The 57,671-nt window shown below is 60.6% G+C and carries 44 protein-coding genes and 2 pseudogenes (1 of these 46 running past the window's edge); 19 read left to right on the top strand and 27 right to left on the bottom strand.

The window, feature by feature from the left end; translation table 11 throughout:
• Both C0Z16_RS24670 and C0Z16_RS24665 read right to left on the bottom strand, forming a co-directional pair.
• A protein-coding gene (locus C0Z16_RS24670; RefSeq protein WP_102634681.1) for a non-heme iron oxygenase ferredoxin subunit crosses the window boundary here: on the bottom strand, nt 1-117 show its start. The gene continues 213 nt to the left of window position 1, outside the view; the window shows 117 of its 330 coding nt (coding positions 1-117); its start codon is at nt 115-117; its stop codon lies off the left edge, out of view.
• Nucleotides 118-145: 28 nt separating this feature from the next.
• Nucleotides 146-1,210: a fatty acid desaturase gene (locus C0Z16_RS24665; protein WP_244201347.1), complete on the bottom strand. Its 1,065-nt coding sequence runs from the start codon at nt 1,208-1,210 to the stop codon at nt 146-148.
• A 241-nt stretch (nt 1,211-1,451) separates the two neighbouring features.
• Here C0Z16_RS24665 and C0Z16_RS24660 point away from each other — a divergent pair, with 241 nt between their 5' ends.
• A complete protein-coding gene (locus tag C0Z16_RS24660; protein ID WP_102634751.1) occupies nt 1,452-2,522 on the top strand; it encodes a LacI family DNA-binding transcriptional regulator in 1,071 nt (356 codons plus the stop codon).
• Nucleotides 2,523-2,563: 41 nt separating this feature from the next.
• Here C0Z16_RS24660 and C0Z16_RS24655 read toward each other — a convergent pair whose 3' ends face one another.
• From C0Z16_RS24655 to C0Z16_RS39605, 4 genes and pseudogenes are all read right to left on the bottom strand, one after another.
• Nucleotides 2,564-4,225 (bottom strand): Nramp family divalent metal transporter, encoded by a 1,662-nt coding sequence (locus C0Z16_RS24655; protein ID WP_102634679.1) that lies wholly within the window; start codon nt 4,223-4,225, stop codon nt 2,564-2,566.
• Nucleotides 4,226-4,337: 112 nt separating this feature from the next.
• Complete coding sequence (locus tag C0Z16_RS38250; protein WP_167403555.1) at nt 4,338-4,487, bottom strand: hypothetical protein; 150 nt, start codon at nt 4,485-4,487, stop codon at nt 4,338-4,340.
• A gap of 1,324 nt (nt 4,488-5,811) precedes the next feature.
• Nucleotides 5,812-6,120 (bottom strand): annotated as a pseudogene (locus C0Z16_RS39610) (sigma 54-interacting transcriptional regulator); the annotation flags it as partial.
• Between the two features lie 3 nt (nt 6,121-6,123).
• Nucleotides 6,124-6,591: a Gfo/Idh/MocA family oxidoreductase gene (locus C0Z16_RS39605; RefSeq protein ID WP_102634676.1), complete on the bottom strand. Its 468-nt coding sequence runs from the start codon at nt 6,589-6,591 to the stop codon at nt 6,124-6,126.
• Nucleotides 6,592-7,275: 684 nt separating this feature from the next.
• Between C0Z16_RS39605 and C0Z16_RS24630 the strand changes: the two genes are divergently transcribed.
• On the top strand, nt 7,276-7,740 hold the full coding sequence (locus C0Z16_RS24630; RefSeq protein WP_146014342.1) for a hypothetical protein: 465 nt from the start codon (nt 7,276-7,278) through the stop codon (nt 7,738-7,740).
• Between the two features lie 827 nt (nt 7,741-8,567).
• On the opposite strand, the gene C0Z16_RS38930 is transcribed toward C0Z16_RS24630, so the two are convergent.
• The 5 genes from C0Z16_RS38930 to C0Z16_RS24595 all read right to left on the bottom strand — a co-directional run bounded on the left by C0Z16_RS38930 (nt 8,568) and on the right by C0Z16_RS24595 (nt 16,655).
• Entirely contained in the window at nt 8,568-8,843 is a 276-nt protein-coding gene (locus C0Z16_RS38930) for a group II intron maturase-specific domain-containing protein (protein WP_244201346.1), read from the bottom strand.
• Nucleotides 8,844-8,890: 47 nt separating this feature from the next.
• On the bottom strand, nt 8,891-9,850 hold the full coding sequence (locus C0Z16_RS24620) for a reverse transcriptase domain-containing protein (RefSeq protein ID WP_244201345.1): 960 nt from the start codon (nt 9,848-9,850) through the stop codon (nt 8,891-8,893).
• Between the two features lie 48 nt (nt 9,851-9,898).
• Nucleotides 9,899-10,891, bottom strand: coding sequence for an IS110 family RNA-guided transposase (locus C0Z16_RS24615; RefSeq protein ID WP_102634674.1), 993 nt, complete (start codon nt 10,889-10,891; stop codon nt 9,899-9,901).
• 879 nt (nt 10,892-11,770) lie between these two features.
• Nucleotides 11,771-12,358 (bottom strand): hypothetical protein, encoded by a 588-nt coding sequence (locus C0Z16_RS24605; RefSeq protein WP_146014341.1) that lies wholly within the window; start codon nt 12,356-12,358, stop codon nt 11,771-11,773.
• 874 nt (nt 12,359-13,232) lie between these two features.
• Nucleotides 13,233-16,655: an autotransporter outer membrane beta-barrel domain-containing protein gene (locus tag C0Z16_RS24595; protein WP_244201344.1), complete on the bottom strand. Its 3,423-nt coding sequence runs from the start codon at nt 16,653-16,655 to the stop codon at nt 13,233-13,235.
• 1,081 nt (nt 16,656-17,736) lie between these two features.
• Between C0Z16_RS24595 and C0Z16_RS24590 the strand changes: the two genes are divergently transcribed.
• From C0Z16_RS24590 to C0Z16_RS24575, 4 genes are all read left to right on the top strand, one after another.
• Entirely contained in the window at nt 17,737-17,970 is a 234-nt protein-coding gene (locus C0Z16_RS24590) for a hypothetical protein (protein ID WP_175130724.1), read from the top strand.
• A gap of 30 nt (nt 17,971-18,000) precedes the next feature.
• Nucleotides 18,001-18,840, top strand: a complete 840-nt coding sequence (locus tag C0Z16_RS24585) for a LuxR C-terminal-related transcriptional regulator (protein WP_102634670.1) — start codon at nt 18,001-18,003, stop codon at nt 18,838-18,840.
• A complete protein-coding gene (locus C0Z16_RS24580; protein ID WP_244201343.1) occupies nt 18,807-19,481 on the top strand; it encodes a heme-binding beta-barrel domain-containing protein in 675 nt (224 codons plus the stop codon). The genes C0Z16_RS24585 and C0Z16_RS24580 overlap by 34 nt, the downstream gene beginning before the upstream one ends.
• 325 nt (nt 19,482-19,806) lie before the next feature.
• Nucleotides 19,807-21,162, top strand: coding sequence for a ferredoxin reductase family protein (locus tag C0Z16_RS24575; protein ID WP_244201342.1), 1,356 nt, complete (start codon nt 19,807-19,809; stop codon nt 21,160-21,162).
• 37 nt (nt 21,163-21,199) lie between these two features.
• Here C0Z16_RS24575 and tcuC read toward each other — a convergent pair whose 3' ends face one another.
• Nucleotides 21,200-22,528, bottom strand: a complete 1,329-nt coding sequence (tcuC, locus tag C0Z16_RS24570; protein WP_102634669.1) for an MFS transporter — start codon at nt 22,526-22,528, stop codon at nt 21,200-21,202.
• A 474-nt stretch (nt 22,529-23,002) separates the two neighbouring features.
• Between tcuC and C0Z16_RS24565 the strand changes: the two genes are divergently transcribed.
• The 4 genes from C0Z16_RS24565 to C0Z16_RS24550 are packed head-to-tail and all read left to right on the top strand — an operon-like array spanning nt 23,003 to nt 26,334.
• Nucleotides 23,003-23,476 carry a hypothetical protein gene (locus C0Z16_RS24565; protein ID WP_322788910.1) on the top strand — a complete coding sequence of 158 codons (474 nt, stop codon included), beginning with the start codon at nt 23,003-23,005 and terminating at the stop codon, nt 23,474-23,476.
• Nucleotides 23,477-23,521: 45 nt separating this feature from the next.
• Complete coding sequence (locus C0Z16_RS24560) at nt 23,522-24,199, top strand: response regulator transcription factor (protein ID WP_102634668.1); 678 nt, start codon at nt 23,522-23,524, stop codon at nt 24,197-24,199.
• A 4-nt stretch (nt 24,200-24,203) separates the two neighbouring features.
• Nucleotides 24,204-25,610, top strand: coding sequence for a sensor histidine kinase (locus tag C0Z16_RS24555; RefSeq protein WP_102634667.1), 1,407 nt, complete (start codon nt 24,204-24,206; stop codon nt 25,608-25,610).
• A gap of 37 nt (nt 25,611-25,647) precedes the next feature.
• A complete protein-coding gene (locus tag C0Z16_RS24550; RefSeq protein ID WP_102634666.1) occupies nt 25,648-26,334 on the top strand; it encodes a response regulator transcription factor in 687 nt (228 codons plus the stop codon).
• A 338-nt stretch (nt 26,335-26,672) separates the two neighbouring features.
• Here the strand turns inward: C0Z16_RS24550 and C0Z16_RS24545 are convergent, their stop codons facing one another.
• A complete protein-coding gene (locus C0Z16_RS24545) occupies nt 26,673-26,960 on the bottom strand; it encodes a DUF4148 domain-containing protein (protein ID WP_244201341.1) in 288 nt (95 codons plus the stop codon).
• A 321-nt stretch (nt 26,961-27,281) separates the two neighbouring features.
• Here C0Z16_RS24545 and C0Z16_RS24540 point away from each other — a divergent pair, with 321 nt between their 5' ends.
• Nucleotides 27,282-28,463: a porin gene (locus C0Z16_RS24540; protein WP_102634665.1), complete on the top strand. Its 1,182-nt coding sequence runs from the start codon at nt 27,282-27,284 to the stop codon at nt 28,461-28,463.
• A 100-nt stretch (nt 28,464-28,563) separates the two neighbouring features.
• Here C0Z16_RS24540 and C0Z16_RS24535 read toward each other — a convergent pair whose 3' ends face one another.
• The 4 genes from C0Z16_RS24535 to C0Z16_RS24520 form a co-directional block, all read right to left on the bottom strand.
• On the bottom strand, nt 28,564-30,003 hold the full coding sequence (locus C0Z16_RS24535) for an efflux transporter outer membrane subunit (protein WP_102634664.1): 1,440 nt from the start codon (nt 30,001-30,003) through the stop codon (nt 28,564-28,566).
• A complete protein-coding gene (locus tag C0Z16_RS24530; RefSeq protein ID WP_102634663.1) occupies nt 29,996-31,201 on the bottom strand; it encodes an efflux RND transporter periplasmic adaptor subunit in 1,206 nt (401 codons plus the stop codon). The genes C0Z16_RS24535 and C0Z16_RS24530 overlap by 8 nt, the downstream gene beginning before the upstream one ends.
• Complete coding sequence (locus C0Z16_RS24525) at nt 31,191-34,460, bottom strand: efflux RND transporter permease subunit (protein ID WP_102634662.1); 3,270 nt, start codon at nt 34,458-34,460, stop codon at nt 31,191-31,193. The genes C0Z16_RS24530 and C0Z16_RS24525 overlap by 11 nt, the downstream gene beginning before the upstream one ends.
• Before the next feature lie 449 nt (nt 34,461-34,909).
• Nucleotides 34,910-35,833, bottom strand: a complete 924-nt coding sequence (locus tag C0Z16_RS24520) for a LysR family transcriptional regulator (RefSeq protein WP_102634746.1) — start codon at nt 35,831-35,833, stop codon at nt 34,910-34,912.
• Nucleotides 35,834-36,226: 393 nt separating this feature from the next.
• On the opposite strand from C0Z16_RS24520, the gene C0Z16_RS24515 reads away from it, so the two are divergent.
• Entirely contained in the window at nt 36,227-37,387 is a 1,161-nt protein-coding gene (locus C0Z16_RS24515) for a porin (RefSeq protein WP_102634661.1), read from the top strand.
• Nucleotides 37,388-37,570: 183 nt separating this feature from the next.
• On the opposite strand, the gene C0Z16_RS24510 is transcribed toward C0Z16_RS24515, so the two are convergent.
• From C0Z16_RS24510 to C0Z16_RS24470, 9 genes are all read right to left on the bottom strand, one after another.
• A complete protein-coding gene (locus tag C0Z16_RS24510) occupies nt 37,571-38,923 on the bottom strand; it encodes an amidase (protein ID WP_102634745.1) in 1,353 nt (450 codons plus the stop codon).
• Nucleotides 38,924-38,943: 20 nt separating this feature from the next.
• Complete coding sequence (locus C0Z16_RS24505; protein WP_102634660.1) at nt 38,944-39,924, bottom strand: ABC transporter substrate-binding protein; 981 nt, start codon at nt 39,922-39,924, stop codon at nt 38,944-38,946.
• A 41-nt stretch (nt 39,925-39,965) separates the two neighbouring features.
• Complete coding sequence (locus C0Z16_RS24500) at nt 39,966-40,820, bottom strand: ABC transporter permease (protein WP_102634659.1); 855 nt, start codon at nt 40,818-40,820, stop codon at nt 39,966-39,968.
• The gene (locus C0Z16_RS24495; RefSeq protein ID WP_102634658.1) at nt 40,817-41,593 is read right to left on the bottom strand and encodes an ABC transporter ATP-binding protein; all 777 of its coding nucleotides are present in this window, start codon (nt 41,591-41,593) and stop codon (nt 40,817-40,819) included. Before C0Z16_RS24495 ends, C0Z16_RS24500 begins: the two co-directional genes overlap by 4 nt.
• A gap of 50 nt (nt 41,594-41,643) precedes the next feature.
• On the bottom strand, nt 41,644-42,966 hold the full coding sequence (oxlT, locus tag C0Z16_RS24490) for an oxalate/formate MFS antiporter (protein ID WP_102634657.1): 1,323 nt from the start codon (nt 42,964-42,966) through the stop codon (nt 41,644-41,646).
• Nucleotides 42,967-43,077: 111 nt separating this feature from the next.
• Nucleotides 43,078-44,688 (bottom strand): gamma-glutamyltransferase family protein, encoded by a 1,611-nt coding sequence (locus C0Z16_RS24485; protein ID WP_102634744.1) that lies wholly within the window; start codon nt 44,686-44,688, stop codon nt 43,078-43,080.
• Between the two features lie 128 nt (nt 44,689-44,816).
• Nucleotides 44,817-45,488, bottom strand: coding sequence for a GntR family transcriptional regulator (locus C0Z16_RS24480; protein WP_244201340.1), 672 nt, complete (start codon nt 45,486-45,488; stop codon nt 44,817-44,819).
• A gap of 339 nt (nt 45,489-45,827) precedes the next feature.
• Entirely contained in the window at nt 45,828-47,204 is a 1,377-nt protein-coding gene (locus C0Z16_RS24475) for a sensor histidine kinase (protein WP_102634655.1), read from the bottom strand.
• Nucleotides 47,191-47,874, bottom strand: coding sequence for a response regulator transcription factor (locus C0Z16_RS24470; RefSeq protein WP_102634743.1), 684 nt, complete (start codon nt 47,872-47,874; stop codon nt 47,191-47,193). The genes C0Z16_RS24475 and C0Z16_RS24470 overlap by 14 nt, the downstream gene beginning before the upstream one ends.
• 152 nt (nt 47,875-48,026) lie before the next feature.
• Here C0Z16_RS24470 and C0Z16_RS24465 point away from each other — a divergent pair, with 152 nt between their 5' ends.
• The 5 genes and pseudogenes from C0Z16_RS24465 to groEL form a co-directional block, all read left to right on the top strand.
• Nucleotides 48,027-48,704: a response regulator transcription factor gene (locus C0Z16_RS24465; RefSeq protein WP_102634654.1), complete on the top strand. Its 678-nt coding sequence runs from the start codon at nt 48,027-48,029 to the stop codon at nt 48,702-48,704.
• 142 nt (nt 48,705-48,846) lie between these two features.
• Nucleotides 48,847-50,325 carry an efflux transporter outer membrane subunit gene (locus C0Z16_RS24460; RefSeq protein ID WP_158244515.1) on the top strand — a complete coding sequence of 493 codons (1,479 nt, stop codon included), beginning with the start codon at nt 48,847-48,849 and terminating at the stop codon, nt 50,323-50,325.
• Nucleotides 50,322-51,533 (top strand): efflux RND transporter periplasmic adaptor subunit, encoded by a 1,212-nt coding sequence (locus tag C0Z16_RS24455; protein ID WP_102634652.1) that lies wholly within the window; start codon nt 50,322-50,324, stop codon nt 51,531-51,533. The genes C0Z16_RS24460 and C0Z16_RS24455 overlap by 4 nt, the downstream gene beginning before the upstream one ends.
• Entirely contained in the window at nt 51,530-54,643 is a 3,114-nt protein-coding gene (locus C0Z16_RS24450; protein WP_102634651.1) for an efflux RND transporter permease subunit, read from the top strand. The genes C0Z16_RS24455 and C0Z16_RS24450 overlap by 4 nt, the downstream gene beginning before the upstream one ends.
• Before the next feature lie 263 nt (nt 54,644-54,906).
• A pseudogene (gene groEL, locus C0Z16_RS24445) lies at nt 54,907-55,140 on the top strand (chaperonin GroEL); the annotation flags it as partial.
• A gap of 131 nt (nt 55,141-55,271) precedes the next feature.
• On the opposite strand, the gene C0Z16_RS24440 reads toward groEL, so the two are convergent.
• The gene (locus C0Z16_RS24440; protein ID WP_341867643.1) at nt 55,272-56,339 is read right to left on the bottom strand and encodes a LysR substrate-binding domain-containing protein; all 1,068 of its coding nucleotides are present in this window, start codon (nt 56,337-56,339) and stop codon (nt 55,272-55,274) included.
• A 17-nt stretch (nt 56,340-56,356) separates the two neighbouring features.
• On the opposite strand from C0Z16_RS24440, the gene C0Z16_RS24435 reads away from it, so the two are divergent.
• Both C0Z16_RS24435 and C0Z16_RS24430 read left to right on the top strand, forming a co-directional pair.
• Entirely contained in the window at nt 56,357-57,286 is a 930-nt protein-coding gene (locus C0Z16_RS24435; protein WP_102634650.1) for an amino acid ABC transporter substrate-binding protein, read from the top strand.
• Between the two features lie 36 nt (nt 57,287-57,322).
• On the top strand, nt 57,323-57,671 hold a 349-nt coding region (locus C0Z16_RS24430), incomplete at its 3' end, for an ABC transporter permease subunit (protein WP_146014340.1).

The raw sequence follows: 57,671 nt of genomic DNA, 5'->3' as shown, positions 1-57,671 counted from the left end.
CTTGCCGTCAACGCGATAGACGGCGAAGGTTGCATTGCCATGATCGAAACGCCTGACGTCTTCTTCATCGATGTCGCTGGTCTGACAGGCGACAACCCATTCACGTTGATCCACCATTTCAGATACTCCCTGTTCCGGACGTTTTTCAGGTTGACGAGCGTATCGGCTCGCGATGCGGGGCGTGGCGGCGAATAAAGTGAGAGCGATCACGCCGCTGGCGGATCAAGGTCGGAATCATTTCCCTGTAGACCGACCAGAGGCCTGGATATGCGGGTGGCGTCTCCGGCTTGATCGCTTCATGCAGCTTCGGCAGTGCGTGATAGGGCACCATCGGCAGCAGGTGATGTTCAATGTGGTACTGCATGTTCATGTAGAGGAACGCGAACACCGGATTGATGTAGACCGTGCGCGTATTGAGCCGATGGTCGGCAACGTTCATGGCCATGCCGGCGTGTTGCGTGAGGCCGAGCGTCTGGTGGAACCAGCCGCAGTAAAAACGCGGCGTCCACACGAACATCAGCGGCAGAACGCTTTGAATCGCGATGCACCAACCCATCACCGCCAGCATGACGACGACATAGAACCGGCTGATCCAGATCATCTTGCGGCGCTCCATCGCCGGCACAAAATCGGCGACTTCCGGGCTGATCGACCCGCATGCATGACGCACCGTCTTGACGATCTCGGTAGTGCCGCCAATCAGATAGAAGAAATCCAGCAGGATGGTGACGAGTTGCGGCGGGCGGCACACCTGAATCTCGGGATCGCGTCCCACCATGATCGTATGCGTGTGATGGCGAGCGTGACTCCAACGCCAGAGCGTCGCCTCACGGATTGTCATGAACGAACACAGCTGGTAGAAGGCCTGATTCATCCACGGCGTCTTGAACGGCGTGCCGTGCGCAAGCTCATGCCAACGCGCGTCGCTCGAACAGTAGATCGTGCCGTAGACGAAAAAGGCCGGAATCGCCCACCACGTCCCCCACGAATAGAATGCCGCGGCGCCCGATGCGAGCAGCAACGCGATCCACAGGCCGAAGTTCTTCAGTCCCTCAGCGTCGCTGCGCTTCATCAGTTGCTTGAGCGTCTGGCGTGGGATGTCGGGGCGATACCAGTTCTCTTCGGTATGTGCAGTGGATGCCTCACGCGCGGCGAAACCGGTATGTGCAAGGCTACCCGCGCATGGCATATTCAGAGGTGAGTTCGACACCTGCGTCTCCTTTCTTTCTCATTCAGATCGGCTTCTTCCGGCTGTCCCGAAGCTCACGAGCGCAGCGAAGCCATGACTGCAAGATAAGGGACCGCCATACGCCTCTCAACGAAAAGATTGACGTTTTTTCGTCAATCCCGTAGCGTTAAAAAAGCACGAACTAATGCTGGGCCGCGCCAACGGCGCGACCGCGGCACAAACAACTCAGAACAAAACAGATAAGCAAACCGGAGACAACGACATGACCGACGCCCCACCACCGTCACGGCGCAAGCGCACGGCGCGTTTTATTGAAATCGCCGACGCAGCGGGTGTCAGTCCTGCAACCGTCGACCGGGTGCTCAATGAACGCGGCAGTGTGTCAGCTGCAACCCGCGCGCGCGTCGTGGCAGCGGCCCGGCAGCTCGCCGTGCCGCGCGTTCTGCCGGATACACGGCACGGACTGATGCACGTGGACGTGCTCCTGCCGCAAAACAGCACGCCTTTCTTTGGCCGCCTGAATCTCGCCTTGCAACGCTCGATGCAGATGCTGGACAAGCGGGTCGTCATGCACCGGTCGCTTCTTCCTGAAGCCGATGACAACGTGATTACCGACGCCATTCTTCATCCGCGCTACAAGCGATCGGGGTTGATCGTGACGACTCACGACACGCCGCGAGTGCGCGATGCTTTGCGCACCGTGATCGAACGCGGCGAACCGGTGGTCACGATGGTCACAGATGTGCGCGACGTGGGACGCCTGCACTACGCGGGCATCGACAACCTGTGTGCCGGACGCACCGCTGGCTACTTCGTTGGCCGGCTTGCAAGACGGTCCGGACGGGTGCTGCTGCTGTGCAGCCGCAAGGACTATCGCGCACATGTCGACCGGATCGGCGGTTGCCGGTCACAGCTTGCTGAATGCTTTCCGGAACTCGTCTGCGATAGCGCGGAGGTGGAAACCGAAGATGACCCGGACAGGTGTTATCGCGCCGTCGTCAGTGCACTGAAGCGGGGCGATCTGGCTGGCATCTACAGCAGCGGGTATGGCTCGCCCGGTATCGAAGCCGCGTTGCGCAAGTTCGGTGCGGCCGGACAGGTCGTCTGGGTGAGCCATGAAATGCTGGACTTGCACCGCACATACATTGAGGAACATACGATGGATGTCGCAATCGACCAGGATCCGGATGGACAGGTGATATCCGCGCTGCAGCACATGCTGCATGCGTGCAAAGTGGTCGAAGATGCCCCCCCACCGGGACCGGTAGAGTTCCGGATATTCTGCCCGGCGAACGTGAGGCGCACGGCATATCTGCCTTCGCTGCCGGATTGAAGGCGTCGAGCGTGTGGGCGTTTCAGGAACGGCTTCGGCGCCTAATGAACGGCCATCTGCACGATCTTCACGATGACTAGACCCACTGCGACGACGAGATAGGTGCGCAACACGCCCATCCACACGCGTGTCGACAACGTCAGGTGCTGCGGCGCGTGCAGGTCCTGGAGCGGAACCATGCGCCACGTGTTGCGCAACTCCTTGAGCGCTGGCTTGTTGAGCGGCAATGCGTCATCCGGACTCGCGGCGCCGCTCGACTTGCGCGAGAGTTCCACCGCAGCGTACACGGCTGCCGCAAGCCCACAACCGCCCCCAAGGATCTTGAGAATCGCCGCACCGCTGATATCCGGATACACCGTGGCGGCGGTCAGGATAATCGAGAGAACGACGAGGGCAGCAATCACGGCGCCCGTGAACAAGTTCAAATTGCGGGAGTTTACCCATGGGCCGAGCACAGCCTTGTCATTGCAAAGCAGCAGCAGGAACACGGTCGCGCTCGGCAGCAGCACGCCGGCCAGCGTCTGCACGGCTTCAGTCAGGAGGCCAAGCGGGCTGCCTGGGATCAGCACGAGGGCGGCAGCGAGCGCGATGATGCCAAAGTAGACGAGATAAAAGCCCTTCGCGTCGAGCACGCTGCGATGCAGCGAGTGCTTGACCTTGAAGACATCGCCAATCGCATAGGCCGTCGAGAGCGAGACGGCGGCGGCGCCAATAATCGATGCATCGAGCAGCGCGACGGCGAAGATTGTGGCTGACGTTTGGCCGACGTACTTGTGCAGTCCGGCGATCACGCCACCTGCGTCGGTGAAGTTGCCAAACTCGGGCCTGCCGTGGAACAACGCTGCGGTGAAGGCCATCATCGCCACGGCGCCGGCAATCACGAAGACGATACCGATCCAGAGGTCCGCCTTTTCGTACTTCATGAAGCGCGGCGTGATGCGCTTGTCGATAACGTAGCTCTGCTGGAAGAACAGCTGCCACGGCGCGACGGTCGTGCCGACAATGCCGATCACGAGCAGCATCACGTCGGAGAGCTTGGAATTCTTCGGCCAGGCCGGCACAAAGAAGTCGCGCGCGATGACGCTCACAGGCGGGTGGATCGAGACAAGCACCGGGATCAGCAGGAGACTCAATAGGCACAGCACGATCGCGAAGCGTTCAAAGCGCCGCAAGTCGCCCGTGCTGACCGCCGACATTGTCAGCACCGCTGCGATGCAGACGCCAAGCAGCTTCGAGACGCCGAGAAAGTCGAGCGCGAATGTAATGCCGATGAACTCGGTGACGATCGTGAGCGCGTTAAGCAGGAAAAGATCGATGACGCTGAAGGCACCCCAAAACTTGCCGAAGCGTTCGAAGATAAGGCGCGCGTGACCGACGCCGGTCACGGCGCCCAGGCGCAGGACCATTTCCTGGTTCACGTAGAGAACTGGGATCAGCAGCGCGAGGGTCCACAGCAGCGACGTGCCGAAGTTCTGCCCGGCCTGCGTATAGGTGCCGAACGCGCCGGCGTCGTTATCGCCGACCATGACGATGAGGCCGGGGCCAAGGATGGCGAGCAGCGTGCGCAGGCGCGCCATCCAGTTGTTACGAGGGGCGGTATCGTGGTGCGAAATTGTGCCGAGGGCGCCTTTGATATCGCCCACATGGGCGTCGTCGAGCACGGCACTCCGACGTTGCCTGATGTTTGCGGGTGTGGTGGACATTTTTACTTATTCCTTGGCAGTGCTTTTTGAATTCGATGATTGGGGCATGGACCTGCCTTTCCTCCTGCCGGTGTTGGCGCAGTGGACAGGCAGCAGGCCACGCCAGGCCGCGTCAGCGGGCGAGCTGTTTGAGCGCCGCCCAGATGGCGGCGAGCACGCCGGCCGATGCTTGCGAACGGGCGTCGAGCGCGAGCATGCCGTTGTAGTGCGTGCGAGCTTCTTCGACGTGCGGCAGTTGCGAAACGAGTAGAGCGAAGCGCATGGTGATTCCTCCAATATCTTGAAACGTGGCGCCATCGATCAGGTGTGCCTTCGTTTCACTCACGCGGGTCGCAATGCCCGAGCGTTGGAGGAGGAACGTGTGCAGCCAGATGTCAGGCGAAGCGGCCTGCGTTCTGGGAGAACGCAAGGCGAGTTGTGCAGGAACAAGGCTCAGGGTCGGGCATCGTAAATTTCTCTCTGGTTTCGGGTCCGATTTACGCGTGAAGGACGTGTTTAACCACACGCTGGATCCGGCACGGTATAGCGTGCGCGAAAACTGCGTGAACAAGCGGCGTCGTGAGCCCATGGCTCCGCGCGCCGGGTTCCGCGTAGACGAACGCGCGCGACAGCACACACGCCAACGACGGCGGCCAATCGAAGGGATGCGCGGGGGAGAAACTGCGAAAGCTACTGCGGTGCGCACCGTCTGCCTGCTGGCAGGACGGCGGCTAGGGAAGAATCCAGGCGGACGTCGTGCCGGTCAGGCAGAAAAACTATTCGAAGGTCGACTACTGCAACTGTCCAAGGCATATGCCCCTTTGGTGGAAACAGGCGAATTCTAGTAACGACGCGCGAGCCGAGTCAACGATTATTTCGAAGATTTTTCTTTCGAATCCGTTACTTTCCGAAGGATGCAAATCATTCGCATGCCACCTTCTTTTTGTTCTTTTGTACACATGCAGCAATGACTGCTTCTCGCGAGTGCATGTTGCACATCTGCGACGCTGGTGTGCTCGTACGTCGTACCGCATGCTGTCGACGTAGCACGGGCCGGTGTGCTCCGCATCGCTATTCAAGCTACTAAGCAGTACACGATAACTTCTGCTTGGGCTTTCACAGAATGCACACATAGAATCCGCCCTGAATTACCAACAGGAGAGTCCTTCGTGGACGCAAGCCCTAGTCGATCTTGTAAGCCGGCCCGTGCCGGCACCCAGACTGCAATCGCACGTTAGCGACGCCGGACTTTCCTTCTCGCCGCTGACCCCGATTGCCGGGTCAGCGCGCTTCTTCGGGACCGCCCGTGCGGTCTGTCTGTAGCTCGCTCCCTGTTTGCGTAAGAACGCGGACACCAGCGTTTGACCTTTCTGCACGCGCGTTGCTCATCGAACGTTGACCGAACCGTCCGGGTTCGACCGGAGTTGAATCATGCATATCGAACGCTTTGTGCGCGTTTCGCGCGCTTTACCTGCTCGCGTCGCCGGCCATCGACTTTTCCGGCGGTCTCTCGAAAGGCGCGTCGCATAACGGCGTCAGTCAGTTCGGCCTCAACGTAGTTCCCGTTATCAAGGGTGCAGTTTCTGAGGCATTGATCGCCTGAAAACGATCGTGCCTGTATGCGCGATTTCGAAGAGCCCGGGTTTGCCGCCGCGCCGCGCGCCAGTGAACGCGCCCTCCTCGTTGCGGAACAGTTCGCTTTCGATCAACCCTTCCGGCAGCGCCGCGTAATCGCGACAAACGGACTGCCACGCCTGCGGCCCGTGTTATGTATGCCCTGCGCGACGAGTTCGTTCCCAGTACCGCTTTCACCGGTCAGCAGGACAGTTACATCATGTGCGGCCCCCGCCGCGCGCGAGCCGCGGTACCAGCTCGATGGCCGGTGACGTGCCGGTCAGATCATCTAGACGGTACCGTGTTCAATGAAGGCTGAGTCCCTCGATCTGGATCACTCGCCTCTCACGGATCGACTGTTCGGCTGCCAGGCCGATGACGACCGCCTTGAGGCCGTCTTCCACCGTCACTCTGACATTTGCCCCTTCCAGCACCGACTGCTGAAAGCCGAGGTGTTCGAAATAAGTCGAGCCATGATGCGCCCCGAGGATAAGCAGATGTTCGTCGACCTCTACCGTACGCCGCGCCGGACCCTTCGGCTCGCGCCGGCTCACGACCACTTCGGCCTGGCGCTCACCGCGCCCGGGCCAATGCCTGCTCGCACCCGGCACGAAGCATTCGATCTTGCCCTTGTCGCCGACGGCAGAGAACTCTTCCTGCCAGTATGCACCGTCCGCGAACATACAGAGATCGAGGCTTGCACGACGCCCGCTCCTGAACTCGACGATGACGTAGGCGTTATCGATCATGTCGGGCACTTTGTCGTCATACATTTCGTCCCGATGATTCACGTCGGCCCTAGTCCCGGAATGCCGGTGGAGAACGCTCATACGGAAAGCTTTTAGCGACTCACCGCGCGAATAGGATTTTGGTCCGGTTAAATTCGTCAGTGTCGACGGCGTTCGGCCCGCGCCGTTGCGCGCGTTGTAGCAGAACCAGAGCGATATCTGCGAGCTCCCGAGCGAAATGGATGAGGGCTCTGCCTCCTCGCCACCGAACGTCGGGCACGCGTTGTGCGGCACCTGTGCGACGGGTACACGTGCATGGAGCCTGCAGACATGAAGTTGAGGAAGAACTGCGTCGACGCCGCTCTGTCCGCCGCTGCCGCCGCGTTCATGCCCGCGAGCGCGCAGACGCAGTTTCAAGGTGTGGTGCAGCCCGAGGTCCCGGCCTCGCAACCTGTGGTGCGCGCCGTTCCTCTTCCCCCTCCCGCGTCCGCTCCACAGCCCACTCAAGAGCCTGCTGAAAACCCTACTGCTGAAATCCGTGCTGCTGAAAAGCCTATTGAAAAGTCGGCTCGTAAGCCGGCTCACAGGCCCGTACACAGGCGTGTCCATGCGCCCACTCATAAGGCCGCTCCGCAGCCCACCGTGCAACCAGCACCCTCCAGGCTCCCAGCGCCAATGTCGCAACCCGCAGAGCAGCCAGAGCCAATACCTCAGCCCTTTGCACAACCAGTGCCAGCGCCTCAGCCCTATGCGCCGCCCCCCGTGCAGCCCGTCGTCAACTGGACGCTGCAGGTAATCCGCGATGGCCTGCAGGTCGATTCATTCGATGGAACGACCGCGGTCGGCCAGGCTCGGCCCAATAAGCATCACAAGGTTGTCACGCACAAAGTCGGCTGCAAGGAACAGCCTGCGGGCAGTATCGATTTGCAGCGCACCATCACCGTGTCGCCGCTGCGGGCGGACTCGACCGGGTCGGTAATCGCAATCGAGGCGCAGGAAACGCTCGAAAGCGACACCACGCCCAAAACCTCGGAAGGCTGCAAGCTGCCGCCGCAGCCGTTCCTGGTGCATGCGAGCCATCCGGGACTGGTCGTGCCGGCGGGTCAATGGGTCAACTGGCAAATCGTCGGCCAGGATCCTTCACTGCTGTACCGGGTGCGCGCGAGCCTCGCACCACCCTCCGCGCAGCCTTGACTGGCAACGCGGCGAGACCGCACCGGACTGCACTGAAGCGCGGCCACTATCCACTGCTGCCGCAAGCGCAGCAATAATGACCCTCGACCTCATCCAGTTCTAACAACTCTGCGATCATTCCGAAGCGAACGTCGGTTACCTGGAGAGTACCGACGTTCGAATGACTAGACCAAATCGCACGCCAGTGGCCGCAGTGGGCAGGGCAGAGCCGTGCCTGACAGCCAACGCGATGACTTCAGCCAATGCCGACGCTGGAGAGTATTGCGTTTCAGGTTGGCAGAGGGATAGATCGCCGACAGTGGCGGCGGCAGCTTCCTGTATCAGCGAGTTCACACGCCCGACCCGCAAAAGACCTGCGCGCATCTTGGAAGCGGACATTCGCTACGCTTTCAAGTCGAATTACCGAAGGGCGTAGGTCTTCATCGTCAGCGATCCATTCGGTGACTTCCATCGACCGCTTATGGCCAGCCGTTGAAAAAGTCGCTCGCCGTCTCTATCGCGAGGTTTTCGGGGGTCTTCTTACCCCTGACCAAGGTTCTCGAGCGGTTTCTGGGCCGATCTGAGAGGTCGCTTTTCGCGCAGGAGGACTGAAAAAGCCCTTGCAGCGACATTTTCAACAGTATTGGCCGAACTGAGTCCAACGGCGTTCGGCTCCGTTCGGTAGAGTCGAGATGTGGCGCGGTAGCAGTAGGTTCGGTTTGTCTGTTGCCGCCTCTTTCGTCTGGCGGTGCGCAAATAACGTCGCCGTAACCCCGTTTCCACATCCCGCTCATCGAACCCAGCGTGCAGATCTCCCGCACTGGGCTCTCGGACAAGACATCACGCCTTCACACACGCCAGGCTACGCCCCCACGTGCGCTCAGACGTACGAGACCGAAGTACCCGTAGAGATGCGGGGATGGATAAGTCCCGCCCCTGCGACGTCTGAGCTTGTACTTGTTGCGTAGCCACCGGCGCAACCGCGTCGCGGTGTAGCTGTCGATTGCTCGGTATGCCCGGCTGACGCTTCCTATCTGGAAGTAATTCGCCCAGCCGCGCAACGTGCGGTTCAACTTGCCCACCAACGCCGTGGTCTCTTGCCATACCGTCCGGAGGGCGGTCATTGCATGAATCTTTTCGACCATGCGCCGGATACTCTTCTTCGACGGCTTCATGCCCAACGGGCCTGACCCGTCGTTGCAGAGTACATCCGCCCAAACGTAAAACCCAGGAAGTCGAACTCACCTTCTGGCACCTTGCAGATTCGCGTCTTCTCCTCGTTGACCGTCAGCTTCAGCTTGCTCATGATCTCGCGAAGTTTCAACAATGCCTCTTCAGCCTTGCCTCGCTTGCACAGGATGACGAGATCGTCTGCGTAGGTCACTATTCGACTGCCAAGACTGCGCTGAAGCCCGAGCTTCTTCCACGCCAGCACGAACCGGCGCATGTAAACATTCGCCAGCAGTGGTGAGATGGGGGAGCCCTGTGGAATCCCGCGCCGACTGTCTCGAGCCTCCGTCGTCCGTTTCTGCCGGCCTCGGTCATCGGTTTCTTCAACGGGGCATTCCAGCCACATCCTGATCAGATGCAGCACACGCCGATCAACGATGCGTCGCGCGAGCGACAACATCAAGTCGGCGTGCGGAATACTTCCAAAGTAGTCCGCCAAGTCCGCGTCTACGACGTCCGTTTGCCCTCGGTGCAGCCGTTCGTCCACCTCGATCGCCGCCTGCTGGGCATTGCGGCCCGCACGATAAGCGTACTGCTCCGGTGGAAGGTCCGCTTCGAAGATCGGTTCGAGCACCAGCATCGCTGCTGTCATGCACACCCGATCCCGCAGGGTCGAGATACCCAATGGCCTCAGCTTGCCATTGGCCTTCGGGATAAACACTCTTCTGATAGGGTCCGGCCGGTAAGTCTCCTGCCTGAGCGCAAGCGCCAGTTCGCCGAGCCACTTCTGCGCCCCGTACGCTTCGACCTCCGCAAAGTCCTGCCGATCGACACCCGGTGCGCCCCTGTTCGATCGACACTGTGCGTACGCATGCGCCAGCACATCCTCGCGATAGATCTTGTCGTACAGCGCGTAGAAGCGATACCCGGCTTCTGCCTTCGCTTTCGCGTGTAACGCCATCTGCAGCTTCTGAACACGAATCGGAGTTGATAGCAACTGTCTTGAAGATCAAGCGTTTTTTAGATCTGGCTCATGAAGCGATGCATTCCACGGCTCACCGAGCTTGATCATCGCATTGAGGATGGTCAGCAACTTGCGCATGCAGGCGACCAGCGCGACTTTCTTCGGCTTTCCAGCGGCGACGAGGCGATCGTAAAAATTCTTGATGGCCGGGTTGAATCGAGCGGCAACTAACGCCGCCATGTACAGGACGCGCCGTACACTGCCGCGGCCGCCGAAGATCGTGCGTTTGCCCCGCATTGCGCCGGAGTCACGATTGAGCGGTGCAACACCGATCAGTGCGCTTATCTCCCGACGCGACAACCGCCCCAGTTCCGGCACTTCGGCGATCAAGGTGGCGATCGTCGCAGTGCCCACCCCCTTGACGCTGCGCAGCAGCGCCGACAGATCAGAGAAGTGCGTCCGGACGTGTCCGGAAATGTCGTCATCGACACGCCTAAGTTCGTCTGTCAATGTCTTAATAATCGTCTCGACGCTTCTGCGAGTCTGGGCGTGTGCCAAGGCCAGCCGGTTGCGTTCGGCGCCAACCATCGTGATCAACTGCCTGCGGCGCGAAACCAGGGCGGCCAGCGTTTGCTGCTCGGCGGTCGGCAACGGCTTGACGAACTTCTCCCGTTCGGGATGACGCTCAATGACTTCGCCAAGCTGGGCGAGGATGCGCGCATCAATACGGTCAGTCTTTGCCAGCTGCCCCATCGCACGCGCGAAGTCGCGCGCCTGCCGCGGATTGATGACTGCCACTGCATACCCTGCAGCCTGCAACGCAGAGGCTGCGCCCATTTCGAGTCCACCGGTAGCTTCCAGCACGATCAGCGCGACCGGATGCTGCGCCAGTATCGCAAGCAGTGCCTCGATACCGTCCACGTCATTCGCGAAGCCCAGCGTATGCATCCTCTGGCCGATTGCCACATCCAGTGTGGCCTTTGCCACATCGATGCCAATCGTGACCGGTCTCAGATTCGGATCTGGCAAGCTCGTCATTGCCCCTCCTTGTAAATGCGAATTAGGTTCAGACAACTGTTCGGGCTTTCGATGAGCGGCTCGGCTCGTGCGCCTTCTGCTATCAAACGGGCTTCACACCCCAGGTTGAATCGGGCTACACGAGCTTTGCCAAACCGACAGAAACACGAGACTTTGGATTTGTGGACTATGCGCCTGCGACGCACCGCGAAGCTTACCGTGGACAACGCTGCGCGTTGCCCACTGCGCTCCGCTTCGCCCACAAGCTCCGAAGCCCTCTACCACGAATAAAAACAGCCCCTTTCAAACCCAACTTCAAGATACAAGGTTGCCCAATCTCCACGTCCTCACTACGTATTGCGTCTGTCTTGAACTGAGGCCCCTTCCCTCCACCGGCATTACCCGGCTTCACCGGTACTACGGGCCTCTCCGTCATCCCAAGGCGCCCGGCCTGTCCCTCGCGGGCGTCCGGTTGGCCATCCCTGACCACGCCGAGGGACTTCCCGTGTTGCGTACGCTTTCCTTGTGTACATGCTGTCGCCACTACCCCGGCGCAGCGACTGGGCGTCCAGCCTGCTCATTCACCCAGTCGTATCAGCCTTCCCCGATAGGGTTGCCGGGTCGGCCTGCGCATCGTCCTTTTCGAGGTTTGCTCGGCGTTCACTCGCGTTACGGCCTGCACACTCGCGCTGTCACCTATTCGTGACACGCATTACCAGAGGCTTCAGCCACTTCGTTACCTCCATAGCTGCTCCGGTTGCTTCCGGCTGGAGCGGTTGCCGGGCGGGGCTTGCACCCGCTGGAAAACGCCGCCTTTTCACGGCGCACACTCGGAGGGGACCTTCGGCATTGAGCAAACCGGACGTTGGTATTACCAAGCCATCGGTTGTTGCACTGTCGTCAGCAGAAGAAATCGACAGCGTAGTAGTGCCCGTCTATGTGTCTGACTTTCCAGCGGCACGATGCGAATTCAGTTGCGTCCTCAGGTGATTGCTGCTCGATCAGCCGTCCGACCTGACCGGGTAATCCGCTAATGAGCGTGTCAGTTTCATCGTACGCGATGCGCCGATCGACTTCTCCTCGCTGCCAGTCTTCCCTTGCCTCAAAGAGAACGAAATTCCGCTTGGGATCGGCCAGCTTATGGTTTGCAACCGACGCTTCATAGGTGGCTCTCTTCCCTTCAAATTGGAAGTTTGCAGTTGTCTGCTGGACAGCGTCGTGCCCTGGCAAAAGCCATTGAGCGGAGAAGTACGCGAACATGGCGGCGACCAGGCAAGACGTTAAGCGAAGGACACGCGCCGACTTGACCGCATAAAATAATCCGATTGCGATCCAGACTGCTACGCATGCGGCTGGGGCGAGCAGTAACAGCGAAATAATGAACAGGTCATTTGAAATCGCAACCGTGCTCATCAAGGCAATTGCTGCACTTACGCAGAGAAGCGGCCAATCTAAGGAGTCGCAATCTGACGGTTGCATATCATTCATCTTATGGTGCAACACGACTAGCCCATACTTCTTTGCGGAGGTAGTCGTTCGTGACCTCGGTCCGCAACGCCGAGTACTTCAGCGATTTGACCACGAGTCGCAATTACTTCTGGCGTTTCCCCCATGGCATATTTTATCGTTTGCACGGCTAACGCATCGTAAGAATGCTCCATCCCAAGCTCAACGATCGCGTCCCGGGGTTCAAACGAACCCATGCGCGAACGAACCCATTTGAACCGTGCGGAGTCCAGCGACTCATTTTTTAACCGTATTCCGAGAAACAGGAGTTCACGCCGCACTGCTTTCGGTTGCCGGGAGAAAACAAACCGTTTCTTCAGACACAGTCTGCAAACCGGAACTCCGATCAGTATGGCGAACAAAGCAACGATCCAGTGCCCTGCCGCATGGCTAGATTTGTATAACCTCAAGCTGCTCGCGGTGACTGCAGCGAAATATGCCAACGTAGGCCAGAGTCGGCCACGTCTCCAACATGGAATGATGACCTCTTCCGGCATGCGCGTCCCCTCCAGGTTTGATTTTTGTGCATTATCGCGAAGGACTGCATCGGAATATCCCACTTGTTAGCCAGCTGGCGCGAGCGACCATTCTCGACGATCTTCACAGGGATGTCGAATGGCTGTTTGTGGGCCGACTTGAGCCTTATGCGGTCGGAACACCGCTTTCAACGTGCGCGTTCATACGACTTCGATCTGAACCGGCCACTCGCCCTGAACAAAAGCAGAGCCGTTCCTTGACGGATTTGCAAAGCGATTAACCATCACCAGTGTGCGATGTAAGTAGTGCCAGAGCTGAAGGCGGTCCCATCGGGATTTTGCAAGATCTGGCGAAAGCCGACTGCCGCGCGAAGACCGCCCTACCAGGTCCAGCGTGCGCCGACGTTTCCACTGACAACGCGTTGATGCTCGCCGCCAAGGTTCGTACCGACGCTGACGGTCGCGAATGCACTTCCATGCTTTGTCAGCTTCGCCACGAGTCCCGCGTCGATCTGCCCGGTCGTCTGCCCGACCGACGTGCTGATCGGCGTCGCACCGTCGAACGTCGTGGTATGGCTGCCGCCGAACGAACGCAACACGTTGAACCGCACATAAGGCTGCCAGGTCACGCGTGCTGCATCGTAGACGCCGGAGAGGCGCACCCCTAGACGGCCGACCATCGTATTGCCGTTGCTGAACGTGACGTTTGAAACGCCGTCGTTGAGGTCTTTGATGGTCTGACGTTGCCAGATCAATTGCGCTTGCGGCTCTAGCGTCAGCGAGTGGCCGATCGCAAACGGCAAACCACCTTCGAGCGAGCCGGTAACCGCATTGCCGTGCGTCGTCGCCTTCACGCCATCGCGCGACGACGAATCCACCACCAGCGAACTGCCCGCCACCACCGCGTCGGTGTACCAGCCACCCGGTCCGACGTGGGTCCAGTAGCCGCCCACGCTATAGGCGCTAATGCCGAGATGGCCGGCCGCCGAATCCGGCACGCCGACTGCGAAGCCGCTGACGTCGCCCGTTGCGCGTCCGAATCCGAGGAACAGCCCGTAGTGGTCGCGCTGGCCGTTAGCCGTCGTCCGCGCATAGACGTCCTGGCCGACCTGGGTGCCCATCATCGAGCCGGAGAAGCCGGGTGCGACGTCGCCGCTTTGCGACAGCGTGGTGTGTCCGCCCCACACGCGTCCCCACGTCGCCGGGAGGGTGCCGGTCTCGTTCAGCAGCGACTGCTCGCCGTGGCGCGAATGGAAGTTGTCGATCTGCATCATCCCCAGTTGCCGCGCGACTGCGGGAAGCTCTGCATAGAGAGCGACTTCCGGGCGGTAAAGCGGGACCGGATCTGGGCCCGCGGCGGGAAGCGCAGGCGTACCCGCCGCGGGCGTAGGGCTTGCCGCGACCGCGCCGCTGCCGTTCGGGTCGTCCGGCGTGCTCTGCGCAGCGACCAGCGTATTCCGCAGATACCAGTTCTGCGACGTGCCGGACGTCACGCCGCCTTTCGCGAGGTAGTACTCGTACGCGCCTGCTTTCATCGTTCCGCCTGCGAGCGAAAAGGCGTCGGCATCGGTCATGGCGCCGTTCGTCGCGGCGACGACCTGGATGCCGTTCGACGTAATGGCCGCGCCCTGGCCGCCCACGTTCGTCACCTTCAGCGTGCTCGTGCCGGTCGCCGTGCCGCCGTTCACGACGAGCGTATCCGACGCCGAATTGTCGCTGGCGAGAACGGTATTCAACGCAAGGGTGCCATTGTTGCCGACGTAGTTATTGACGACGAGCGTATTGCCGGCGCTCTGGCCGCCGCCGAGTTGCACCAGATTCGCGTTCGTCAATGTCCCGTTGATGGTGAAGCTGCCGTGCACGCCGCCGGCAAATTGCGCCGATGCATGGGCGACCGCGATGGTGCGGTTGGCGGTGGCGATACCCTGCGCGCCGCCGGCAAACTGCGCCAGCGCATCGGCGACCGCGATGGTCCCGTTGTTGGTAACGTCGCCGTTGACCGTGCCGTAGCCGCCGAGCGTCGCTCCGGAGGATACGCTGGTGTGACCGGTGATCGACGCCACAGATGCCGATGCGTCGCCCACTGCCAGGGTGCCCGAGCTGACCGTCGTGCCGCCTGACCACGTATTCGCCCCATTGAGCACCAACGTACCAGAGCCGAGTTTGGTCAACGCGCCGACGCCACTGATATTCTGTGCCACGGTCGAGTGAAATGCCTGCGTATCGATGGTGCCGCCGCTCGCGTCGATCGAGATCGCACGCGTGTTCGCCAGATCGAAGCTGCTGCCGAGCTGCAGCGTGCCCCCATTGAAGGACACGCCACCCGTAGCGCCGCCGAGCGCGTTGTCGGCGCTCACCGACAGCACGCCTTGCTTGAGCACCGTGCCGCCCGTGTAGGTATTGCCCGCGCCGCCGGGCGCGAGCGTCAAGGTGCCGAGCCCGTCCTTCTCTACGACGCCGCTTCCGCTGATCAGCCCGGCATAGGTGCCGTCAACGTTCTGCTGGAATTGTGTCAGTCCGTTGTTGATCACGGTCGATGGCAGGCTTTGCGCGCTCGCCTGCAGAATGGCGGACTGATCGACGGTTACGCTGCCGGTGTGCTGGGCGCCGCTGCCGTTGAGCACGAGCGTGCCCTGTCGCACCTCCGCGGCGATCGCCCCTACTAGCGAGCCGTCTATCGTCAAGGTGCCGGACCCGGTCTTGAACAGCGAGCCGGCGCCCGTCACATCTTGCGAAATCGTCGACTGGAAGCTCTGGGTGTCGATCGTGCCGCCGCCTGCCGCAACCGATAACGCACGCGTACTGGCCAGGCCGAAGCTGCTGCCAAGCTGTAGTGTGCCGCCGTCAAAAGTCACGCCGCCTGCCGTCCCGCCGAGCGCGCTATCCGCAGATACGGAAAGCACGCCCTGCCTGAGCACCGTCCCGCCAGTGTAAGAGTTGCCGCCGCCAAGCGTGAGCGTGCCGGCACCATTCTTCTCTACTGAGCCGGTGCCGCTGACGACCCCTGCATAACTGCCGTCGCTCGTCTGCGCGAACCTCACGAGGCCGTTGTCGGTTATCGCGCCGGGCAGGCTCTGCGACGATCCCTGAAGGACACCTTCCTGATCGACGAGCATGGTGCCGGTGTACTGCGTGTTATCGCCAGTCAGCGCGAGCGTCCCCTGCTGGACCTCGGTGGATGTGATCCCCATCGTGCGGAGCGAACTGCCGATCGTCCAGGTGCCGCTGTCCTGTTTCTGTAGCGTCTGGAAGTTCGTGATGCCGGTCGGCAGCGTGCCTGTCCCGGTACCGTTCAGTGTTACCAGGTTGCTGCCGCCCCCTCCATTGATGCTTCCGCTCACCGACGAGCCAGTGTAAAGGTGCAAAGCATCGTTGCCGCCGGCGAAGACGAGATTGCCGATCACCCGCCCGCGGTTGGTGAAGTCAACCGCGCCGTTGCCAGACGCTCCCATGACGTTTGCGGGCGCCTCAATCAAGCCAGTCGCGTTGTTAATGACGGTGTTAGAGCCGGTTGTATTCTGGAACCAGATCGCTGCACTGCGGACGCCCTGGATCGTCCCATTGTTGACAATGGTATTGCCGGTTCCCTCCGGGTTGACGGCTTCGGCACTGCCTTGCGTTCCGCCCGAAATAACGGCGGCGCCCTGTTCCACTGTCAGCGTGCTGTTGTTGCGGAAGTCGATTGTGTTGGCGCCGGTGCCGTACGTGCCGTTACCGCTCTGCGCGATGTTTGTCACTTGTGCGCCCGACTGAACGACGATAGTGGCATTGTCGGCAAGCGCGATTGCTGTGATATCGCCCACTGCAATCTGCGCATTCGTACCTACTGTTACTGTCGAGCCTGAAACGGTGGCCGGTCCCGTCCCGATCGTGCTCGTCCACGGCGACGGCGCGCTTGAATCGCAAGTCGTCGTGTTATTCGACGTGGTGCAATTGGCATAAGACAACGAAGGGTTGGCCGCAATATATGCGAGAGCGGCAAGACAGATTGCGGTTGGTCGCGGCACAGAAGCGCGCTTTCCCCGGGCGCGCTGCGGCATTCGCTTCAACGGACTGGCATAAGACTGAGGGCTGGTTAATTTGCTGGTCATGCGTTTCACCTTGGCAGTTTAGTAGGTCATACTGTGTATTCATGCTCCGGCCCGGAATATGGGATTCGGCCGGCGACCGATTTCCAGCTACAGGGGCGACGTAGTTGATGCGTCAGCGCAGTTTCTGAGAACGGTGTTGTCTTCGCGCGCTCGATTTCTGAAAGAACGTGCAGGTCCCAGACCTGGGATTGCGTGGTATGGCAGCCCTCTGCGATGGCTTGATACGGAGCCTCACGTTCCTTACCGAGCCAGGAGAACACTTTCAAGGAAAGACTTTTAATCGATTCACCGAGAACTCACGGATAATATATTCGCGGCCGAAAAAAACTATTAACAAAAGTTAGATCGAGGATTCAATCAATTCGGGCACGGCCCTGCGCGACGATATTGTCGTTCTGGCGCTACAGGCGGGACCTATATGCGCTAATACATAAGCATTTGATAGGCGGCGTTGGGTACGGCCATCCGACCACCGGGTTCCCAACTTGGCATCACTGCGAAGATCGTTTTCGGAGGGGGCGAACCGGTCAGTCGATTGACTTTCCCTTGCGCTCGCCGAATGACCCCGAGTGGCCGAACCGGGCCGGCGCAGAACTCGCAGGATCGTTAATCGCACCAGATATGCGGAAGGCACGGACCGACCCACTCCGGTCAGACAACTTTCTCCAAACCGGCCAGTCAGCCAAATTCAGGTTTTGCAAACGGGAGTGCCACTAAGATGCTATGTGGGACTACGGGAGAAAGGTCCGTTTAGCTAAAACGGAATTTCCAACTCTGTGCGAAGGAGACGGAAATGTCCACGACCCAAGCCGTCCCACAAGACGAGAATACGGCAATCGACGTCGAGCTATACATGAGCTCCGAACTCGGCGACAAATCCTGGAGATTGACGGCGAGCGATAGTCGTCGTGGCCCAAGTCGTTACAGCGTGCAAGGCGGCGACACCGCAGCGGTGCTCGATTGTGTGCGCCGTGCGAAGGGAGCGCTGCCGGCTCGCGCCCGGGGCCAAGGTGCATTCCTGCTATGAGGCTGGCCGGGGCCCATTCCGGTGCTGTTCATGACCGGGCTCGCGGAGACCGAACATGTTCTGCAGGGCTTCCAAGCCGGTGGTGTCGATTACATCCCGAAGCCGATCCGTCCCGCCGAAGTGATAGTGCGCATAGCTTCGCACCTGCGCAATTCACGCCTGATCGTGCAGACGCGTGCGGCGATCGGCGCTGCCGGTCAGGCGGTAGTCGCCGTTGCCCCCAACGGCGAGGTGCTGTGGCTGACGCCGCTTGCCCGGTCGCGGCTACGCGGCTCGCTCGATGTGGAAGGTCGCCTGCCGGCGGCATTGTGCGACTGGCTCCACGGCGCGTTGCGGGCATCCGAGGACCGACCGTTCGAGTTGCTGACCGCAAGCGAAGAACTGATCGTCAGCCGACTGCGTCGTGGCGCTGACGGCGAGGAACTGCTGATGATCCACTGCAAGGTCGGTTCGCCCGAGCCTGCTGCCTTGACGCAGGCGTTCCGGCTGCCCCCTCGCGAAGCCGATGTGCTGTATTGGGTCGCTGTGGGCAAAACAAATCGCGATATCGCCGATATCCTCGGTATGAGCCCGCGCACGGCCAACAAACACCTGGAAAAAGTTGGGTGTGGAAACCCGTACTACGGGTGCACGCATGGCGTTGAATCTGGTGACACCGCAGATCGCGCAGTAAAAGTAAAGCGTCGGCCGAGGCGCCTGCCTACACGGCGTCTTACTGCGCCGGCGCACGAGATGACGACTGACGGATTGCCGCCTCCGGGACAGCCATGCGCAAGGCGATCTGGCGATATGAAATCTAGAATTGCAGGACATAAAACAATTCAGGTTCCGTTCTCATGTCAAATAACCGCCAGAAAAAACCCTTTTTGAATAATGGAACGCAGATGATGAACAAATACTTTGTTTCTTTTGCAATCGCCCTCTCAACCGTGTCGACCGCGTATGCGCAAGGAACCGTCATTAAAGGAATGGACTTCGGGCCACTAGCCAAACTGGCCGGGACCTGGAGAACTGTTGCGGCCGGCGGCCTGGATGTGGCACCCGGTCAAGTGGGTTCCAAAGTAGGCACAGGCAATCCCGCAGTGGAACCGTATTACGAACAGTTAACCTTTGAACCTGCCGCGGATGCGACGAATGCCAGTGATCAACACCTGGTGGCAATGGCATACACGCTTCAGGTGTTCCGAAAAAGGGACAACAAACAATTCCATGACCAACGCGGCTATCTGATTTACGACAAGAAGAACCAGACTGTCTATGACTCATTTTGTATTCCCAGGGCCGTCTGTGTTGTGGCAGAAGGAAAAGCTGGGGATCAGATGACTCTAACGTCACAATCCAAAGGCGTAGCTGAATCTCAGTACATGCTGAAGAACGACGCGACAAGTGTTTTCTCGATCACGTTCGACATGACGGGAGATACATTGAAATACGCGCAAAAAACGCAATTGCATGTCTACGGCAAGTCGTTCACGCACGTTGACTCTAGCGCGCTCAGCAAGGCAAGCTAGTTCAGCGTGTAACTCCGCGTGCTCGCCGCCGCGCGGCGCAGCGGCGCCGTGCGCCAATCGCATTGCCAGGTCATATAAAGATAACTTCATGTTCCGGCAGCTGACGTTTTAGGCTGTACGGGCTACATTGGCTCATCCGGGAACTTTCTTTAGCCCGCGAACAACGGCGACGGGTCGGAAGCTTCTTTCCCGATCTGTCCGCCTTAAACATCACATACATCCAATCGCCTGCCCCGGCGAGTAATCGATTGCGTCTGCCTGGGCAGGCCGTTTCAATCGTGTTTCGGTTCCAGGGCGGCTCGACGACTGCGCACCCGGAGTCACATTGCGGCGCATCGAAATCATGAAAAATATCGGACTAAGCTATCTGCTTTTGCTGACAGGGCTCGCCTTGCTCTGGCTAATCGCCGAGAGTTCATCGCCCGGCTCTTCTGGATTCCGCGCCTTGCAACTGTCAATGATCAATTTGACCGGCATTCTCGCGATCGGATGCATGAGCGCGGGCATCTTTATAGCAATCCGGCCGACCAGCGTGGAGCGCTTTCTCGGCGGCCTGGACAAGATGTACCGTCTCCATAAATGGCTCGGTATAAGCGCACTGTTGCTTTCCACCGTTCACTGGCTGTCCGCAAAGTCTCCAAACTGGCTAATCGGCCTGGGGTGGATGCAAAGGCCGTCGCGCGACCCCGGCTTGTCACGAGCGGTCGTGCCGTCGGGCCTCCTCCGGATTCTAGACGCGCAGCATGGGCTCGCGAAAGGGATTGGCGAGTGGGCATTCTACGCAACGGTCGCAATCGTCGTCGTCGCGTTACTAAAAGCCTTCCCCTATCGCCATTTCTTCAAGATGCATCGACTGCTAGCAGTTGTATACCCGTTATTGGCGTTCCATGCGGTGGTGCTCATGAAGCATAGCTACTGGACCACAGCGCTTGGCCCGGCAATAGCACTGCTGATTTTCATGGCCTTGCTGGCCACATCCGTCCTGCTGTTGCGCCTGGTTGGCCGAACGCGACGAGCAGCCGGACATATCGAGAACCTTGTGCATTACCGGGACATGCGGGTACTAAGCATCGTCATCAAACTAAAGGACCACTGGTTGGGCCATGCCGCCGGACAATTTGCCTTCGTCACGTTCAACAGGGACGAGGGTGCGCATCCGTTCACAATTTCCTCGGCATGGCACGACGACGGCAAAGTGCGCTTTCATATCAAGAGCATTGGCGATTACACAGAGCAATTGCCGGCCGTTCTAAAAGCTGGCGACCAGGTCAGCGTTGAAGGGCCGTATGGCCGCTTCGACTTTCGTAGCGACAAACAAAGACAGATCTGGATCGCTGGCGGTATTGGGATAACCCCGTTTCTTGCGCGAATGCAGGCGCGGGAGCGCCATTCCGATAAGCACGCGGTAGACCTGTTCTTCAGCACCAACGCAATGGACGAAGAGTTCGCCCGCGAGGTCGATCAACTGGCAATCGCCGCAAGCGTGCGCCTCCACGTGCTGATTAGCGGCAGGGATGACCGTCTGACAGGGCAGCGCCTCCGTGAGATCGTGCCCGACTGGATGTGCTCCGACGTGTGGTTCTGCGGGCCAGCAAGTTTTGGCCGAAGCTTGCGGCAGGATCTGATTGCGCATGGACTAGCGCATCAAGACTTCCATCAGGAACTGTTCGACATGCGGTAATCCAGATCCCCCACCACGTGGGAAAGCGCCTGTGAGACTAGGGTCGTTGAACAGACCCGGATTCGCCCGCTGAAGACAGACGCGCAGACGCCGGTTTATGCCGGCACAAAGCCAGGGTACCGAAGAATGAGCACGCCGCCGCAAAACTCAACCACCAGGCGGGTGCCGCATTGTCGTGCGTTACATGGATGATTGCTGTGGAGATTGCCGGCGTGAAGCCGCCGAATAGCGCAGTGGCAACGCTGTAAGCGAGCGAAAAACCCGCAACGCGCACCTCCGATGGCATCACTTCCTCGAGGGAGGCGACCATGGCGCCGTTGTACATACTGTAGAGAAACGAAAGCCAAAGAAGCACCGCTAGCATTTTGCCGAACGTCGGCGCGTCGGCCAGAAACGAAAGTGCGGGGTACGCGGTGACAACCGCAAGCACAGTCGTCGACAGTAGCAGCGGCCGGCGCCCTACCCTGTCTGACAATGCGCCGCTAACCGGCAGCCAGATAAAGTTCGACAGACCGACACAGACGGTCACGAGCAGGCTGTCCGCCGTGCCCAGGCGCAAGGCGGTCTTGCCGAATGTTGGCGCATAGACAGTAATGAGGTAGAAGCTGGTCGTGGTCATGGCTACCTGCATGGCTCCAGCCACGACAATCTTCCAGTTGATGGCCAGCGTGCGGATCACGTCGCGCATTGCCGGTCGATGCTGGCGGCTCTTGAATTCCTCTGTTTCCTCGAGCTTGTATCGGAGCATGAACACTACCGGCACAGCCAGGCAACCGACGAAGAACGGGATGCGCCATCCCCATGCCGCGACTGCCGCGGCATCCATCAGTCCGTTAAGCGCGAACCCGAGACTCGCTGCAACGACGATCGACAATTGCTGACTGGCCGACTGCCAACTGGTATAGAACCCTTTCCTGCCTGGCGACGCCAATTCCGCAAGATAAACAGAAACCCCGCCCAGCTCGGCGCCCGCCGCGAAGCCTTGCAGCAAGCGGCCAATCAGCACGAGAGCCGGCGCCAGCAGCCCAATAGTCGAATACCGAGGCACGAACGTTATCAATAAGGTACCGCTGGCCATGAGCCCGAGCGTCATGATGAGGCCCTTACGTCGACCGACATCATCGATATAGGCGCCCAGAAATACGGCCCCAAGCGGGCGCATCAGGAACCCGGCGCCGAATACGGCAAAAGTGGAGATTAGAGATGCAAACTCGCTATGCAGGGGAAAGAAGGCGGCGGCGATCTGCGTGGCGTAAAAGCCGAAGAGAAAAAAATCGAACTGCTCCAGAAAATTGCCGGCTGTCACGCGAAAGACGGCAATAATCGGCGAGCGCCGGCGGTGGGAGTCTGTTGAACTGGACAGCATGGATTGTCTCCAAGGAATTGCGATCTCCCGTTTGTTGGCGTTTTGCAGGTGTCGGCTATCGTCGTTTGGGCACGAACAAAGGCAGTGAATTGCCGTGGATGCGATATGACGATCACGACGTTCATGCTGACTTGATGGGCAAGGTAGTTAGCCGACGGCCCGGGTACTAAACGCGCAAAGAGGCTGCTAACCAGCGTAGTCTGCTGCCTGTATCGGTTTGCTACCCAAACGATGAAGATTAGTTAATCTCTTTGCACATCAAATATCGCGGGCTGCGGGTCAGTGATGTACAAGGCGGCAGACGGCCCCACGAATCGCCTTCGGGGCCAGCATGTTGAAACACGAGCGTGGCAAGCCGCCACCGTAGCCGGCGCCGCATTAAAGTTATTTAATGTTCCGGAGAAAGCCCCGAAATGCCACCGCGACTAAGCTGGCGACAAGCCTTTTGGACGACGGAATTTCTGGGATCGTCTCGTGCTTAAACAAAGTTTCATCAAAGCGGTGCGCTCCTTCAGACTGCCGTGGTTTGTACGCGCAATAATGGCCCAGGACAACCTATCCGAGGAGCACGCGATGCCGCCAGCAATGAGCCTGGAAGTCGTCAACGAATACGGGAAACCTGCGGTACGCATGGCTATTGAAAATGCAGCCGTGCTGCTCGACGCAGAGGACATCGACCGATTGATTCACCATCTGGGCTACCTGCGTGCGGGAATACGCCCCGACGTTCCCACGCAGCCGTCCACACGGCAGCAGTTTGTACTCGAGATGGACCCATGCTGGCATACCGAAAAGCACCCGCTGTATGACGGCGTGGTACTGATCCTTCGCCATAGCGGGTTGGGGTGGACGGGGTTCGCGTTACCAACGCACAGTCTCACAGAACTGCGCGAAGCGATAAACCAGCATCTGGCGGCCCTCGACCATGAGCGTTGCATGCCGAATTAGCGCATCTCGCGCAATCGTCTGTTAGACGCGAACCCAGGAAAGATGATGTCAAAAGTGTTGACCATAGAGGACGACGAGACGACCGCACGCGAAATCGTGCGAGAGCTAAATGATCGTGGCTTCACCGTCGATTGGGTTGCGGACGGCCGCGAGGGAATGGCGCGCGCTTTCAGCGATGAGTACGACGTCATTACGCTCGATCGCATGCTACCTGGCGCCGACGGTCTGACGATACTCAGGACGATGCGGGGCATCGGCATTCAGACGCCTGTGCTCATGTTGAGCGCGCTGGGCGACGTGGACGAACGCATTCGCGGCTTGCGCGCCGGCGGCGACGACTATCTCACCAAACCATTCGACGCCGACGAGATGGCAGCACGCCTTGAAGTGTTGCTGCGCCGCCGGCAAGTGCAACCGGCACAATCCGAGGTGACTTTGCGAGTCGGTCCTCTCGAACTCGATCTGGTCGCACGCACGGTTAAACGGGACGGCAAAGAGATCGTGCTGCTCCCCACCGAATATCGTGTACTCCAATACATGATGCGCCATGCGGGTCAGACAATCACCCGCACGATGCTGTTCGAAGCAGTATGGGGCTATCACTTCGACCCGGGCACAAATCTGATCGATGTCCATATGGGCCGTCTGCGCAAGAAGATCGATCCGCCGGACGTGCAACCCTTGATCCAGACCGTACGCGGGTCAGGATATTTACTTGGCTAGCGGCATGTTGAGCGACCAGGCATTTCCCTCACAGCCCGTGTCGGGCGGCAGTTGGCATTCAACAACCTTGCGCATTGTGACGGTCTACGCGGCAATCTTTTCCGTCTCGGTCATGCTGCTGTTAGTGCTGGTGGAACGTTCGGTCACGTTCGTAATGGACCGCGAAACCGATGCCGTCCTCCACTGGCAATTGATCTATTTCGATACCACTCCCGCCGACAGCCTCGCCGACGCCGTTCGCCGGCGCTCTGAACACGAGCGCATGCACCCCAACTTTTACGGCCTGTTTACTGCCGACGGACGGCATGTGGCTGGTGACATACTCGTACGCCCACCGGGTGTTCCCGTTAATCGCGTCGGTATTACGCTCGAAGACAAGCTCGCACTCGGAGGCAATGAAACGGCCCCTGTGGTTCGCATCATGGCCGCCCAGCGCGCGAACGGTGACACACTGGTGATCGCGAGAGACCTTACCCATGTCTTACGCATACGGGAAACCATGATCACCGCGCTGATCGGCGGTGGCGTTTTGTGTCTCAGCGCGGGCGTCATTGCCGGGCTGGCACTCAGTGTCAGACAGGTTCGACGCCTGAAAGCAATTCGTCGCGTGACCCAACGTATTGCGCAACGCGGCGACCTTGGACAACGTCTGCCGACCGGGGGGCGCGATGAAATCGATATGCTGGCTCAACTGGTCAACCATATGCTTGCCGAAGTCGAAAGGCTGATGAACGAGGTTAAGGGAACCTGTGACGGAATCGCTCACGATCTCAGAACGCCTCTCGGCCATATACGCACATCGCTGCTGCACATTGACGAGCGAACAGCCGAGCTACCGGACAGAGAACTGAAGAAGCTGGTAAATGACGCGCGGCGCGACACTGATGCACTACTGGAGCGCTTTCGTGCAATGCTGCGCATCTCCGAGATCGGAAGCCTGCAACGTCGCGGCGGCTTCGAGGAGATCCAACTCGCGCCGCTTCTGACGGAAATCGGCGAACTCTTTGAACCGCTGGCCGAGAGCCGGTCAATCCGCGTCCTCACGCAAATTGCCAGTGTCGGCACGACCCATGCGGACCGCGCGCTAATCTTCGAAGCTCTCACCAACCTTCTTGACAACGCCGTCAAGTTCACGCCGGACGGGGGCACCGTCAGGCTCGAACTCACACGCACACCGCTGGGCCCGCAAATCGACGTCACCGATAGCGGTCCCGGCATTCCGGCCGATGAACGCAAGGCAGTGCTGCAGCGCTTTTATCGCAGCGACCAGACGCGGCATCTGCCCGGGTCCGGTCTCGGGCTGAGCATCGTGTCGGCGGTCATGAACGTGCACGACTACTCGATGCAGATCAGCGATGCAAACCCGGGCACGCGCGTGACGATTCAGTGCTGGACAAAAACATTGACATGACTGATTTCCTCAATCAGCCTTTCGGGCCAGACAGTTCATGCGTGTCCTACTAGTTACCGGTTCGCAACACGAGGCCGCCTGGCTTCACAATGCGTTGATCGAAAGCGCACACAGCCTTGAGCGCGTCCACGATTTGAAGGATGCGATCTTCCTGGCAGGCCAAGAGCTCTTTGACGCAGTGATTGTCATGTCGACGGAGAGTCCGCCGTTTGCCTGCCTGCTAGCTGCCCTGCCCAGGCTCGCCAGCGAAAGCCGAGGTGCACCAATTATCGTGACGCTCGGTGCAGCTCGCGCGAAGGAAAGGACGCAGGTACTGCGAGCCGGCGGCGACGCCTGTTTCTGCCAGCCGCTGTCTTTCATTGAATTGCACGAGCGCATGCATGCATTGCGGCGCGTGAGCCCTGTGGCGGTCCAACGCATGGGACAGGTGTCCGTTTGTCCTGCATTGGATACGGGGACGCGGGAGTTTGTCTGCGGGGAACGGCGACTCCACTTAACGCGCCGGGAATACATGCTACTCGAGTGTCTGCTGCGCCAGCCGAACATTCCTGTTTCGCGGTCGGATCTGATCCGCTATGCGTGGCCCGATCAAGATGACGTAGCTGCTTCGAGCGTCAATCTCGTTATATCGCGTCTGCGTCGCAAGCTCGCGCCGCATTATCCGGATATAAACATCGATACATTAAAGCGCTACGGCTATCAGCTCACACTAATGAACGCTTGACGAAACATGGTGGCGATCTGCCAGGTAGACGCTCTCCGCTCTCGCCTTCGCATGTCGCTGACTGCACGCTTCCCGACCAAGGGGAAGCGTGCCATTTATGATCCACCGAAATAAACGTTGCAATAACTTGGTGGGCCCACACATTGATCTGCAGTCTTTGTCGCGTCCGACGCGCAGCCGGCCAGGAGACCGCTAGCGATGGCCGCCAGAATCAAGCACATATGAAATTTCGTGAATCGACTTGTCTTCATCTTGTTTCGAAATTGCGAGTGGCTATGAGGCACAGGTTCCGGCCAGCGACGTCCTCACGTCGCCGCTGGCTGGGGCGATCTGATATCTCAGGGGTGGGCATAGATAGTCGAGTTCAGATAAGCGAGCTGCCCATCCTGTTCGGCGTGCACCAATTCCTGATAGACCTGTGCGCGCGTCTTTGGCACCACTGGTTGACCATATGGCGGCACCCACTGGCCACCGGTCGCACCCGCTGATGTGGCGTTCGATGCGACCTGGGTCGCGTGGGTGGTCAGTTGCATGCTAGAAGTGGAACCCGCGGGAGCCGACTGCGCAAAGGCTGATGCGGCCGACAGTGTTCCAGCGAAAACGATTGCCATTACCATCCGTTTCATATTCTCGTCCTTAACATTGAGGTTAAATTAGCCGACCCTGGAACGTCATGCTTTCGGGAGGGCCGGTTATGGAGAGAATAAGCAGTCACTCTTATCGGATCACTACCGCGACGGTGAAAATTAGTTCATCGAATTAAGTAGCGGTGTTACCACGCGATCGCGCGAGGCATGCAGATCGAAAGGAAAAAAATTTTCATCCAGGCGATGGCCATTTTTCATCTGCAGCCAATGGTGTCCGAATACATTCCCGCCAGTCGCTCGCCTCGAGGCGCGAACTCGGCCCGAAGGGGGCAGACATACTTATCTCTCAGGAAAAAACAGATGAATAAAGCATTGGCAACAGTCTGCGCCGCGCTGACCGCGACGTTCGCTTCAGGCGCGCACGCTCAGAGCAATGTCACTCTCTACGGCACGCTGGATACGGGTATCGACTATGTCAGTAACCAGAAGACAGCGAACGGTCAGGGACACAACAACTGGATGATGGAAAGCGGAAACCTGAACGGCGACCGTTGGGGGCTGCGTGGCACCGAAGACCTGGGCGGCGGCCTGCACACGGTGTTCGATGTGGAAAACGGATTCAACATTGCCAACGGCAAACTGGCTAATGGTGGAGACGTTTTCGGTCGGCAGGCGTGGGTGGGATTGTCGAGCAACGCGTGGGGCACGGTGACCATGGGGCGCCAATACGACTTCCTGGTCGACTTTGTCGCGCCCTTGTCGGCAACCGGCTCGGGCTTCGGCGGAAATATCGCGGATCATCCGTTCGACAATGACAACCTTGCTAACGACTTCCGCATGAACAACGCCGTCAAGTACCGCAGCCCGGACTACCACGGTTTCAAATTCGGCTGGGCTTACGCATTCAGCAATGCCGCTGGCGGCTTCAGCAACAACAACGCATTCAGCGCTGGCGCGGCATGGTCGCGCGGCCCGGCTGAACTGGCAGTCGGGTATTTTCAGGGCAATCATCCGGGCGGCGTGGACGCTCCCACCAACACAGGTGGTGCGATCAGTAGCAGTGACGGCGACGCGATGCTGACCGGCGCGCGTCAACGCATCCTCGGCGCAGCGGGCCGTTACGCCTTCGGGGCCGCCACTGTCGGCCTCGTAGTCACGAGGACCATCATGGACGACCCAGCTCAAGTCGCGCAAGGCGGCACGTACGTCGCTCTAAAAGGGGACCTCTTGACGTTCACCAACTATGAACTTAACGCGCGATATGCGCTTACGCCGGCCCTGAGCCTGGGCGGCTCTTATACCTTCACCGACGGTCACTTCAGCAGCGCAAGTGGCGTCGCATCGCCGAAATGGAATCAGGTGATGCTGCAAGCCGACTATGCGCTGTCGCACCGTACAGACGTCTATGTCGAAGGCGTCTATCAGCATGTGTCCGGCGCCAGCGGCATACCGGCGCTCGGCAACGCCTCCATCTTCACCCTCGCGCCGTCAGCAGGCAATCAGCAGACCGTGCTCGCAATGGGCTTGCGGCACCGCTTCTAGACATCTGCCTTAATGTCGCGCTGCGCATGACGAGCAGGACGCCTCGCGGCGAATCGCGGCGGATCGCTGCGAGGCATCCTGTTCTTCGAAACCCGACTGTTCACTTCGTTGTGGACGTGAGCGTGTCGACCGGTTCGTTGGTCCATCCACCTCCTAACGCCTCTATCAGCGCAGCGGAGGCAATCAACTTGCGAGTTTGCAAATCCAGCAGCAAGGTTTGCGTTTCGAGTTCCATTGCCTGCGCACTGACGACATCCAGATAGCTCACGACGCCATCACGGTACCGCGACATGGATAGCTCGAGCGTACGCTGAGCGGCTGCGAGCGCGAGCCCCTCCTTCGTAGACTCGTTGCCGAGGTAATGCAGTTGCGAAAGCTGATCTTCGACCTGCTGTACCGCCAGCAGCACCGCCGCCTTGTACTTCTCGCCATTTTCCGCCAGCTTTGCCTGAGCCTGCCTTGTGACGGCCGCTCGCCGGCCGCCGTCGAACAAGGTCATCACCAGGTTCGGGCCGATCGCCCACATCTCGTTCGGTGCCGCCAGCCAAGGCGACAAAGTGGTACTTTGATAACCGCCGTCAAGACCTAGCGAGACATCCGGAAAAAATGCCGCTCTGGCGACGCCAATCTGTGCGTTCGCCTGCGCGACGCGGCGCTCCGCAGCCGCAACATCCGCTCGACGTTGCAGCAGTGCCAGAGGCATTCCCGCCGGAATCGATGGCAGGTACGTCGCATCGACGGTGAGCGCAAGCGAAAACCTGGACGCCGGCTTGCCCGTAATGGTCGCGATCGCATGCTCGTACAATGCCCTTCGCGCCGATACGTCTTCGACCGACGCGCGTGCCGATTCGAGCTGGGTCTGAGCACGCGACACATCCAGATCGGATGCAATGCCGCCGACGTGCCGGCTTTCAGTCAACTGCAATGCATGCTCATAGGTGCGAACGGTATTCCCCAGCAATTCCTGCTGTTGATCGAGACCACGCAGATGGAAATACGCCTCAGCAAGCTTTTCCTGCAAACTCAATCGCAATGACTCGATGTCGTACTGGCTCGCCTGCTCGGCCGCCTTGCCCGCAGCAACCTCATTGCGCACCTTTCCCCATAGATCGAGGTCGTAGTTCAGGCCGACATCGACAGTCGCCGAATTGTAGAGCGCTGGTTGAGTAGCGCCCCTCAATGGCCGGTTGTCGGACTGACGCGAGCGTGAGACCTGCGCATAAGCGCCGATGGTGGGAAACAGGCCAGCGCCAGCCTGGTCCAGATACGCTTGCGCCTGGTCATGCCGAGCGATCGCGGCGGCCACGTCGGGGTTAGCGCTCGCCACCCGGCTTTCCAGTCCGTCGAGAACCGGATCGCGATACACGGTCCACCACGCACCGCGCGGCATACGGTCGGCAGGCTGTGCGAGTTGCCATCCCCGGGCCTCCTTGAACCCGCTCGGCATGGCCGACGGCGGTACCTGATACGGCGGCGCGAACGAACACCCGCTCACGAGTGCAGCCGCAGTCAGAACCGTGCATACGCCACGCCTAACCATGACTGGGCTCCACGTCATTGTTCTGTGTCAGCGCTGTCGTCGCAGATGTCGAAGCAAATTGCACTGGATCGCCGTTTTCCAGTGAGTCAGGCGGGTTGTCGATCACCCGGTCGGTGGCGGTCAAACCCGATGCAATCACAACCTTCGTACCGAGGTCGGTAGCGACGCTCACCTGCTTCAGCATTGCGCGATTGCCAGGACCGACCACCGCCACTTGCAAACCGCTTTCCCGGAACATCAGCGCGCTAGCAGGAATTGTCATCGCATGTTTGTCCGTGGGCAGTTCGAAATGAACTTCGGTGTATTCGCCCGGAATCAGCACGCCGCCAGAGTTGTCGACTGCCAATTGCACCAGCAGCGTCCCCGAAGAAGGCGTGATGGAGTCGTCGGTATCGACAAGCTTTGCGGAAAACTGCATGCCGGGGCGTTCGGGCACGGTCAGACTCGCGGCCAGTCCGGGCCGGATAACGGCGGCTTCGTTCTGCGGCACGCTGACGTACACACGCAGCCGCCGCGCGTCGGAGACGGTGAACAACTCGGGCCCACTGCCGCCGCCCGCGCTGATCAGTGCGCCGACATCGGTCTTTCGCGCGGTCACAACGCCATCAAAAGGTGCGGTGATCCGTTTGAACGATTCAAGGGCCTCAAGCCGCGCAACGTTCGCCTGGTTCGCTGCGACCATTGCGCGCTTTGCCGCAAGGTCGCTGGTCTTTTCGTCTGTTTCCTGCTGCGATACGGAGTCCTGCTGCAGCATCTCGGTCCACCGTCGCGATGTGGATGCCGCGAGTGTTTCGTTCGCCTGTGAGGTACGTAGATCGGCACGTGCCTGGGCGAGTTGCTGATCGAGATCGGGTGTATCGATCTCGCCCAGCAACTGTCCGGCCTTCACGTGCGCGCCAATGTCCGCATACCACGCATGCAGATAACCGGGCACGCGTGCATAGATTGGCGCCTTCACATAGGCCGACAATTGACCTGGCAAGACCAGCGCCTGCGCAGACATGTCATGCAACGGCGGGTTCGCGACGACCGTTGGTATCGCCCGCGCGGCCGACCAGCTGGTCATCTGCTCCTTAGCATGGATGCGCGTTGCGATGCCCGTTGCTGCGACCCCCGCCGCGGCCAGCAGAGAGACGAGTCCTGCGAGTTTGAGAGGCCGCAGCCGTCGCGGCGCTGCTATGTCGATGTCAGTGGACATGGATGACTCCAGGTTCGGAAGATGAATGATCGTGTGAGCCGCGTTGAGGTTCGCCCGGTCCGGCGTCTCGTGGTGCGGCGTCGCGCCGATGCACGAGACTGAAAACGACGGGAACGAACAGCAACGTGGCGCAGGTTGCGCAGATCAGGCCGCCTATAACGGCTCTTCCGAGCGGCGCGTTCTGCTCACCGCCGTCGCCGAGACCCAACGCCATCGGAGCCATGCCGATGATCATCGAGAGTGCCGTCATTAACACAGGACGGAACCGCGCAAAGCCGGCTTCGAAGGCCGCTCGCAGCGCGTCGTGGGTCACCGCGAGCCGTTCGCGTGCGAAGCTGACGACCAGCACGCTGTTCGCGGTCGCCACACCCATGCAAAGAATAGCGCCAGTAAGAGCCGGCACCGACAGCGGCGTGTGTGTCGCAAACAGCATCCACACGATGCCAGCCAGCGCCGCAGGCAACGCTGAGACGATCACAAAGGCGTCGCCCCACGAGTGGAAGTTGACGACGATCAGCAGATAGATGAGCGCGATCGCACCGACGAGGCCAAGTAGCAGCCCGGTGAATGCGCTGTTCATGGTCTGCACCTGACCTCGCAGCGTGACCGTCGAGCCTTTGGGTACGTCTTTCGATGTTGCGTGCAGGATACCGTCAATGTCGCTGGCGACCGCACCCAGATCCCGGCCCTGCGGAGTGGCGTAAATATCAAACAGCGGCTCGATGTTGTAATGCGATACCACCGCGCTGCCGACGCCGCGCGCGATATTCGCGACACCGCCGAGCAATTGCGAGCTGCCACTTGCGTCTGTTACCGGGAGATTCTCGAGACTGGACAGCGATGCCATCCAGTATTCGGGGGTTTGCGCGACGATCGGGTATGAAACCCCGTTCGTTGGATTGAGCCAGTACGTGGCCGCTACCTGGCTCGTACCGGCGAGCGTTGCAACGACGGAGTTCGTCACATCCTCCTCGCTAATGCCCAGTCGTCCCGCGTGAGAGCGGTTCACCGCGATGGTGAACTGCGGATAAGTGACCGCCTGCTGGATACGGCTATCGGCAATACCGGAGATCATCCGCACACGTCGCAACAGTTCGTTCGCGTACCGATGATTCCCAGTCTGGTCCGGCCCGGCGACTTGCAGATCGATCGGTGCCGGTGCGCCGAAATTCAGGATCTGGCTAACGATGTCCGCCGGCAAGAAAGAGAAGGTCGTACCTGGAAATGCCAGGGGTAACACTTCGCGTAGCCTTTTCACATATCGCGCTGTTGGCTCATGATTCTCGCGCAGCGAAATCATGATGTCGCCATCCTGTGAGCCGATGGTGCCGCTGTTGTTGTATGCCAGGCTGATACCGCTGACTGGCAGGCCAATGTTATCGACCACGCTGCCGAGTTGACCCGGCGGAATAACCTGGCGAATAGTGTTTTCAACGTGATCGAAAATGCTTGCCGTATTTTCGATGCGTGTCCCAACCGGCGCGCGCACATGCAGGGCGATTTCGCCTGCATCGATGTCCGGAAAGAAGTTCCGTCCGAGCCATGGTGAAAGCACGAAAGACACGCATACGACGGCCAGTACGCCGACCACAAAGCGCTTGCGGTGCGTCAGCGCAAGGCCGAGAAGCACACGGTAAACATCTCGCACGCGCTCAAAGCATTGCTCGAAGCCGCGCTGGAAGCGCACAAACGGATTGCGCGACGTGGGACGTGTGGACATGCTGCCGTGAGAGTCGATTATCGCCGCGAGTTCACCGCTTGCATGCCCGCCCGACGCATGAGGCGCGAGCAGGTACTGCGCCATCATCGGCACAAACGTGCGCGACAGAATGAACGAAGCGATCATCGCAAACATCACGGCTTCCGCCATCGGCACGAAAAGGAAGCGAGCAATACCGTCGAGCAATAGCATCGGAACGAACACGATGCAGATGCACAGCAATGAAACCAGTGCGGGCGTGACGATCTGCTGTGCGCCGTCCATGATCGCCCGCCGCACGTCTTTCCCCTGTTCAAGGTGCCAGTTGATGTTTTCGATGGTGACCGTGGCGTCGTCGACAAGTATTCCTACGGCCAGCGCAAGCCCGCCTAGCGTCATCACGTTCAGCGTCTCGCCCATCATCGAAAGCGCCGCCACTGCCGCGAGCAAGGCCAGCGGAATCGACGCCGCGATGATAAGCGTCGAGCGCCAACTGCCGAGGAAAAGCAGAATCATGGCGGACGTGAGGGCCGCTGCAATGACGCCTTCGCGCACCACGCCGCTCACGGCACCCTTGATGAACTGTGACTGGTCGCCCATCGTGACCAGCTTCAATTGCGGGGGAAGCGAAGCTTCGACGAGCGGCAGTTTCGCCTTGACGCCAGAAATGATGTCGAGCGTCGAAGCGGACCCGTTCTTGAGGATACTCATTAGCACCGCGCGGCGGCCGTCAACACGGACGATATTGGTTTGCGGCGGATATCCGTCCCGTACATGCGCGACATCGCGAATGTAGATTGTCGCGTCGCCGTCCACTTTCACGGGCAGCGCATTCAGCTCATCGAGGTCCACTGGGCTATTGTTCAGCTTGACGTTGTACTGGAATGCACCAACCTTCTGCGTGCCGGCAGGGATAATCTGGTTCTGCCGAGCGAGCGCCGCCGCGACGTCTTCTGCCGAGAGCTTTCTCGCCTGCAACGCTTTGGGATCGAGGTCAATCTGCACCTCTCGCGTCTTTCCGCCGTAGGGCGTCGGAATGGCGACGCCCGGCACACTCAGCAATTGCGGACGAATCGCGTTTGTCGCGTAGTCGGCGAGTTGCTGCTCGTCGAGTGTGTCGCTTGTCAACGCTAACTGCAATACGGGAACAGTGGATGCGTTGTAGTTGAGAATCTGCGGCGGAGTCGTGCCGGGTGGCATCTGCTTGAGCACAGTCTGCGAGATGGATGCGACCTGGGCTGTTGCGGTCCGGATGTCGACCGTTGGCTGGAAGAATATCTTGACGATGCCGTAGCCCGTGAACGACTGCGATTCAATATGCGCGACATCGTTCACTGTTGTGCCGAGCGTGCGTTCGTAATAGGTAACGATTCGACCCGCCATGTCGTCAGGCTGTAGTCCCGTATAGCTCCATACGACGCTGATCACCGGAATTCGTATGTCAGGGAAAATGTCCGTCGGTGTACGCAATGCCGATAAAGGGCCCAAAAGTAAAATGAGCATCGCGAGCACGATGAATGTGTAGGGCCGCGTCAACGCCAGCCTGACCAGTTTCAACATCGGAACAGCTCCATTCAGGAAAGCGCATGGTCATCGCGCGCAGGCATCGGTACGCGCTCGATGCATGACACGCTTGTTTATGTGGGGATTCTGAACGTAGGGCGCTAACAGGGTTCTACCTCGAACATTAAGGAACTTTTAGTTCACGACACTCGTATGGACGGGAACTGGAAGGCAGAAAACCGAGAGGTCCGGGACGCTCGTACGCCCTGCGGCCCCGCTGCGGGACCTGCGGCGGTCTCTCCCAGAAGCGACCCTACGTTGAGCGCATTGCCTCGTCGCATTGCGAATCCGCAGCCACGCAACGCTCGAAGCGTGGCGCGGCTCAGCGACTACCGAGTCGCCATGAAGAACTGCAGACCTGTCACGCAGCCGGCTCGATGCGCAGCGGTAAGGTGCAATGTGTGGAGCGTGTGGCGAGGCGTCATCGAAAGACGGCCGCTTCGAGCTCAGGCGACCGCCTTAAGCGATGACGTACGATCCATTGTGCGATAGTGGTCCACCGCAAAGTCAACGAAACTTCGCACCCTCCTCGACAACAGCCCTGGCGACGAATACAACGCGCACAGATTTCTCGCGCCGCTGCCGACATTGAACTGTTCAAATAGCTCGACCAGCGCGCCACGTTGCAATTCTGATTCAACTATCGAACGAGGTAACAGAGCGATTCCCAGGTGGTGCATGCATGCAGACTTCAGCATCGCATAGCTGGAAGATGCAATCCCGGCAGATGCGGTGACGCGTGAAACCTGGTTGCGATCGACGAACTCCCAGCAACGAGCCCCATTTCCTGACCGGTACAGCATCGTGTGCCGGGTCAGATCCGATGGGATATGTGGCGTGTCGTGCCTGGATAGGTAGTGAGGGGACGCGACGACAATTTGTGGAATTCGCAGCAGTGGCCGACAAACGAGCGCTGAGCTGAACAGGCCAGGATCGTCCGTAAAGCAGACATCGAAGCCACCTTCGACCATGTCGATATGGACGTCGAAAGTAGTCACCTCGAAAGACACGCCAGGATGCATCTCCCGGTAGGACGCAACCAGGCGCACGAGGCCGCCGTCCGCGAACGTTGCGACGCTTGCAACCCGAAGCGCCCCGCGCAACTCCCGGGTGGATTGTACGAGGGACGTCTCCATTTCATCCAACTGCTCGATAATCGCGCGACAGCCCTCGAGATAATCGCGACCTGCCTCCGTTAGCGACAGCGTGCGCGTGGTCCGGTTGATCAAGCGGGTGTGCAGATGAGCTTCCAGCAAGCCAATGCTGCGCGTGACCGATGCCGCTGAGACGCCAAGCTGCCGCGCCGCCAGATTGAAGCTGCCGAGCCCGATTACACGGGTAAAGACGCGCATCGCTTGAAGCTGATTCATGATGCAATGTCCGTGGTTGAACGATGGACGCATCATTGCTGACTTCCTCTAAAGTGCCCGCTCCACGTTTATGAAGCCTTTTTTAGTTTTGCTTCGCGTCGTCACCGACACTAAAAATAGTAAGTCAAGCGGGAGTTAGCCAAATACAACGGCGTGCGCCACCGCATCACGCCTGGCTCCCGGGCAGTTTGCGCGCCTGGAAGAGTTCACGCGTTTTGTTCAACTTTCCTGAATGCTCGATTTCATTTTCTGGTGAACGACAGTCAATTCTCGCTACCTAGACTTGGTTGCCTTTCAAGCGAACGGCCGAAACTAGCGTAGGCAATTTTTCGGTCGATCGTCTGCGGCTCCCTGGCAAATATCATACGGACAACTCTTAAATTGCGAGCGAAAATGAAAAAGACGAACCTGACGTGGGCAGCTTTGGCCTCCTTGATGCTGGTCACCGGCGTAGCGCATGCACAATCCAGCGTGACGCTCTATGGGCTTCTTGATGAGGGCCTCAACTTCACGAGCAACGCAAACGGACACGGCACCTATCAAATGAAAAGCGGAGACACGTACGGCAGCCGTTGGGGTTTGCGAGGCAATGAAGATCTCGGTGGGGGCTTGAAGGCTGTGTTCAAGCTGGAAAGCGGCTTCGATACGAACAGTGGGCAGGCGGGCCAGGGTGGGCGTCTGTTTGGCCGCCAGGCATACGTGGGATTGTCGTCCGATCAGTACGGCACCCTCACCTTCGGTCGTCAGTACGATACCAGCGTCGACGACCTCGGCTTCGCCGGCCTTACCGCAGCCGGAAATTACGCTGGCGATGTCAACTCGCATCCGTTCGACAACGACAACGCAGACTGGGATTTCCGCGTCAACAACGTTGTCAAGTACGTGAGCCCGACATACCGCGGCCTGACTGGGGAAGCGATGTACGGTTTCAGCAACCAGGCGGGCGGGTTCGCGAACAACCGCACCTGGGGTGCAACGTTGAACTACCAGAACGGTGGTTTGACGATGGCGGCGTCCTATCTGAAGCTCGACAACCCCGGCGCGAACTCAAGCGGTTCAGTTGCCACCGACGTGCTGTTTGCCGGTTCGTCGCAGCAGGATATCGGCGTGGCGGCGTCTTACCGCTTTGCCCATTCGCTGGCCGCACTCGCCTATTCGCATGTCGACGTGTATGACCCGACTTTCAACGCGTATTTCGCGTCACAAGGTGGACCCTCGGGCGGCACATGGAATTCGTGGAAATTCGACAACTTCGAAGCAAATGAGCAGTACTTCTTCCGACCGGACCTGTGGCTCGGCGCAGCTTACACGTTTACGGTCGCCCACCTTCACTCGACGAGCGGTTCCTTTACTCCCAAATGGCATCAGTTCGGTCTCACGCTCGACTACGACCTGAGCAAGAGCACGTCAGTCTATGTGCAAGGCGCCTACCAACACGTCGTCAGCGCGCATACCGGCACTGACTTCGACTTTGCTCAAATCCCCGCTGCGGCCGGCATGTCTAGCAGCGAGAACCAGATGGTCTATCGCGTCGCCATGATTCATCGCTTCTGACGTGGTACGCCACCGCGCGCGCTGCGAATGATGGAGTTTCGCCCAGCGCTCCACGGAGCGCTGGGCGGAGTATCGTGCCAGCAGGTCGCTGCCAGTCAGCGGGATCGTCCGACCAAGCCCCGTCCAGTTCGACCGGCGCCTGTGCGTCATGCGGATCTCTATTGTCCCGGCGTGCCACCGCGTTCAGCTGCGCGACAGCGCCACCGCCGCGTGCCAACCGGTGCGCGCTTCGACCCACTGCGCCAGCATCAGCAAATCCAGGTCGCCGTGAGCGACGCCAACGAGTTGTGCGCCAAGCGGCAAGCCCGCCGGTCCGAACCCCACCGGCATAGTCACGGCCGGCACCCCGAGAAAGGTCCACGGCGCGCAGAACGCCGCGTCGCCGGTATAGTCGAGACCGCGCGGCGGTTCGCCAGTGGCTGGCGCGACCAGCAGCGCATCTAGCGCCATCGCGCGGCTGAGCCAGTCGTGAAAGCGATGCGCCATCGGCATCTGCGCCGCCTTGATGCCGGCGTAGGCGGTCGCGGGCAGCTTGCGCCCGTCTTCGACCAGACCGCGCATCGCCTGACTCACGAGCTCGGGCGTGCGGTCGACCAGTTCGCCGTGCGTGATGGCCGCTTCCACCGACATCAGTTTCAACGCATGCGAAGGCGTGTCGAAAATCTCGGCCGGCAGATCGACCGTGACAATCTCAGCGCCGTCTCGCGCGAGCTGGGCCGCGAGCCCGTCGAGCGCGGCTTGTTGCGCGGGCTCGATTTCGCCGCCGGCCTGTTTCGACAGCACGCCGATGCGCGGCGTCCCAGTGCCTCGCGCGGTCGCAGCAGAGTGCGGAACATGCGAGACATGCGGATCAGCTGCATCCGCGCCAGTGACGAGCGCGAATGCGTAAGCCACATCCGCAACCTTCGTCGCGAACATGCCGACATGGTCGAGCGACCACGCCAGCGGCAACACGCCCGTACGGGCGATCGCGCTGTAAGTCGGCTTGAAACCGACGATGCCGCAGTACGCCGCCGGCCGGATCACGGAGCCCTGCGTCTGCGTACCGAGTGCGAGCGGCACGATGCCCGCCGCCACCGCCGCCGCGGACCCACTCGACGAACCGCCCGGCGTGAACGCGTCATTCCACGGATTGACGGTCGCGCCCGGCTGACGCCACGCGAATTCGGTGGTCACGGTCTTGCCGATAATCGACGCGCCCGCCGCACGCAAACGCGCGACCACCCACGCATCGTGCTCAGGGCGTCGTCCCTTGTAGGCGGGCGAATTGAATTCGGTCGGCATGTCGGCGGTATCGATAACGTCCTTCACCGCGACCGGCACGCCCGCCAGCGGCGAAGCGACATCGACGGCATTGACGGGCGCGGCATCCGGCAAATAGCAGAACGCATGCAAGGACGCCTGCGATTCGTACGCCGCATCGTAGGCGCGCGACACATACTGCTCGAGCCCGGCCTCGCCCGAGGCAACCTCGGCGCGAATCCGGGCGATGGTGGGAATCGGGCCGATGTTTGAAGAAGCAGAGAACATGGTCATGGAAGAGTCGGCGAACGGTGTCATTTCGCGGCAAGCGCCGGCTGGATGTAATTCTGAACGATGAATTTGTCGTAGTTGGGCTGCTGCTTCAGGTTGCCGAGCGCGATCTGCGTATCCATCGCAACAGTCAGCGCTTTCGGCGTGATCCCGACGTCCTTCGGATACACGCCTTCGTCCAGCATGCGCTTCACGGCTGCGTCGACTACCGCGGGATCAAGTGTGGGGAATTCCTTGCGCGCAATCGCCGCGGTTTCCGCAGGGTGGCTCTGCATGTACAGCAGCGCGTTTTGCAGCCCCTTTACAAACCGCGCGGCCGCGTCGGGATCGACGCTGCGTTTGGCGGAGATCGAAGAGAACGCGTATTCGCCATAGAGTTTCGGAAACCCGAGCGCGACTTTCATGCCCTTCGCGACAGCCTGATCGAGACCCGGCTCATACATCACCGCAATCTTCGCCTGGCCGGCAACGAGCGGTCCGATCTCCGAGCCGAGCGGCACCTGAACCAGCTTGACGTCGCTTTGCGACATGCCGTTCTCCTTCAACAGCTTGAAGAACAGCGACGTGCTCGTAGTCGGCATCTGTCCCGACACAACCACCTGATCCTTCACGTCCTTGATGCCGCTGAACTTTGCACCCGGCGCAACCGCGATCCACACTGCCGCGCCGTTTACGACGTTGGCAATCACATCGACATCGGCGCCCTTCTCGGCGGCCACGGCCGTCCACTCCGGTCCGTGCAGCGAGAAATCGGCGCTCCCCGACAGTACGGCGGAGAGCGCAGCACTCGGGCTGCCGGCGGTCTGCTTGTTCACGTCGAGTCCCTGCTTCTCGAAGAAGCCGCCGTCGATCGCCACGTAGAGCGGCAGATACAGCATCGACTGGAACGCCTGCGAAATAGTGACTTTCTTGTCGGCCGCAAGTGTCGGTGTTGAAACGGCTGCAACGGTCAGTGCCAAAGCGGTGCTCAGCGCGGTCAGCGCTCTTCTTGCGGTTAGTGCCATCGTCTGTCCCTGGATGAAGTGATTGGACTGCCGGAAATGCGTTAAACCCTGAGCGTGGTCGTGTTCGACGCCTGCCGCCACGGCAGCAGCTTGCGCTCGACCATATCGATCAGGAAGTAAAGGACGAAGCCGATCGCCATCAGGACGAACAGGCCCTCCCACACGGTGTTGAGGTCGTAGAGGCTGGACGCGGTGAAGATCATGTGTCCGAGGCCTTTCTCCGATGAGATGAACTCGCCCACCACCGCGCCCACCAGACCGAAGCCGACGTTGATGCGAAACGTGGAGATCACGTAGGGCAGCGTGAACGGCACCACCACTTTCATGAACACGTCGTTCTTGTTCGCGCCGAGCGTGACGAGCAGCGCCTGCAGGTCGGGATCGGCGTCTTTCGCCGCCTCATAGGCGGCAATCAGCGCGACGATTGCGGTCAGCGAAATAGCCAGCGCGACCTTGGAGATGAGCCCGGTGCCGAACCACAGAATCACGATCGGTGCAAAAGCGATCTTCGGCACACTGTTGATCGCGACGATGAACGGCTCGATCAGCCGCGCGACGAACGGCGAATACCACAGCGCGAGTCCGCATACAGAACCGACTGCCGTGCCGAACACGAAGCCGAGAATGGCTTCGAAGAGCGTATAGCCGGTGTCGATGAAAAGCTGATGCGATTGCATGTCGCGTAGCAGCGCGGCGAAAATTTTCGACGGCGAACCGACGAGGAAATTCGATACCCAGCCCAGGCGCGCAGCGCTTTCCCATACCGCGAAGAACGCGATTACTGCCGCCAGTTGCAACAGCGAACGGCCCCAGCCGCTGTCGAGCACGAACCGCACGGGAGCTTTCGGCGCACGCCGGGCCGGCAAAGATTTCTCCATGGAAGCGGATTGGGTCATGCTGCCTTCACCTCCGTCTGAATGTCGAGCTCGCCACACAACGCGTGGAAGTAACCCGCAAAGTTGGGATCGCTGCGAGCGCCAATCGGCGAGCGCGCGGCGATGTCGATGTCGTAGATCTTCTTCACCTGCGAAGGCCGGCCGCCAAGTACGACGACGCGCTTCGATAAAGCGACCGCTTCGTCGATGTCGTGCGTGACGAGCACCACTGTCTTGTGAAACGTTTCGACCGCTTCCATCAACACGCCTTCCAGATACAGACGCGTCTGGTAGTCGAGCGCCGAAAACGGCTCGTCGAGCAGGATGATGTCGGGATCGTTGATGAGCGTGCGGATCAACGCCACGCGCTGACGCATGCCGCCCGACAGCATGCGCGGATAGGCATTCTCGAAGCCCGCGAGGCCATACGTATTGAGGTATTCCATCGCCATGTCGCGTGCCTGTGCGGCAGGCATCGTCGAGAGCTCCGGTCCGATCAGCACGTTTTGCAGCACGGTGCGCCACGGCAGCAGCAGGTCGCGCTGCATCATGTAACCGACCTTGCCGCGTAAGCCATCGACGCTTTGCCCGCGATAGACGATATCGCCGCTATCTGCTTCGAGCAGGCCGGCGATCACGTTGAACACCGTCGTTTTGCCGCAGCCCGAAGGCCCGATGATGCTGACGAAATCGCGCTCATGGATATCGAAGGTCAGACCGCCGAGCACGTCGACGGAGCCGAGTTTGTTCGAAAACGATTTGCGGATATTGCGTAACGCAAGTTGAATTGGCATGTGTTCCTCGACGACGTTTCGGAATGCATTGCGGCACACGGCGAGTGGAATCAGGCGCCCCGCTGTGTCGCCAGGAAGCGCCGGCGCATCGGCTTGAGCACTGCAATGGCGAGCAGCGCGGTAACGATGTCGAGCGTGATCGCCGTCGAAAACACCGGCACCCAGCCTCCCGCGTGCTGATGCATCAATGCGGCGAGCGGGCCGCCGAAGATCGACCCGATCCCTTGCGAGATATACAGCCAGCCGTAGTTCTCGGTGGCGTGCCGCGTACCGAAAGTGTCCGTGAGCGTCGACGGAAACAGCGAGAAGATTTCGCCCCAGCCGAAGAACACGACGCCCGACAGCAGGACGAACAACACGGCGTTATCGCGCGTGAGCAGCCACAGCGCCATGGCCACGCCTTCGAGCGCGAACGCGAAAAACATCGTGTTCTCGCGTCCCACCTTGTCCGACACCCAGCCGAACAGCGGCCGCGTGAGCCCGTTTGTGAAGCGGTCGATCGTCAACGCCAGCGGCAAGGCGGCCATGCCGAAGACGAGCACTTTGGTCACGCCGAAGTCGGCGGCGAAGGTGGCCATCTGCGAGGTGACCATCAGGCCCGACGTGGACATCATGGTCATCATCGCGAACATCAGCCAGAAGAGCGGCGTCTTTAACGTCTGCGAAGGACGAAAATTCATGGCCGTCGGCGCGCAAACCGAACCGGCGGAAGCAGCCGAATCAGAAGGAGCGGCGGCGTCGTACGAAGGCGGCACCCGCAAACCTTGCGAAGCCAGCAGACCGACCACCGCGAACGCGATGCCGAAGATCCACAGCGTGGCGTCGATGCCGCGCGCCTGTAGCGACGAGGCGATCGGAAAGGTCGTGACGATCGCGCCCATGCCATAGCCGGCCGCGACCGCGCCCGCCGCGAAGCCGCGATTGGACGGGAACCAGCGCACCATCAGCCCCACCACGCCGACATACACGATGCCTGTGCCCAGCCCGCCCACCAGACCGTAGGTCAGATAGAGCATCGGCGCGCTATGAACCTGCGAGGCCAGCACCCAGCTCAGGCCCGACATTACCGTGCCGATCGAGATCAGCATGCGCGGCCCGAAGCGGTCGATCAGCTTGCCCTGAAATGGCGAGAAAAACGTCTGCAATATGATCAGCAGCGAAAACGTGACTTGCAGTTCAGGTAACGCAACGCCGAGCTTCGCGGCGAGCGGTTTGGTCATCAGTGTCCATACATATTGCGGACTCGAAATCGCCATCATGCAGACGAGACCCAGCGCGAGCTGAAGCCAGCGGTTATGCGTCCTGCCCGACGAAGTGGCGCCGGGTTCCGCCGATGCGATAGGTTGCAAAGAAGATTGCAAGCGTGTGGTCATGGTGACTCCATTTACTGAGCGAATGCCTGCCGGCGACCGGCAGACGTGCAGCGTCCTCCGGGCCTCGAAGGCCGGACCTGCAATCTGATTGAAAAAAGCGCGCGTGTGCGTCTACCAGCCCGCGGCTGCCCCGTCACTGCGCGGGTCGTAGCCCGCTTCGATCAATCCATCGGGATACCGAACGATTGCGCCGGCATGCCCCATTGCTTCGTCATAGACCTGCATCGTCTCGACTTCATGGCCGAGCGCCTCGAGCCGCGCGACGGTGCCCGGCGCGAAACGCGCTTCGAGCTTGAGCGTGTCGGTCGACTGGCCCCAGGTACGGCCCAGCAGCCAACGCGGCGCGTCGATCGCGGCTTGCGGATTCCAGCCGAACGTCGCGATACGCGAGAACACCGCGCTTTGAGATTGCGGCTGACCGTCGCCGCCCATGTTGCCGTAGACCATCGTGCGGCCGTCGGCAAAACGTGCGAGCGCCGGGTTCAGCGTATGAAAAGGCCGGCGCAGCGGCATCAGCGGATTACGTGCGCGCTCATCGAGCGAGAAACTGCAGCCGCGGTTCTGCCAGTTGATGCCCGACTTCGCCAGCACGATCCCGCTGCCGAACTCGTGATAGATACTCTGGATGAAGCTCACCGCGACGCCGTTGCCGTCGGTCACGCCGAGCCACACCGTATCGCCCGGCCCGCGGCCGGCGCCCCACGGCGCGGCTTGCGTGAGCGACACTTGCGCGGTCATTGCGTCGAGCGCGGCCGGCTTCAACAGCTCACGCGGATCGACGCGCATGTGATCCGGATCGGTGATCTCGGCATCGCGCACGGCGAACGCGAGCTTGGTCGCTTCGACGCACGCATGCACGAATTCGGGACCCAGCGGATCCATGTCCTTCGTCAGCACGCGATCGAGAATGCCTAAAATCAGCAGCGACACCAGCCCTTGCGTGGGCGGCGGCATGTTGTAGATCGTACCCAGCGAGTGCTCCAGTGCTAGCGGCGTTCGCAGGCGCGCCTCGTGCCGTTCAAGGTCCGGAAGACTTAGCAGAGAGCCGGCCGCCTGAAGATCGCTCGCGATGCTACGCGCGAGGTCGCCGCGATAGAAGTCGTCGAAGCCCGCGTCGGCCAGACGTTCGAGCGTGGCGGCAAGACGTGGCGCAACGAAGCGCTCGCCGGCGAGGGGCACGCCAGCTCCATGCAGAAAAGTTTCGGTGAAACCCGCGATCGGGCGCAATTCGCCGAGGCGACTTTCGACACACTGCGAGTGGCTCCGCGTAACCGGTACGCCCTGTTTCGCGTAATGGATCGCGTCTTCGAGCAGGCGTTCGACCGGCAACCTGCCGCCGAGCGTTTCGGCCGACCAGCGATATGCGCGCTGCCAGCCAGACACCGTGCCGGCCACCGTATTGGCTGCGAGTGGGCCGCGCACCGGAATGGCCGACAGCCCGCGCGAACGGTATTCGTCGATGGTCGCGGCCAGCGCCGCCGCGCCACACGCTTCGATGCCGACCGGCTCGGCGCCGGGACGCGAGATCAGCCAGAAGCCATCTCCGCCAATGCTGTTCATGTGCGGATAGACGACCGCAATCGTCGCGGCCGCGGCAATCATCGCTTCGATGGCGTTGCCGCCCTCACGCAGGATCGCGAGAGCGCTCTGTGCGGCGAGCGCGTGAGGCGCAACCGCCATGCCGCGGGTTCCGCGGCTCGGGTTCAGGAATTCAGAAGGCATCGGACGCACGGGGCTTTTGCTTGTATACATAGCCAGTGCATATGCGAATACCATGCCAACGTGCGAAGTCCCCGCAAAGGCCGAGTGCGGAGGGCGCTTAAGAAATGCGGACTCCCCAGTGCGTGTTACTAGATGGTGCCCCGCAACCTCGGTGGTGCATACGGAGCACTGTGAGGCTCCGATGCGGTGCGGGCGCGTTGCAGGCGCTCGGTGGTCAGTGTGCGCACCTCGGCCCTGCTTCCTTCTATGTGCCGGCCCAACAACTCGACAGCACGGTCGGCGGCAAGATCGCGGATGGCGGCAAGAATCGCAATATGTTCGTCGTAGGTGTCGTCGATGCAGTCGCCGTATACGAGGTCGAGCCGCCGCACCACGCGGATGCGGTCGGTCACGCGCTGCATTGCGGCGCTCAACTCTGCATTGCCGGCGGCAACGACAAGCGCCTCGTGGAAGGCTTCGTCAAGCGCCACCATCTCCCGGCCGTCACGAATGCGTTGCGCGTGAGGGACGTTCCAGATGCGGTCGAGCCGCTCCAGCATTTGCGACGCCGTGGCGGACAGGGCGCCGTCCGCGTCAAAGAGCCGGGTCACAGAAAACGTTTCTATCAGCTTGCGCATTTCGTACAGATCGTCAAAGCGCTTGAAGTCGATCGGCACGACTTCCCAGCCGCCGCGTACATAGCCGCGCATCAGTCCATCGCTTTGAAGACGTTGCAGCGCCTCGCGCGCCGGTGTGCGCGATACGCCGAAGCGATCGGCGATGCTGCCTTCGGTCATACGATCGCCAGGAAGCAGGCGCATGTCGAAGATATCGTCCCGCACGCTGAAGTAAACATGGTCAGCGCGCGATGAGGGTGAGCGGGTTGTGTCTTTCACGCGGGAGCCTGGAATTAACAGATCTTTCGGCAGTGACTATCGGTCACCGTCAAAACATCCGTCAACAGAAATTTAGCTTGCCGGCGTCACTGACGAACCCGCCATGCCAAGGATCCACATGGTGTTCTCACACGTCACGGCTGCCCCGTGCTGACAGTTCCCCACAATCGGCAGCCAGAATGGGAATCATGTTCCAGCTGTTCGCGATAACCTGATTGGCTGCACCGAAATGGGTCTCAAGGTGGACCTCATCCACCCGGTCGGTCATCGGCTATCTGCCAGTTGACTCTGCGTAGGTTTGAACAGACTGATCTCGCAACCGACGTCCGGGTCGTGGAAAGACAGGATCATGCCGTGCATGCCGGCCACGGCGGTCGCAAGACTGAGCCCCAAGCCGCTGCCGGGCGTATGACGGCTCGCCTCTCCACGATAGAAACGGCGCAGGACGGCATCGCGCTCTCTCGGCGCGATGCCGGGTCCATCATCGCGTACGGTCACGCCGGATCCTCGTTCGTCGTGCCACAGCGTCACCTGCACGGCTCCGCCATGCGGTGCAAACTTGACGGCGTTCTCCACCAGATTGGCCAGCGCCTCGAATAGCAGATTCGGATCTCCCTGGATTTCCAGCGGGCCGGACACAGTCCGCGCGAGTTTAAATGCGATCTGCTTGTCTTCGGCAGTCGGTTCGTAGAATTCGAAAACGTCATCGGCGACAGCGGCCAGATCGACCGCAGTGAAGCCCGCGCGGCGCACTCCGCTTTCAATTTCAGATATCCGCATCAACGCATTGAAGGTGCGCAAAAGGCCGGCGGTTTCAAGAATGGCTTCCTCGATCGCCGCGCGATATTCCGGCTCCGTTCTGGCGCGCCGTTGTGCCCGTTCGAGGCCGCCCAGCATGCGTGTAAGCGGCGTACGCAGATCGTGCGCGATCGCATCGCACACCCCTTTGACCTCGCTCATCAGGCGCTCGATTTCGTCGAGCATCCTGTTCACGACGCCAACGAGACGATCCACGTCGTCGCGTTTCGAATGCACTGGCAAACGCCTGCTGAGGTTGCCGGCGACGATTTCCTCGATCGATGCGGTCACCGCATCCAGGCGCCGCATCGCCGAGATGCCAATCAGGCTCGCGCCGATCAGGCCGATCACAAGCGTGATCATTGCGGTGGAAAGCAGCGCTTGCACCAGTTCGTCGTCGAAGTGGTCGAGCTCGAGGGTGTCCTGACATTGCAAAGCGATGCGGCTATCAGCCACGTGCGCGGCGATGCATCGGCCGGGCGGGTGACCCGCCACATTTGCGAGGCGCATCGAAAAAGGCTTGTCGAATACGGGGATCGCCGGCCGATCGCCCGCATAGCCGCCGGCAAGATGTTTGCCGCTGGCTTCGAACAGGCCGAAGGGACGCTGGTGGCGCGGATCGAACCGGTTCTGATGTTCGAATCGGGCGGCCAGTTCATCGGGCGCTTCGCGCTTCAACTCTGCGTGCTCACGAATCAGCCAGTCGTCGATGCGTTCCTGTTCAAAGCCGGTGATCTCGCGGTACAGGTAACCGAACAGCAGCATTGCGATCACGCCGAACAGCACGAGAAACAGTGTAGCGAGGCGAAAGCCGGTGGTGCGGTGCAGTTCATTCAGGCGCATGTAGCATGTACCCTGAACCGCGCACTGTGTCGATCATCGGAGCCGTCCCGTCCGGGTCGAGCTTCTTTCTGAGGCGGCTGATGTGCACGTCGATCACGTTGGTACGCTCGTCGAGCCTGTAGTCCCATACCGCTTCGAACAGCATGGTGCGGCTCACCACCTGGCCTTCGTGCTGCATCAGGTATTCGAGCAGCCGGTACTCGCGCGGCAGCAGCGGTACCGGGCGGCCGGCGCGAGTCACCTCGCGTTTAAGCGGGTCGAGACGCAGCGCGCCGACCAGGTACTCCTGCACACCGGGGGCCGTCTCGCGACGGCGCATCAACGCATCGAGCCGCGCCGTCAGTTCGATGAACTCAAACGGCTTGGTCAGATAGTCGTCTCCACCGGCGCGCAAACCGCGCACACGTTCGTCGACCGCGGACAGCGCGCTCAGGATCAGCACCGGCGTCAGCACGCCGGCGCTGCGCAATGCCGACAGCATGCCGAGCCCTTCGAGGCCGCCCGGCAACATACGATCGAGGACGATAGCGTCATAACTGTTGGCGACCGCAAGCATCAAACCGTCACGGCCGGTGCTCGTGGTTTCAACGTTGCAGCCGTGATCGGTGAGCGCTTCAACGATCTCCGCGAGAGTGTGCTCGTCGTCCTCGACGACCAATACTTTCGACATGCCTTTTTTCCAGAAATAAGAGAGCGTCGAACCTTCGTTAGCCGGCCGTTTTACACTACGCTCGTACCTACGATCTCTGTAGTATGCCGTGCGAAGCGCTACAAGCGTTTCGCGCAAACATGAAAAAATTTTAATGTAAGCCTCGATTGCGCATGCGAATCCTGCTGATCGAAGACGATATGCGCGCCAGCCGCTTCCTGGCGCGTGGCCTGACAGAGAGCGGTCTGATTGTCGACACAGTGGCCGACGGCGCGACCGGGCTCGCCTATGGGCGAGAGGGCATTTATGACGTCATCGTCACTGATCGGCGCTTGCCGGCGCTCGACGGCCTGGTCCTCGTCCAGCAGTTGCGCGCCGGTGGGGATACGACGCCAGTGCTGATGCTGTCGGCCATCGGCGGTCTGAACGACCGCGTGGAGGCGATTCGCGCCGGTTGCGACGACTATCTCGTGAAGCCGTATGCTTTCGTCGAAGCGCTGGCAAGAATCGAGGCGCTCGCGCGGCGCGCCGATCGTACCAGGATCAGCGATCGGCTCGAATGTGCGGACCTGATGCTCGATACCCGGGCGCGCACTGCAAGCCGCGCCGGACGCGATCTGCGCTTGCAGCATCGCGAATTCCTGTTGCTCGAGTGTCTCGCGCGCCGCGCGGGGCAGGTCGTCACGCGAAGCATGTTGCTCGAAGCCGCATGGCATTACGATTTCGAGCCGCGCGGCAACATCATCGATATGCACATGCATCGGCTGCGGGCTAAGGTCGATCGTGATTTTCCCGTGGCGCTGATTCAAACAGTGGTCGGCGCGGGATATATGCTGAACCCGGCGCCCTGACACGCGCTGCAAGCCTGGAAGCCCCAGCCGGGCGCCCCGCCGTGGCATGTTGTGCTGCATTAAATTAATTTAACCAATGGGCGAAAGCGCCGACAGGACGGGCCAGCTAGTCTGGCGACATATCCTTGTTAGGGTTTCTCCCATGTCAGGGCTGTCCCGTTCCACACGGTTGCCGCGCACCGTGAGTCCTCACCCGTGCCTTTCCTGGGTGCGCGCCGCGTTATGCGCGCTCGGCCTCGCGGTGCTCGCCGGCTGCTCGCTCGTGCCTGCCTATCGACGGCCGGGCGCGCCGCTCGCGCAGTCCTTCGACGGCGCGGCCGGCGCGTCATTAACCGATACGGTGCCCGTCAGAAGCGGCTGGTGGCGCGAGTATCAGGACCCCGCGCTCGACGCGCTGGTTGATCGCAGCATTCGCAATAACTTCACGCTGGCTTCCGCGATTGCTAGCGTCGAACAGGCGCGGGGCAACGCCGAAATAGCCGGTGCGCCGCAGTATCCGTCGCTGTCGCTCGGCGGCGCGTTCGATCGCAGCCATCAGGGACGCGGCTCGACCACGAAAACCCAGAGCCTGTTCGCCGAAGCGAGTTACGAGGTGGACTTCTGGGGCTTCCACGCCGCCAATGCCAGCGCCGCGGACCTGCTCGCGCGCGCGTCCGCGTTCGACCGCGACACGGTCGCGCTGACGCTGACCGCATCGGTCACCGACACTTATTTTCAGGTGCAGAGCCTGCGCCGCCGGCTCGCGCTTGCGCGTTCGATATCCGACGACGCTGCGCACATTCTGCAATTGCTGCTCGCACAGCAGCAGGCGGGCGTCGCGACCGAATTGCAGGTGCAGCAGCAGCGTAACGCGCTCGCCACTTTCCAGGCGGCTGTTCCGGCGCTGCAACAGCAGCTCGATATCAACATCCATGCGCTTGCGGTGCTAGCGGGCACCGCGCCTGAACAATTCACGATCAGCGACGCCGCGCTTGCCGACATCCCGATTCCCCGACCGCGCCCCAACCTTCCCGCGAGCTTGCTGGAAACGCGCCCCGACATCCGTTCCAGGGAAGCGCAGTTGCAGTCGGCGAACCAGAGTGTCGGCGCGGCGCGCGCGGCCTTTCTGCCGAACATCGTACTGACAGCGGACGGCGGGCTGAGCAGTAAGTCGCTGTCCCATTTCCTTTCGAGCCCGTTCGCCAGTCTAGCCACTTCGCTGGCGGCGCCAATCTTGGACGGCGGTGCGCTGCGGGGCCAGTTGCACGCGAGCAAGGCGGCCGAAGCGAAGGACGTCGCGGATTACCGGCAAGCCGTAATCACCGCGCTGCAGGACGTGGAGGACTCGCTCACGGCGGCTCGACAGCAGCAGCTCGCGGAAGCCGCCGACCAGAACGCCGCCGACGCCGCCCGCAAAGCCGCCATGCTCGCGCAAGCCCAGTACAAGCTCGGCACCGTCGACTTTCTGACCGTGCTTGACGCGCAACGCACGCTGTATCAGTCCGAAGACACGCTGGTGCAGGCGCGGCTCGCCCGCCTGCAAGCGTCCGTGAGCCTGTTTCGCGCGTTCGGCGGCGGCTTCGGCGTGACCGACGATAGCGATAGCAGCACCGCCTCCTCCTTTACGTCATCCCGCTCATGAAACCTGCAGACTTTCCGAACCACGAGGCGCAACGCGACCGCGGCCGCGCGCCGCTCATTCTGGCGTTCGCCGTCGTTGTCGCGCTGCTGGCTGTCTGGTTCTGGCCGCGGCACCCTGCCGTCAAGGCAGCGACTGCCGTGCCGGTCAATTCTGGTCATCCTGTGAGCCGTGACTTCCCGATTCGCGTCGCCGCAGTGGGCACGGTCCAGGCGCTCAACACAGTGGACGTCAAAGTGCGCGTAGACGGCCAGTTGCAGCGCGTTGCTTTCAATGAAGGACAGGACGTCAAAGCCGGCCAACTGCTCGCACAGCTCGATCAGGGACCGCTCACCGCCCAGTTGCATCAAGCGGAAGCGGCGCAGCGCAAGGACCAGGCATCGCTCGATAACGCGCGGCTCGATCTCGCGCGCTACTCGAAGCTGGTCAACATCGGCGCGGCGACGACCCAGGCGGTGGACACCGCGAAGGCGCAAGTCGAGGCGCTCGCCGCGACGGTCGCAGCGGACGCCGCGCTGGTGCAGAGCGACCGGCTGCAACTGAGCTTTACCACGCTCGCGGCGCCGTTTACGGGACGCGTCGGCGCGCGCGAGGCCGATATCGGTGCGATCGTTCATCCGGCCGACACGACCGGCATCGTCACCGTCACGCAGATGGAGCCCATCACCGTGCTGTTCTCCGTGCCGCAGGACGTGCTGCCCGAACTGCTCGCGAATCAGGCGAAAGCGCCGCTGGCGGTGAGCGTGACCACACGTTCCGGCAGCACGCCGCTCGCCGATGGCAGGCTGGTGTTCATCGACAGCACGGTCGATCCCACGACCGGCCAGATCAGGCTCAAGGCTTCGTTCACCAACCAGGACCGCAAGCTGTGGCCCGGCGAGCTGGTGAACGCGCGCGTGCTGGTGCGCACCGATATGCAGCGGCTCGCGGTGCCGAGCCGCGCAGTGGTGAACTCGCAGAACGGCACGCAGCTCTATGTGATCGCTGCGAACGGCACGGCGCAGATGCGCCCCGTGCAAACCGGCGTCATCGTCGATGGCATGACGGAGATCCGAAGCGGCATCGCGCCCACGGATCTCGTGGTATTCGATGGCCAGAGCCGCTTGAACCCGGGCGTGCAAGTGGCCGCGACCACCATTCCCGCCAGTGCGAAAGCGCCGCCCAACGCAAATGTGGCGGGGAGCCAGACTGATCAGGATAATCCGTCATGAGTCTCATGGAATTGTTCATCAGGCGGCGCATCGCGACCGCTTTTCTGGCGATCGCGGTGATGCTGGTTGGCGCGGTGGCGTATTTTCTGCTGCCGGTCGCGCCGCTGCCGCAGGTCGATTTTCCGACCATCCAGATCGTGGCAAAATTGCCCGGCGCAAGCGCGGAGACCATGGCCACTTCGGTGGCGACACCACTGGAGCGGCAACTTTCGCTGATCGCGGGCGTGACGCAGATGACGTCGTCGAGCTCGCTCGGCAACACCAGCATTGCCGTGCAATTCGATCTCTCGCGCGACATCGATGGCGCGGCGCAGGATGTGCAGACGGCGATCAACGCAGCCGGCGGCACGTTGCCGAAGAACCTGCCGAACCCGCCGACCTACCAGAAGGTCAACCCCGCCGACTTCACGTTGTTATCACTGGCGCTGACGTCGCCTTCGCTGACGCTGACACAACTCGACAGCTACGCCGAAGATTATCTCGCGCAACAGATCTCGCAGATGCCCGGCGTCGGTCTGGTTGACTTCCACGGCCAGCAGCGGCCCGCGGTGCGTATTCAACTCGACCCCGACAAGCTCGCCGCCCGAGGCCTGACGCTCGAAGATGTGCGTTCGATCGTCGGTGTGCAGACGGTCAATGCACCGAAAGGCAGCCTGAACGGTCCAGACCGCTCGGTGATCTTCAACGCGACCGACCAGATCACCACCGCCTCGCAGTATCGCGATCTGGTGGTCGCGTACAAGAACGGCGCGCCGATTCGCGTCTCCGATCTCGGCATCGTGCTGAACGCCGCCGAAGACAATCAGCAGGCCGCGTGGCTCCAGCATGAACGCGCGATCATTCTCGACATTCACAAGCAGCCGGGCTACAACGTCGTGCAGACGATCGCCAACATCAGGGCGAAGTTGCCCGCGCTAGAAGCGATACTGCCCGCGGCAGCGCATCTGCATGTGGTGGGCGATCGCACGCAGACCATCGATGCGTCGGTGCACGACGTGCAGTTCACGCTGATGCTGACAATCGCACTTGTCGTCATGGTCATCTTCTCGTTTCTGCGCAACCTGTGGGCGACGGTTATTCCAAGCCTGACGATTCCGCTGTCGCTGGTCGCCACGTTCGGCGTCATGTACCTGCTCGGCTATAGCCTCGACAATCTGTCGCTGATGGGCTTGACCATCGCGGTAGGCTTCGTGGTGGACGATGCGATCGTCGTGATCGAAAACGTGATGCGGCATATCGAAGAGGGCGTGCCGAGAATGAAGGCGGCCTTGCTTGGCGCGATGGAAGTGCGCTTCACGATCATTTCGATGACGATCTCGCTGATCGCCGTTTTCATCCCAATCCTGTTGATGGGCGGCATCGTCGGCCGGCTGTTTCGCGAATTCGCAGTGACAGTAAGCGCCGCGATAGTGATGTCGGCGCTGGTGTCGCTGACCGTTACGCCGATGTTGTGCGGCTGGCTGATCCGCTTGCCCGAGCCGGGTGGCGGCGGCCGGGGGCGCAGGCTCGAAGCATGGCTTGAAGCGGTCTTTAGCGCCGTAGAGCGGCGCTATGAGCGCGGCCTCGATTGGGTGCTGGACCGCCAGAAGCTGATGCTGGCTGTCACGGTTGCGACGATTGTGGCGACTGGCGCGTTGTTCGTCGCGATTCCCAAAGGATTTTTCCCGCAGGAGGACTCCGGTCTGATCATGGGCGTTGCCCAGGCCGCGCCGGATATTTCGCCCCGCTCGATGTCGCAGAAGATGCAGCAGGTGGGCCATATCATCGAGACCGACCCCGCCGTCGACAACGTCTACTACTGGATGGGTCCTAACCCGACCGTGAGCCAGGGGCGCGTCATGATCAACCTGAAAGCGTTCGCTCAGCGCAAGGACAGTGCTGCGCAGGTGCTCAACCGTTTGAAGCCGCAGTTGGCGAAAGTCATGGGCATTTCCTTGTCGATGCAGGTCCGGCAGGATATTCAGGTGGGCGGCCGTATCAGCGCTGCGCAGTATCAGTACACGTTGCAGGACCCTGACATCAACGAGTTGAATCACTGGGCGGGCGCGCTGACCGATCGCCTGTCGAAGCTGCCGCAACTGGCCGACGTCACGTCCGATCAGCAGGCCGCCGCTACCAGCGCGACTCTCGTGATCGACCGCAACACGGCTTCGCGTTTCGGCATCACGGCGCAAGCCATCGACGATACGCTTTACGATGCATTCGGCCAGCGGCAGATCGCGACGCTCTTCACGGAGTTGAATCAGTACCATGTCGTCGAAGAAGTCGATCCGCGCTTTCAGTTGACGACGGATGCACTGGCGCATCTCTACGTGCGTTCGCCGCTCACCAACGAACTGGTGCCGCTCGACACGCTCGTCAGAATCGAAAACAATGTGTCGCCGATTTCGATCAATCACCAGGGGCTTTTCCCGGCCGTGACGATCTCGTTCAATCTGGCGGCGGGTCAGTCGCTTGGCAACGCCGTGGCGGCGATTCGCCAGGCCGAAGTCGCGGCGGGCAAGCCAGATAGTTTGACGGGCTCCTTCCAGGGCACGGCGCAGGCGTTCCAGGCGTCGCTCGCAAGCGAGCCGTATCTGATCGCCGCGGCGCTCGTGGTCGTCTATCTGATTCTCGGCATCCTGTACGAGAGCGCCATTCATCCGCTTACGATCATTTCGACGCTGCCTTCGGCGGGCGTGGGCGCCTTGCTTGCGTTGATGCTGTGCGGTCAGGATCTGTCGATCATGGGCATGATCGGCATCATCCTGCTGATTGGTATCGTCAAGAAGAACGCGATCATGATGATCGACTTCGCACTAGTGGCGGAGCGCGAACACGGTATGTCGCCGCGAGAAGCGATCCGGCAGGCCTGCGTGCTGCGCTTCCGGCCGATCATGATGACGACGCTCGCCGCGCTGTTCGGCGCGCTGCCGCTTGCGCTCGGGCATGGCGCGGGTGCGGAGTTGCGCGTGCCGCTCGGCATCGCGATCGTCGGCGGCCTGATTGTCTCGCAAATGCTGACGTTGTTCACGACGCCGGTCGTGCACCTGTGGTTTGACCGTCTGTCGCATTGGCTCGCTGATCGGCGCGCGACGAGCAATGTGGTCGAGCGGCAGACCGTCGGTTGATCGCCTTCGGTCTGCTGGGACTTTCCTTCTTGATCGCGATGGGCGCCGCTGATCCAGCGCGGCGGCCATACGCTGAATCTCCTGACCAAACGATTAGTACGCTTTGGCCGCGCCGTTTAATGTGCGCTTACGCATGAGCGGCTGCTTGCAGATGATGGCTTTGAGTTCAGACTATCGGCGTACGCCCGCATACAGTTGATCGCCCAGCCGTGATTCGGCCGGTACACGACGCGGTATTCCCCTTCCGCTTTTTCGCACCGCGAAAGCGCCAGGAGCGTGTTGCGAACACGCAGACGGGTGGCCATGATCAAGGTTGGCGGCACGACCGGGACCGAGTGACAGAAATGAATGATCGCGTCGACGATGCGCTGCACGGTACGCGCGCGGCAGTTCAAGAAAGCATCGTGCCAGGCGGCGGCATGGCGCTCATCAGCGTCAAGCAGGCAATCGGCGGTCCCGGAGGTGTGAACGCCGATCAGGATGCGGACATCAAGATGCGGGCTGCCCGTACGTGAAGAATACGTATTGCAATAGAAAAGCGCAGCAGTGTTCTTTGGACAATCCTGCACACCGTCTCGTTACGATTGCCGATGGGGCGGGGGCGTCGCTACCGGCTATCCATCGCCGGCTACACGTACATTTTATTCAGCACTTCCATCTCTTCGCGAATAACCGGACGCGCAATCTGTGCAAACGCACTCACCAGCCGGGTCTGAGCCTGGTAGGGCGGGAACAGCAGCGCAACCTCGCTCGGTATATTCACCGCGAAGGGCCGCACCTCGATCCCTCCATTAACAGATTCATCGCGAGCTGCTAGCGGGTTGACCAGACTGATTCCCATGCCTGTGCGCACCAACGCGCACACCGACGAACCAAGACTCGCCTCAGCGACGATCTGACGAGACACATGCCCGGCCGCGAATACATCGTCAATCGTGGATCTGAGCGCGCTTTCTCCGGTGGGCGCTATGAATCGCTGATTTGCGAAGTGCGCGGGTTTCAGCCTGCGCAGGCGGCAAAGTGGGTGGTCTTTCGGCAGTACTGCGACGCACCGGAGGGTCGCGATCGTCTCTCGACGGATGTGAGGCGCATCCCCGGTGAGCAGAGCCAGGCCCGTATCGCAAAAGCCGGAGCGGACCCATTCCTCCACATTCACCGCGTTGCCAGAGTGAATTGACACCAGAACATCCGGGTGCGCAGCGTGAAATTCAGCGACAACCTTAACGAGCAGATCGCCCGCCAGCCGCGGCATCGCGGCGATGCTCAGCCGCGCGGCGCTGAACGAACGGATGTTGGCAGCCACCGATTCGAGTTCCGCCAGCCCGGCGAAGGTCCGTTCCACTTCGCGATGAAAACGCAATCCGTCCTGAGTGGGATTAAGCCGGCTACCGTTGCGTTCGAAAAGTGGGAACGCCGTGATGCTCTCGAGCTGCGATATCAGGCGGCTCACCTGCGGCTGCGACGTATGCATGACGCGAGCGGCATTCGTCATCGAGTTTGACGACATGACCGCACGGAAAGCCTCGATGTGGCGAAATCCTAACTTTAGCTTCTGCATATCGTTTCTGTATCGTTCAATGCGAGAGACGCATTGGACTTTAGCATATTGATGACCGATATTTGGTTCGTAGCCAAGCAAATTCCGTTGTTTTGAATCGCACTGCAGCGGTCCGGAATCGCGGTCGAGAATGATCATTAAGGGAAGCTAAGCACATGAAAGTTTCTTCTATCCTGACCGCTGCGATGATGCTCGCCGGGTTCTACGCAGGACTTGGCCTGACGACCGCAGCTTATGCGGATAGCTCCAGCCGGCTGGATCGCATCAAGGAAACCGGCACGATTACCGTGGGCTATCCGACCACCTCGCTGCCCTTCGCCTATCTGGACAACGCCCATCAGCCGGTCGGCTACTCGGTCGAAATATGCCAGCGCATCGCTGCCAGTCTCAAGAGCACGCTTGGCCTTGCCGATCTGAAAATCCGCTATCTGCCCGTGACGTCGGCCACGCGTCTGCCACTACTGGCGAACGGCACAATCGATCTGGAATGCGGCAACACCACCAACACGGTCGAACGCCACAAGCTCGTCTCGTTCGCGCCGACTACATACGTCGCGAAGGTTGTGCTCATGGCCCGCAAAGACAGTGGGCTTGATGTGAACACGCCCGCTGCATTCAGCGGCAAGACTGTGACGAGCCTTGCAGGGGGCCTGGACCTGCAGGTCATCCAGCAGATCAGCACGCAGCAACATCTGAACATTTCGGTGCTCCCCGTCAACGACACGGCGGCATCTTTCATCGCGGTGAAGACCGGCCGCGCGATGGCCGTCTCGACGGACGACGGGCTCGCCTACGGTCTGGTCGCAACTTCAGACCAGCCACAGGACTATGTGATTGGCACGAAGGCAATGCTGCTCGCACCGTACGGCATCGTCGAGCCCAAGGACGATCCCCGTTTCAAGCAGGCCGTGGACGGCGCCGTACTCGAGCTCATGAAGTCAAAACAGATCTACGCGATGTACGACAAATGGTTTAACGCGCCCGTGCCGCCGAATGGCATCAATCTGAAGTATCCGATGAGCGCCGAACTTAAACGTGCCTTCGAACATCCCTCCGATTCCGGCGATCCCGCGGCCTATCAATAAGCCACTTGAGCAACCCTACTTCGAGGCCGCGCAGCCATGAACTATCAGTGGAACTGGGCCAGTTTCAACGACCTCTCGCCCGACGGTGTCCATACCTACCTGCAGACGATGCAGAGTGGAGCATGCTGGACCATCGCACTCGCGGTGAGCGCCTATGCCATCGCGCTGCTGCTCGGCTCGATCATTGGCGTGATGCGTACGGTCGATTCGAAGATCGCGCGAACTATTGCTGCGACGTACGTCGAATTGTTCCGCAACGTGCCGCTGCTGGTGCAAATGTTCCTCTGGTATTTCGTGCTGCCGGAATTGCTCCCCAGGTCGCTCGGCACCGCGATCAAACAGATGCAGCAGCCGTGGGGCCAGTTTTTTCCCGCGCTGCTTTGCC

This window comes from Paraburkholderia rhynchosiae, from assembly GCF_002879865.1.
Lineage (GTDB): Bacteria > Pseudomonadota > Gammaproteobacteria > Burkholderiales > Burkholderiaceae > Paraburkholderia > Paraburkholderia rhynchosiae.
This window is presented reverse-complemented; position numbering and strand designations above follow the sequence as displayed.

Excerpts from the sequence above, each read along its gene's own strand:
- C0Z16_RS24660 (WP_102634751.1), top strand. The coding sequence starts at position 1,452 with ATGACCGACGCCCCACCACCGTCACGGCGCAAGCGCACGGCGCGTTTT.
- C0Z16_RS24485 (WP_102634744.1), bottom strand. The coding sequence starts at position 44,688 with ATGCCTTCTGAATTCCTGAACCCGAGCCGCGGAACCCGCGGCATGGCG.
- tcuC (WP_102634669.1), bottom strand. The coding sequence starts at position 22,528 with ATGCTGTCCAGTTCAACAGACTCCCACCGCCGGCGCTCGCCGATTATT.
- C0Z16_RS24590 (WP_175130724.1), top strand. The coding sequence starts at position 17,737 with ATGTCCACGACCCAAGCCGTCCCACAAGACGAGAATACGGCAATCGAC.
- C0Z16_RS24605 (WP_146014341.1), bottom strand. The coding sequence starts at position 12,358 with ATGAATGATATGCAACCGTCAGATTGCGACTCCTTAGATTGGCCGCTT.
- C0Z16_RS24435 (WP_102634650.1), top strand. The coding sequence starts at position 56,357 with ATGAAAGTTTCTTCTATCCTGACCGCTGCGATGATGCTCGCCGGGTTC.
- C0Z16_RS24620 (WP_244201345.1), bottom strand. The coding sequence starts at position 9,850 with ATGGCGTTACACGCGAAAGCGAAGGCAGAAGCCGGGTATCGCTTCTAC.
- C0Z16_RS24450 (WP_102634651.1), top strand. The coding sequence starts at position 51,530 with ATGAGTCTCATGGAATTGTTCATCAGGCGGCGCATCGCGACCGCTTTT.
- C0Z16_RS24495 (WP_102634658.1), bottom strand. The coding sequence starts at position 41,593 with ATGCCAATTCAACTTGCGTTACGCAATATCCGCAAATCGTTTTCGAAC.
- C0Z16_RS24560 (WP_102634668.1), top strand. The coding sequence starts at position 23,522 with ATGTCAAAAGTGTTGACCATAGAGGACGACGAGACGACCGCACGCGAA.
- C0Z16_RS24500 (WP_102634659.1), bottom strand. The coding sequence starts at position 40,820 with ATGACCCAATCCGCTTCCATGGAGAAATCTTTGCCGGCCCGGCGTGCG.
- C0Z16_RS24480 (WP_244201340.1), bottom strand. The coding sequence starts at position 45,488 with ATGCGCCTGCTTCCTGGCGATCGTATGACCGAAGGCAGCATCGCCGAT.
- C0Z16_RS24520 (WP_102634746.1), bottom strand. The coding sequence starts at position 35,833 with ATGAATCAGCTTCAAGCGATGCGCGTCTTTACCCGTGTAATCGGGCTC.
- C0Z16_RS24540 (WP_102634665.1), top strand. The coding sequence starts at position 27,282 with ATGAATAAAGCATTGGCAACAGTCTGCGCCGCGCTGACCGCGACGTTC.
- C0Z16_RS24555 (WP_102634667.1), top strand. The coding sequence starts at position 24,204 with ATGTTGAGCGACCAGGCATTTCCCTCACAGCCCGTGTCGGGCGGCAGT.
- C0Z16_RS24505 (WP_102634660.1), bottom strand. The coding sequence starts at position 39,924 with ATGGCACTAACCGCAAGAAGAGCGCTGACCGCGCTGAGCACCGCTTTG.
- C0Z16_RS24585 (WP_102634670.1), top strand. The coding sequence starts at position 18,001 with ATGACCGGGCTCGCGGAGACCGAACATGTTCTGCAGGGCTTCCAAGCC.
- C0Z16_RS24550 (WP_102634666.1), top strand. The coding sequence starts at position 25,648 with ATGCGTGTCCTACTAGTTACCGGTTCGCAACACGAGGCCGCCTGGCTT.
- C0Z16_RS24655 (WP_102634679.1), bottom strand. The coding sequence starts at position 4,225 with ATGTCCACCACACCCGCAAACATCAGGCAACGTCGGAGTGCCGTGCTC.
- C0Z16_RS24510 (WP_102634745.1), bottom strand. The coding sequence starts at position 38,923 with ATGACCATGTTCTCTGCTTCTTCAAACATCGGCCCGATTCCCACCATC.
- C0Z16_RS39605 (WP_102634676.1), bottom strand. The coding sequence starts at position 6,591 with ATGTATGACGACAAAGTGCCCGACATGATCGATAACGCCTACGTCATC.
- C0Z16_RS24545 (WP_244201341.1), bottom strand. The coding sequence starts at position 26,960 with ATGAAACGGATGGTAATGGCAATCGTTTTCGCTGGAACACTGTCGGCC.
- C0Z16_RS24530 (WP_102634663.1), bottom strand. The coding sequence starts at position 31,201 with ATGTCCACTGACATCGACATAGCAGCGCCGCGACGGCTGCGGCCTCTC.
- C0Z16_RS24455 (WP_102634652.1), top strand. The coding sequence starts at position 50,322 with ATGAAACCTGCAGACTTTCCGAACCACGAGGCGCAACGCGACCGCGGC.
- C0Z16_RS24460 (WP_158244515.1), top strand. The coding sequence starts at position 48,847 with ATGTCAGGGCTGTCCCGTTCCACACGGTTGCCGCGCACCGTGAGTCCT.
- C0Z16_RS24535 (WP_102634664.1), bottom strand. The coding sequence starts at position 30,003 with ATGGTTAGGCGTGGCGTATGCACGGTTCTGACTGCGGCTGCACTCGTG.
- C0Z16_RS38930 (WP_244201346.1), bottom strand. The coding sequence starts at position 8,843 with ATGACCGCCCTCCGGACGGTATGGCAAGAGACCACGGCGTTGGTGGGC.
- C0Z16_RS24580 (WP_244201343.1), top strand. The coding sequence starts at position 18,807 with ATGTCAAATAACCGCCAGAAAAAACCCTTTTTGAATAATGGAACGCAG.
- C0Z16_RS24470 (WP_102634743.1), bottom strand. The coding sequence starts at position 47,874 with ATGTCGAAAGTATTGGTCGTCGAGGACGACGAGCACACTCTCGCGGAG.
- C0Z16_RS38250 (WP_167403555.1), bottom strand. The coding sequence starts at position 4,487 with ATGCGCTTCGCTCTACTCGTTTCGCAACTGCCGCACGTCGAAGAAGCT.
- C0Z16_RS24465 (WP_102634654.1), top strand. The coding sequence starts at position 48,027 with ATGCGAATCCTGCTGATCGAAGACGATATGCGCGCCAGCCGCTTCCTG.
- C0Z16_RS24615 (WP_102634674.1), bottom strand. The coding sequence starts at position 10,891 with ATGACGAGCTTGCCAGATCCGAATCTGAGACCGGTCACGATTGGCATC.
- C0Z16_RS24440 (WP_341867643.1), bottom strand. The coding sequence starts at position 56,339 with ATGATCATTCTCGACCGCGATTCCGGACCGCTGCAGTGCGATTCAAAA.
- oxlT (WP_102634657.1), bottom strand. The coding sequence starts at position 42,966 with ATGACCACACGCTTGCAATCTTCTTTGCAACCTATCGCATCGGCGGAA.
- C0Z16_RS24475 (WP_102634655.1), bottom strand. The coding sequence starts at position 47,204 with ATGCGCCTGAATGAACTGCACCGCACCACCGGCTTTCGCCTCGCTACA.
- C0Z16_RS24515 (WP_102634661.1), top strand. The coding sequence starts at position 36,227 with ATGAAAAAGACGAACCTGACGTGGGCAGCTTTGGCCTCCTTGATGCTG.
- C0Z16_RS24525 (WP_102634662.1), bottom strand. The coding sequence starts at position 34,460 with ATGTTGAAACTGGTCAGGCTGGCGTTGACGCGGCCCTACACATTCATC.